Origin of the sequence: Nocardioides sp., from assembly GCF_964229035.1 — a bacterium.
Taxonomy (GTDB): domain Bacteria; phylum Actinomycetota; class Actinomycetes; order Propionibacteriales; family Nocardioidaceae; genus Nocardioides.
Genome location: NZ_CAXRAZ010000010.1, coordinates 1 through 54,563, shown reverse-complemented (window position 1 = coordinate 54,563; position 54,563 = coordinate 1). Strand labels below are relative to the sequence as shown.

General features: G+C 73.2%; 61 protein-coding genes and 1 pseudogene (1 of these 62 running past the window's edge). 30 read left to right on the top strand and 32 right to left on the bottom strand.

Annotated features, from left to right (window positions below):
* The 3 genes from ACERUN_RS03695 to ACERUN_RS03685 form a co-directional block, all read left to right on the top strand.
* On the top strand, positions 1 to 526 hold the 3' portion of the coding sequence (locus ACERUN_RS03695; RefSeq protein WP_370288465.1) for an HAD family hydrolase. 218 nt of this gene lie to the left of the window's left edge; only the last 526 of its 744 coding nucleotides appear in the window; the start codon falls outside the window, past its left edge; it ends in the stop codon at positions 524 to 526.
* Positions 523 to 3,078, top strand: a complete 2,556-nt coding sequence (locus tag ACERUN_RS03690; protein ID WP_370288370.1) for a glycoside hydrolase family 65 protein — start codon at positions 523 to 525, stop codon at positions 3,076 to 3,078. Before ACERUN_RS03695 ends, ACERUN_RS03690 begins: the two co-directional genes overlap by 4 nt.
* A gap of 78 nt (positions 3,079 to 3,156) precedes the next feature.
* Complete coding sequence (locus ACERUN_RS03685) at positions 3,157 to 4,386, top strand: MFS transporter (RefSeq protein WP_370288369.1); 1,230 nt, start codon at positions 3,157 to 3,159, stop codon at positions 4,384 to 4,386.
* 34 nt (positions 4,387 to 4,420) lie between these two features.
* Here the strand turns inward: ACERUN_RS03685 and ACERUN_RS03680 are convergent, their stop codons facing one another.
* The 3 genes from ACERUN_RS03680 to ACERUN_RS03670 are packed head-to-tail and all read right to left on the bottom strand — an operon-like array spanning position 4,421 to position 6,058.
* Positions 4,421 to 5,245 (bottom strand): hypothetical protein, encoded by an 825-nt coding sequence (locus tag ACERUN_RS03680; RefSeq protein ID WP_370288368.1) that lies wholly within the window; start codon positions 5,243 to 5,245, stop codon positions 4,421 to 4,423.
* Positions 5,246 to 5,252: 7 nt separating this feature from the next.
* Positions 5,253 to 5,570: a hypothetical protein gene (locus ACERUN_RS03675; protein ID WP_370288367.1), complete on the bottom strand. Its 318-nt coding sequence runs from the start codon at positions 5,568 to 5,570 to the stop codon at positions 5,253 to 5,255.
* Entirely contained in the window at positions 5,570 to 6,058 is a 489-nt protein-coding gene (locus tag ACERUN_RS03670) for a hypothetical protein (RefSeq protein ID WP_370288366.1), read from the bottom strand. Before ACERUN_RS03670 ends, ACERUN_RS03675 begins: the two co-directional genes overlap by 1 nt.
* 124 nt (positions 6,059 to 6,182) lie before the next feature.
* Between ACERUN_RS03670 and ACERUN_RS03665 the strand changes: the two genes are divergently transcribed.
* Positions 6,183 to 6,719, top strand: a complete 537-nt coding sequence (locus ACERUN_RS03665) for a hypothetical protein (RefSeq protein ID WP_370288365.1) — start codon at positions 6,183 to 6,185, stop codon at positions 6,717 to 6,719.
* Positions 6,720 to 6,765: 46 nt separating this feature from the next.
* Here the strand turns inward: ACERUN_RS03665 and ACERUN_RS03660 are convergent, their stop codons facing one another.
* Together ACERUN_RS03660 and ACERUN_RS03655 are read right to left on the bottom strand one after the other, a co-directional pair.
* The gene (locus ACERUN_RS03660) at positions 6,766 to 7,641 is read right to left on the bottom strand and encodes an exodeoxyribonuclease III (protein ID WP_370288464.1); all 876 of its coding nucleotides are present in this window, start codon (positions 7,639 to 7,641) and stop codon (positions 6,766 to 6,768) included.
* 12 nt (positions 7,642 to 7,653) lie between these two features.
* Entirely contained in the window at positions 7,654 to 8,631 is a 978-nt protein-coding gene (locus ACERUN_RS03655) for an NAD-dependent epimerase/dehydratase family protein (protein ID WP_370288363.1), read from the bottom strand.
* Between the two features lie 125 nt (positions 8,632 to 8,756).
* On the opposite strand from ACERUN_RS03655, the gene trxA reads away from it, so the two are divergent.
* A complete protein-coding gene (gene trxA, locus ACERUN_RS03650) occupies positions 8,757 to 9,119 on the top strand; it encodes a thioredoxin (protein WP_370288362.1) in 363 nt (120 codons plus the stop codon).
* 16 nt (positions 9,120 to 9,135) lie between these two features.
* Positions 9,136 to 10,251, top strand: a complete 1,116-nt coding sequence (locus ACERUN_RS03645; protein ID WP_370288361.1) for an LLM class flavin-dependent oxidoreductase — start codon at positions 9,136 to 9,138, stop codon at positions 10,249 to 10,251.
* On the opposite strand, the gene ACERUN_RS03640 is transcribed toward ACERUN_RS03645, so the two are convergent.
* The 3 genes from ACERUN_RS03640 to ACERUN_RS03630 all read right to left on the bottom strand — a co-directional run bounded on the left by ACERUN_RS03640 (position 10,222) and on the right by ACERUN_RS03630 (position 13,464).
* Positions 10,222 to 10,971 (bottom strand): hypothetical protein, encoded by a 750-nt coding sequence (locus ACERUN_RS03640; protein ID WP_370288360.1) that lies wholly within the window; start codon positions 10,969 to 10,971, stop codon positions 10,222 to 10,224. The genes ACERUN_RS03645 and ACERUN_RS03640 overlap by 30 nt on opposite strands.
* A 131-nt stretch (positions 10,972 to 11,102) precedes the next feature.
* Positions 11,103 to 11,432 (bottom strand): 4a-hydroxytetrahydrobiopterin dehydratase, encoded by a 330-nt coding sequence (locus tag ACERUN_RS03635; RefSeq protein ID WP_370288359.1) that lies wholly within the window; start codon positions 11,430 to 11,432, stop codon positions 11,103 to 11,105.
* Positions 11,433 to 11,478: 46 nt separating this feature from the next.
* On the bottom strand, positions 11,479 to 13,464 hold the full coding sequence (locus ACERUN_RS03630) for an amino acid transporter (protein WP_370288358.1): 1,986 nt from the start codon (positions 13,462 to 13,464) through the stop codon (positions 11,479 to 11,481).
* 209 nt (positions 13,465 to 13,673) lie between these two features.
* Between ACERUN_RS03630 and ACERUN_RS03625 the strand changes: the two genes are divergently transcribed.
* The 8 genes from ACERUN_RS03625 (at position 13,674) to ACERUN_RS03590 (ending at position 22,989) form a co-directional block, all read left to right on the top strand.
* A complete protein-coding gene (locus ACERUN_RS03625) occupies positions 13,674 to 14,063 on the top strand; it encodes a hypothetical protein (protein WP_370288357.1) in 390 nt (129 codons plus the stop codon).
* A 91-nt stretch (positions 14,064 to 14,154) separates the two neighbouring features.
* Entirely contained in the window at positions 14,155 to 14,244 is a 90-nt protein-coding gene (gene kdpF / locus ACERUN_RS03620; RefSeq protein WP_370288355.1) for a K(+)-transporting ATPase subunit F, read from the top strand.
* The gene (kdpA, locus tag ACERUN_RS03615) at positions 14,244 to 15,902 is read left to right on the top strand and encodes a potassium-transporting ATPase subunit KdpA (protein WP_370288354.1); all 1,659 of its coding nucleotides are present in this window, start codon (positions 14,244 to 14,246) and stop codon (positions 15,900 to 15,902) included. Before kdpF ends, kdpA begins: the two co-directional genes overlap by 1 nt.
* A gap of 143 nt (positions 15,903 to 16,045) precedes the next feature.
* Positions 16,046 to 18,052: a potassium-transporting ATPase subunit KdpB gene (gene kdpB / locus ACERUN_RS03610; protein ID WP_370288463.1), complete on the top strand. Its 2,007-nt coding sequence runs from the start codon at positions 16,046 to 16,048 to the stop codon at positions 18,050 to 18,052.
* Between the two features lie 232 nt (positions 18,053 to 18,284).
* Positions 18,285 to 18,863, top strand: coding sequence for a potassium-transporting ATPase subunit KdpC (gene kdpC, locus ACERUN_RS03605; RefSeq protein WP_370288462.1), 579 nt, complete (start codon positions 18,285 to 18,287; stop codon positions 18,861 to 18,863).
* Positions 18,864 to 18,951: 88 nt separating this feature from the next.
* Positions 18,952 to 21,504 carry a DUF4118 domain-containing protein gene (locus ACERUN_RS03600; protein ID WP_370288353.1) on the top strand — a complete coding sequence of 851 codons (2,553 nt, stop codon included), beginning with the start codon at positions 18,952 to 18,954 and terminating at the stop codon, positions 21,502 to 21,504.
* On the top strand, positions 21,501 to 22,190 hold the full coding sequence (locus ACERUN_RS03595) for a response regulator (protein WP_370288352.1): 690 nt from the start codon (positions 21,501 to 21,503) through the stop codon (positions 22,188 to 22,190). Before ACERUN_RS03600 ends, ACERUN_RS03595 begins: the two co-directional genes overlap by 4 nt.
* A gap of 310 nt (positions 22,191 to 22,500) precedes the next feature.
* Positions 22,501 to 22,989 (top strand): acyl-CoA thioesterase, encoded by a 489-nt coding sequence (locus ACERUN_RS03590; protein WP_370288350.1) that lies wholly within the window; start codon positions 22,501 to 22,503, stop codon positions 22,987 to 22,989.
* Between the two features lie 19 nt (positions 22,990 to 23,008).
* Here ACERUN_RS03590 and ACERUN_RS03585 read toward each other — a convergent pair whose 3' ends face one another.
* The 3 genes from ACERUN_RS03585 to ACERUN_RS03575 form a co-directional block, all read right to left on the bottom strand.
* Positions 23,009 to 23,236, bottom strand: a complete 228-nt coding sequence (locus ACERUN_RS03585; RefSeq protein WP_370288349.1) for a hypothetical protein — start codon at positions 23,234 to 23,236, stop codon at positions 23,009 to 23,011.
* Positions 23,237 to 23,349: 113 nt separating this feature from the next.
* Positions 23,350 to 24,054 carry a VOC family protein gene (locus tag ACERUN_RS03580; protein ID WP_370288348.1) on the bottom strand — a complete coding sequence of 235 codons (705 nt, stop codon included), beginning with the start codon at positions 24,052 to 24,054 and terminating at the stop codon, positions 23,350 to 23,352.
* A 118-nt stretch (positions 24,055 to 24,172) separates the two neighbouring features.
* Entirely contained in the window at positions 24,173 to 24,469 is a 297-nt protein-coding gene (locus tag ACERUN_RS03575) for a hypothetical protein (RefSeq protein WP_370288347.1), read from the bottom strand.
* A gap of 188 nt (positions 24,470 to 24,657) precedes the next feature.
* On the opposite strand from ACERUN_RS03575, the gene ACERUN_RS03570 reads away from it, so the two are divergent.
* Both ACERUN_RS03570 and leuE read left to right on the top strand, forming a co-directional pair.
* Positions 24,658 to 25,452: a hypothetical protein gene (locus ACERUN_RS03570; protein ID WP_370288346.1), complete on the top strand. Its 795-nt coding sequence runs from the start codon at positions 24,658 to 24,660 to the stop codon at positions 25,450 to 25,452.
* Between the two features lie 33 nt (positions 25,453 to 25,485).
* On the top strand, positions 25,486 to 26,154 hold the full coding sequence (gene leuE / locus ACERUN_RS03565) for a leucine efflux protein LeuE (protein WP_370288345.1): 669 nt from the start codon (positions 25,486 to 25,488) through the stop codon (positions 26,152 to 26,154).
* 40 nt (positions 26,155 to 26,194) lie between these two features.
* Here leuE and ACERUN_RS03560 read toward each other — a convergent pair whose 3' ends face one another.
* The 9 genes from ACERUN_RS03560 to ACERUN_RS03520 form a co-directional block, all read right to left on the bottom strand.
* Positions 26,195 to 26,773, bottom strand: a complete 579-nt coding sequence (locus ACERUN_RS03560; protein WP_370288344.1) for a TMEM165/GDT1 family protein — start codon at positions 26,771 to 26,773, stop codon at positions 26,195 to 26,197.
* A gap of 210 nt (positions 26,774 to 26,983) precedes the next feature.
* A complete protein-coding gene (locus tag ACERUN_RS03555; protein WP_370288342.1) occupies positions 26,984 to 27,961 on the bottom strand; it encodes an oxygenase MpaB family protein in 978 nt (325 codons plus the stop codon).
* Between the two features lie 116 nt (positions 27,962 to 28,077).
* On the bottom strand, positions 28,078 to 28,251 hold the full coding sequence (locus tag ACERUN_RS03550) for a CsbD family protein (protein ID WP_370288341.1): 174 nt from the start codon (positions 28,249 to 28,251) through the stop codon (positions 28,078 to 28,080).
* A gap of 97 nt (positions 28,252 to 28,348) precedes the next feature.
* A complete protein-coding gene (locus ACERUN_RS03545; RefSeq protein ID WP_370288340.1) occupies positions 28,349 to 28,933 on the bottom strand; it encodes a hypothetical protein in 585 nt (194 codons plus the stop codon).
* On the bottom strand, positions 28,933 to 29,547 hold the full coding sequence (locus ACERUN_RS03540) for a DUF6286 domain-containing protein (protein WP_370288337.1): 615 nt from the start codon (positions 29,545 to 29,547) through the stop codon (positions 28,933 to 28,935). The genes ACERUN_RS03545 and ACERUN_RS03540 overlap by 1 nt, the downstream gene beginning before the upstream one ends.
* Entirely contained in the window at positions 29,544 to 29,912 is a 369-nt protein-coding gene (locus ACERUN_RS03535; RefSeq protein ID WP_370288334.1) for an Asp23/Gls24 family envelope stress response protein, read from the bottom strand. The genes ACERUN_RS03540 and ACERUN_RS03535 overlap by 4 nt, the downstream gene beginning before the upstream one ends.
* The gene (locus tag ACERUN_RS03530; RefSeq protein WP_370288333.1) at positions 29,905 to 30,081 is read right to left on the bottom strand and encodes a DUF2273 domain-containing protein; all 177 of its coding nucleotides are present in this window, start codon (positions 30,079 to 30,081) and stop codon (positions 29,905 to 29,907) included. The genes ACERUN_RS03535 and ACERUN_RS03530 overlap by 8 nt, the downstream gene beginning before the upstream one ends.
* A gap of 445 nt (positions 30,082 to 30,526) precedes the next feature.
* Entirely contained in the window at positions 30,527 to 30,922 is a 396-nt protein-coding gene (locus ACERUN_RS03525; protein WP_370288332.1) for a hypothetical protein, read from the bottom strand.
* Between the two features lie 95 nt (positions 30,923 to 31,017).
* Entirely contained in the window at positions 31,018 to 31,476 is a 459-nt protein-coding gene (locus ACERUN_RS03520) for an Asp23/Gls24 family envelope stress response protein (RefSeq protein WP_370288331.1), read from the bottom strand.
* Positions 31,477 to 31,593: 117 nt separating this feature from the next.
* Between ACERUN_RS03520 and ACERUN_RS03515 the strand changes: the two genes are divergently transcribed.
* The 4 genes from ACERUN_RS03515 (at position 31,594) to ACERUN_RS03500 (ending at position 34,534) form a co-directional block, all read left to right on the top strand.
* The gene (locus tag ACERUN_RS03515) at positions 31,594 to 32,193 is read left to right on the top strand and encodes an RNA polymerase sigma factor (RefSeq protein ID WP_370288330.1); all 600 of its coding nucleotides are present in this window, start codon (positions 31,594 to 31,596) and stop codon (positions 32,191 to 32,193) included.
* Positions 32,184 to 32,735 carry a hypothetical protein gene (locus ACERUN_RS03510; RefSeq protein WP_370288329.1) on the top strand — a complete coding sequence of 184 codons (552 nt, stop codon included), beginning with the start codon at positions 32,184 to 32,186 and terminating at the stop codon, positions 32,733 to 32,735. The genes ACERUN_RS03515 and ACERUN_RS03510 overlap by 10 nt, the downstream gene beginning before the upstream one ends.
* A gap of 70 nt (positions 32,736 to 32,805) precedes the next feature.
* A complete protein-coding gene (locus tag ACERUN_RS03505) occupies positions 32,806 to 33,318 on the top strand; it encodes a hypothetical protein (RefSeq protein WP_370288327.1) in 513 nt (170 codons plus the stop codon).
* A 112-nt stretch (positions 33,319 to 33,430) separates the two neighbouring features.
* Positions 33,431 to 34,534, top strand: coding sequence for a hypothetical protein (locus ACERUN_RS03500; protein WP_370288326.1), 1,104 nt, complete (start codon positions 33,431 to 33,433; stop codon positions 34,532 to 34,534).
* 9 nt (positions 34,535 to 34,543) lie between these two features.
* On the opposite strand, the gene ACERUN_RS03495 is transcribed toward ACERUN_RS03500, so the two are convergent.
* On the bottom strand, positions 34,544 to 35,254 hold the full coding sequence (locus ACERUN_RS03495; RefSeq protein WP_370288324.1) for a DUF305 domain-containing protein: 711 nt from the start codon (positions 35,252 to 35,254) through the stop codon (positions 34,544 to 34,546).
* 156 nt (positions 35,255 to 35,410) lie between these two features.
* Here ACERUN_RS03495 and ACERUN_RS03490 point away from each other — a divergent pair, with 156 nt between their 5' ends.
* From ACERUN_RS03490 to ACERUN_RS03480, 3 genes are all read left to right on the top strand, one after another.
* Entirely contained in the window at positions 35,411 to 36,946 is a 1,536-nt protein-coding gene (locus ACERUN_RS03490; protein ID WP_370288323.1) for an LVIVD repeat-containing protein, read from the top strand.
* Between the two features lie 165 nt (positions 36,947 to 37,111).
* Positions 37,112 to 38,044 (top strand): NADP-dependent oxidoreductase, encoded by a 933-nt coding sequence (locus ACERUN_RS03485; protein WP_370288322.1) that lies wholly within the window; start codon positions 37,112 to 37,114, stop codon positions 38,042 to 38,044.
* Positions 38,045 to 38,076: 32 nt separating this feature from the next.
* Positions 38,077 to 38,745 (top strand): hypothetical protein, encoded by a 669-nt coding sequence (locus ACERUN_RS03480; protein WP_370288321.1) that lies wholly within the window; start codon positions 38,077 to 38,079, stop codon positions 38,743 to 38,745.
* 15 nt (positions 38,746 to 38,760) lie between these two features.
* Here the strand turns inward: ACERUN_RS03480 and ACERUN_RS03475 are convergent, their stop codons facing one another.
* Positions 38,761 to 39,771 (bottom strand): DUF2332 family protein, encoded by a 1,011-nt coding sequence (locus ACERUN_RS03475; protein WP_370288320.1) that lies wholly within the window; start codon positions 39,769 to 39,771, stop codon positions 38,761 to 38,763.
* 89 nt (positions 39,772 to 39,860) lie between these two features.
* Here ACERUN_RS03475 and ACERUN_RS03470 point away from each other — a divergent pair, with 89 nt between their 5' ends.
* The gene (locus ACERUN_RS03470) at positions 39,861 to 41,015 is read left to right on the top strand and encodes a citrate/2-methylcitrate synthase (protein ID WP_370288319.1); all 1,155 of its coding nucleotides are present in this window, start codon (positions 39,861 to 39,863) and stop codon (positions 41,013 to 41,015) included.
* A gap of 10 nt (positions 41,016 to 41,025) precedes the next feature.
* Here the strand turns inward: ACERUN_RS03470 and ACERUN_RS03465 are convergent, their stop codons facing one another.
* The 4 genes from ACERUN_RS03465 to ACERUN_RS03450 form a co-directional block, all read right to left on the bottom strand.
* A complete protein-coding gene (locus tag ACERUN_RS03465) occupies positions 41,026 to 41,565 on the bottom strand; it encodes a GNAT family N-acetyltransferase (protein WP_370288318.1) in 540 nt (179 codons plus the stop codon).
* Positions 41,566 to 41,593: 28 nt separating this feature from the next.
* Entirely contained in the window at positions 41,594 to 42,343 is a 750-nt protein-coding gene (locus ACERUN_RS03460) for an SDR family oxidoreductase (RefSeq protein WP_370288317.1), read from the bottom strand.
* Positions 42,344 to 42,427: 84 nt separating this feature from the next.
* Positions 42,428 to 44,518: a methyl-accepting chemotaxis protein gene (locus tag ACERUN_RS03455; protein WP_370288316.1), complete on the bottom strand. Its 2,091-nt coding sequence runs from the start codon at positions 44,516 to 44,518 to the stop codon at positions 42,428 to 42,430.
* A gap of 174 nt (positions 44,519 to 44,692) precedes the next feature.
* Entirely contained in the window at positions 44,693 to 45,565 is an 873-nt protein-coding gene (locus ACERUN_RS03450; protein WP_370288314.1) for an MOSC domain-containing protein, read from the bottom strand.
* 75 nt (positions 45,566 to 45,640) lie between these two features.
* Here ACERUN_RS03450 and ACERUN_RS03445 point away from each other — a divergent pair, with 75 nt between their 5' ends.
* From ACERUN_RS03445 to ACERUN_RS03435, 3 genes are all read left to right on the top strand, one after another.
* Positions 45,641 to 46,618, top strand: coding sequence for a hypothetical protein (locus ACERUN_RS03445; RefSeq protein ID WP_370288312.1), 978 nt, complete (start codon positions 45,641 to 45,643; stop codon positions 46,616 to 46,618).
* A gap of 127 nt (positions 46,619 to 46,745) precedes the next feature.
* Positions 46,746 to 47,045 carry a putative quinol monooxygenase gene (locus tag ACERUN_RS03440; protein ID WP_370288311.1) on the top strand — a complete coding sequence of 100 codons (300 nt, stop codon included), beginning with the start codon at positions 46,746 to 46,748 and terminating at the stop codon, positions 47,043 to 47,045.
* Positions 47,046 to 47,052: 7 nt separating this feature from the next.
* Positions 47,053 to 47,451 (top strand): cupin domain-containing protein, encoded by a 399-nt coding sequence (locus tag ACERUN_RS03435; protein WP_370288309.1) that lies wholly within the window; start codon positions 47,053 to 47,055, stop codon positions 47,449 to 47,451.
* Here the strand turns inward: ACERUN_RS03435 and ACERUN_RS03430 are convergent.
* From ACERUN_RS03430 to ACERUN_RS03415, 4 genes and pseudogenes are all read right to left on the bottom strand, one after another.
* Positions 47,417 to 47,932, bottom strand: coding sequence for a GNAT family N-acetyltransferase (locus tag ACERUN_RS03430; protein ID WP_370288307.1), 516 nt, complete (start codon positions 47,930 to 47,932; stop codon positions 47,417 to 47,419). The two genes, ACERUN_RS03435 and ACERUN_RS03430, sit on opposite strands and share 35 nt — an antisense overlap.
* Positions 47,933 to 47,968: 36 nt before the next feature.
* A complete protein-coding gene (locus ACERUN_RS03425) occupies positions 47,969 to 48,208 on the bottom strand; it encodes a GrpB family protein (protein WP_370288468.1) in 240 nt (79 codons plus the stop codon).
* A 16-nt stretch (positions 48,209 to 48,224) separates the two neighbouring features.
* A pseudogene (locus ACERUN_RS03420) lies at positions 48,225 to 48,521 on the bottom strand (GrpB family protein); the annotation flags it as partial.
* A 21-nt stretch (positions 48,522 to 48,542) separates the two neighbouring features.
* On the bottom strand, positions 48,543 to 49,334 hold the full coding sequence (locus ACERUN_RS03415; RefSeq protein ID WP_370288304.1) for an HAD family hydrolase: 792 nt from the start codon (positions 49,332 to 49,334) through the stop codon (positions 48,543 to 48,545).
* A 108-nt stretch (positions 49,335 to 49,442) separates the two neighbouring features.
* Between ACERUN_RS03415 and ACERUN_RS03410 the strand changes: the two genes are divergently transcribed.
* The gene (locus tag ACERUN_RS03410; protein WP_370288303.1) at positions 49,443 to 50,345 is read left to right on the top strand and encodes an ATP-binding cassette domain-containing protein; all 903 of its coding nucleotides are present in this window, start codon (positions 49,443 to 49,445) and stop codon (positions 50,343 to 50,345) included.
* Positions 50,342 to 51,478: an ABC transporter permease gene (locus ACERUN_RS03405; protein WP_370288301.1), complete on the top strand. Its 1,137-nt coding sequence runs from the start codon at positions 50,342 to 50,344 to the stop codon at positions 51,476 to 51,478. The genes ACERUN_RS03410 and ACERUN_RS03405 overlap by 4 nt, the downstream gene beginning before the upstream one ends.
* A gap of 61 nt (positions 51,479 to 51,539) precedes the next feature.
* Here the strand turns inward: ACERUN_RS03405 and ACERUN_RS03400 are convergent, their stop codons facing one another.
* Together ACERUN_RS03400 and ACERUN_RS03395 are read right to left on the bottom strand one after the other, a co-directional pair.
* Positions 51,540 to 52,124 (bottom strand): DUF1990 family protein, encoded by a 585-nt coding sequence (locus ACERUN_RS03400; protein ID WP_370288300.1) that lies wholly within the window; start codon positions 52,122 to 52,124, stop codon positions 51,540 to 51,542.
* Between the two features lie 235 nt (positions 52,125 to 52,359).
* Positions 52,360 to 53,406: an NAD(P)-dependent alcohol dehydrogenase gene (locus ACERUN_RS03395; protein WP_370288299.1), complete on the bottom strand. Its 1,047-nt coding sequence runs from the start codon at positions 53,404 to 53,406 to the stop codon at positions 52,360 to 52,362.
* Between the two features lie 390 nt (positions 53,407 to 53,796).
* Between ACERUN_RS03395 and ACERUN_RS03390 the strand changes: the two genes are divergently transcribed.
* A complete protein-coding gene (locus ACERUN_RS03390; protein ID WP_370288297.1) occupies positions 53,797 to 54,513 on the top strand; it encodes an NADPH-dependent F420 reductase in 717 nt (238 codons plus the stop codon).
* Positions 54,514 to 54,563 lie beyond the last annotated feature (50 nt).

Genomic DNA, 54,563 nt, shown 5'->3' with positions numbered 1-54,563 from the left:
CGAGCTGCCCGAGGGCGACCCCGACGACCCGCCCTCCGCCGAGACCGTGTGCGGGCTTGGCAACCGCAAGAACGCCGCCTTCGCCGAGGTGCTCGAGCGCGACGGCGTCGAGGCCTACCCGGGCTCGGTGCGGCTGCTCGACCACCTGCGCGAGCTCGGCACCCCGCTGGCAATCGTCTCGAGCTCGCGCAACGCGCCGTCGGTGGTGGAGGCGGCCGGCCTCACCGACCGCTTCGCGCTCATCGTGCACGGCGGCCTGGCCGCCGAGCTGCACCTCGAGGGCAAGCCCGCACCCGACACCTTCCGCTACGCCGCCGAGCAGCTGGGGGCGAGCGACGCGGAGTCCGTCGTCCTCGAGGACGCCACGAGCGGTGTGGCGGCCGGTCGGGCCGGCGACTTCGGGCTCGTGATCGGCGTCGACCGCGGCACCGGCGCCGACGCGCTGCGCGCACACGGGGCCGACGTCGTCGTGGAGGACCTGGCCGAGCTCGTCCCCGCCGGCGCGGACGAGGAGGCGGGCCGATGAGCCCCCACGACGCCCCCGGCCCCTCGCACGTGGCCCCGCCGGCAGTCGACCCGCTCGACCGCACCCGGTTCCCGGTCGACCCGTGGCGGCTGGTCGAGACCCGCTTCGACGCCGACGACCTCGGCACCACCGAGTCGCTGTTCACCGTGGGCAACGGCTACCTCGGCCTGCGCGGCAACTACTCCGAGAGCCGCGACGCGCACGTCGACGGCACCTACATCAACGGCTTCCACGAGACCTGGCCGATCTCGCACGCCGAGGAGGCCTACGGCTTCGCCCGCGTGGGTCAGACGATCGTCAACTGCCCCGACCCCAAGGTCATCCGCCTCTACGTGGACGACGAGCCGCTGCACGTCTCGGTGGCCGACCTCGCGGAGTACGAGCGCGCCCTCGACTTCCGCACCGGCGTGCTGAGCCGCGAGCTGCTGTGGCGCACGCCCGGCGGCAAGCGGGTGCGCATCAGCAGCACGCGCATGGTGCCGCTGCAGCAGCGCCACCTCGCCGTCCTCACCTTCGAGGTGACCCTGCTCGACGAGCATGCCTCGCTCGCTATCAGCTCGCAGGTGATCAACCGCCAGGACATGGTGAGCGAGGAGGAGGCGCACGGCTCCGGCGGCGGCGAGGGCTCCGACCCCCGCAAGGCCGAGGCCTTCTCGCGCCGCGTGCTCGACCCGCGCCTGGCCGACGCCGACGAGCAGACGGGCCGGTTGCGACTCGGCTACCGCACGGTCGAGAGCGGGATGACGCTCGGCGTGGTGGCCGACCACCGCCTCGAGACCGACAACCAGTGGTCCATGCGGGTGCACGCCGAGGACGACCTCGCCAAGGTGATCTACCGCATCGCGGCCGAGCCGGGGGTGCCGGTCCGACTCACCAAGCTGGTCAGCTTCCACACCGCCAAGACCGTGCCGCCGCGCGAGCTCATCGACCGCTGCGAGCGCACCCTCGATCGCAGCTGGGAGCAGGGGGTCGCCGCGCAGTTCGAGCGCCAGGAGGAGTGGCTCGCGGGCTTCTGGCGGCGAGCGGACGTCGAGGTGGAGGGCCAGCCGGCCCTGCAGCAGGCGATCCGGTGGAACCTGTTCGCCATCGCGCAGGCCTCGGCCCGCGCGGAGGGCGAGGGCATCGCGGCGAAGGGGGTGAGCGGCTCCGGCTACGGCGGCCACTACTTCTGGGACACCGAGATCTACGTGATGCCGTTCCTCACCTACACGATGCCGTGGGCGGCCCGCAACGCGCTGCGCTTCCGCTACAACCTGCTCGACAGCGCCCGCTCCCGGGCGCGTGAGCTCGCGCAGAAGGGCGCGCTGTTCCCGTGGCGCACCATCAACGGCCAGGAGGCGTCGGCCTACTACGCCGCCGGCACGGCGCAGTACCACATCGACGCCGACATCGCGTACGCCCTGAGCCAGTACGTCGGCGCCACGGGCGACGAGGAGTTCCTGGCCAAGGAGGCCGTGGACATCTTCGTCGAGACCGCCCGCCTATGGGCCGACCTCGGGTTCTGGCGCGACGAGTCGCGACGCACCTTCCACATCCACGGTGTCACCGGGCCCGACGAGTACACGACGGTGGTCAACGACAACCTCTACACGAACGTTCTCGCGCGCTTCAACCTGCGCCGTGCCGCCCGGGCCGTGTGGGAGCTGCAGCGCGACGACCCCGACGCCTACGACGCGCTCGTCCGTCGTACGAACCTCGGAGCCGACGAGGCCGACGAGTGGGCGGCGGCGGCGCAGGGGATGTTCATCCCCTTCGACAGCCACCTCGGCATCCACCCGCAGGACAACCACTTCCTCGAGCGCGAGAGGTGGGACCTGCAGAACACGCCGCTCGAGAAGCGGCCGCTGCTGCTCAACTACCACCCGCTGGTGATCTACCGCTTCCAGGTGCTCAAGCAGGCCGACGTCGTGCTCGCGCTGTTCCTGCAGGGCGAGGAGTTCACGGCCGAGCAGAAGAAGGCCGACTTCGACTACTACGACCCCATCACCACCGGCGACTCCACGCTCTCGGCGGTGATGCAGTCGATCATGGCCGCCGAGGTGGGCTACCACGAGCTGGCCCTGCGCTACTTCACCTCCGCGCTCTTCGTCGACCTCGCCGATCGGCACAACAACACCGCCGACGGCATCCACGTCGCCTCCACCGGCGGCGTGTGGAGCGCGCTGGCGGCCGGCTTCGGCGGCTTCCGCGACCTTGGCTCGGCGGCCGGCGACCAGCAGTGGCAGATCGACCCCCGCCTGCCGGAGAACTGGGGCAGCCTGACCTACCGGATCACCCTCCACGGTGTACGCGTGCGGGTGCAGGTGCGTCCCGACGAGCTCGAGCTCAGCGTCGAGGACTGGCCCGGCAGCGAGGCCGGCGGCGAGGACGTCGCGCCCGCCGGCCTGACGTTCTGCGTGCGCGGCGACCTGGTCACCGTCGCACCCGAGCAGCCGGTCGTCGTCCCCCTCACCCACCAGGGGCCGCGGCTGGTCGGCGAGCCGCCCTACCCCGCCGGCATCCAGCGTGCCGACGGCACCGTGATCGCCGCGACGGTGCCCTCGGGCGACTGAGCCCGCGCCCCTCCGCACCTATCCCGTCATTCGGAACGAATCGTCTCGCTTTTTGGGCACAGGTGGTTCCCTGGGGCCATGGGCACCGACACCGCACCGCGCACGGTCGGGCCCGCGCGCCGCTGGGCGATGCTCGCGACCGGCACCGGCGCCCAGGCCGCCGCGGCGGCCGTCACCGCCGCGCCGGCCTTCCTCATCCCCGAGCTGGTCCGCCCGCGCGCCGAGGGCGGCTTCGGGCTCTCCCTCGCCCAGGCCGGCCTCGTCGCCGCCGCTCCGTCGGTGGGCCTCACGCTCACCCTCGTGCTCTGGGGCCTGCTGGTCGATCGCCGCGGCGAGCGCTTCGCCCTGCTGACGGGTCTGTCGCTCGCGACGCTCGGCGGCGTCCTGGCAGCGATCGCGTCGGGGCCGTGGCCGATCGCCGCCGCCCTCACCCTCGCCGGAGTCGGCGCAGCCGCCACCAACAGCGCGTCCGGACGTGTCGTCGTCGGCTGGTTCCCGCCCGAGCGACGGGGCCTCGCCATGGGCATCCGGCAGACGGGCCAGCCCCTCGGCGTCGGCCTCGCGGCCGTCACGGTCGCTGCCCTCGCTCACGCCCACGGCATCGGGACGGCGCTCACCGTGCCCACCGCGGCCGTGGCGCTCGCGGGCGTCGCGGTCGGGCTCGTCGTCCTCGACCCGCCGCGGCCCCAGCGGCCGGCCAGGGTGCAGCTCGCCAACCCGTATCGCTCCGACGCCTTCCTCGCCCGCATCCACCTCGCCTCGGTGATGCTCGTCGTTCCGCAGTTCGTCGTCTGGACCTTCGGGCTGGTGTGGCTGGTCGAGGAGCTCGACTACTCACCCGGCATCGCCGGCCTCATCGTCGGCGCCACCCAGCTCGCCGGGGCCGCGGCGCGCATCGGCGCCGGGTGGGTCTCCGACCGGGTCGGCAGCCGGATGCGGCCCATGCGCTCGGTCGCCGTCGCAGCCGCGGCCACGATGCTCGCGCTCGGGCTCGTCGCCGGCATCGCCGATCCGCACACCGTGACGGCGATCGCGGCCGTCGTCCTGCTGGTCGTGGCCTCGGCCGTGACGGTCGCCGACAACGGGCTCGCCTTCACCGCGGTGGCCGAGCGGGCGGGCCCGTTCTGGTCCGGGCGCGCGCTCGGGCTGCAGAACACCAGCCAGTACCTGGCCGCCGGGGTGGTGCCTCCGGTCGCCGGGCTGGCGATCACCGCCTGGGGCTACCCCACCGCCTTCGCGCTCGCCGCCGCCCTTCCCCTGCTCGCCATCACGCTGGTGCCGGTGCGCGGCGAACGACCGACGCGCTGAGCCTCCGGCGAGGGCCCGCGACCCCGGACCCGGTTCAGCCGCCCGGCGTCCAGTTCCCCGGGTCGTTCATGACGTCGCTGTTGGCCTCCTCCACCATCGGCCACCGGTTCTGCGGCAGCCCGCGGGAACCGTTCGCCAACTGCTTCCAGGCGATGGCGGCCGTGGTGTTCTGCTCGACGAGGAAGGCCGTGATGATGTCGGCGACGTCGACGACGTTGTTCCAGATCGCCTGGGCGAGGTCGAAGGCGGCCGGAAGCTCGAACGAGATGATCGAGTCGGCCTCGGTGGCCTTCTCGAAGCAGCCGATGAGGTCGCCCACCCAGCCGAGGAACTCCTTGGCCAGGTTGCGCCACAGCGTCAGGATCCGGTTCGCCGCGGCCATCGCGAGGGTGGAGCCGGCGTCCATGGCGACCGACAGGTTCAGGAACGCGGTGTCCTCGGTGGTCGCGACCGCCTTATAGTTCTCGGCCGCGTAGCCCTGCCAGTCGTGGTTGAAGATCGCCATCTTCTGGTTGAGGTCGCCGGGAACGTAGATCCTCGCCTTCACGTCCGAGAAGGCGTTCGCGTAGTCGATCAGCGACAGCGGCCGACCGGCGAGGTCGCCCAGGGCGTCGCGCACGTTCGTCAGCACCTGGTCGACGGTGTCGATGATCCACGGGTGGATCTCGTTGTTCCACCGATCGATGGCGTCGTCGACCTTATCGCTGAAGATGTCGACGACGCCCGCGACGAATCCCGAGGCGGCGTCGTTGAGCATCGAGGCGATGCGATGGATCTGTTCGTTGATCTGGTCGATGAAGGTGCCGAGGTCGTCCTCGATCCCACGGCACAGCTCCTCGTAGGTGGACACGTCGCTCACGTCGGCCTCAGATCATCTCGTCGAGCGTCGCCATGTCGGTGGCGACGGCCTGGTCGGTCGTGTCGAAGTCATTGGCGGTCGAGGTCAGCGCAGCGGCGATGTAGCGACAGCATTTCTGCGCATCGGCCAGCGCCTGGTCCATCGCCTCCGTCCAGGCGTTGAAGGACTCCTCGACGCCGGCCTCCCCCGCCAGCCATCCGAAGTCGCTGCCCCTCCCGACGGCGGGGGCGATCAGGCCCGCGGCCTCCTGGGCGTCACTCGCGTGGGATTCCCACAGACTCGCGTGGGCGCGAAGCGTCTCGACCTTGACCTGCATCGACGACATCAGCCGTCCCTCCTGTCGTAGGCGGCCGCGAAGGCCTCGGTCACGGCCCGCTCGATGCTGTCGGGTCGTGCGGTGCGCAGCCAGCCCGCGTCGCTCTCGACGCTGCCGAACGAGCTGGCCGGCCGCAGACGCACCGTGACGCACTCGTTGGTGCTGATCCCGACGGCGATTCCCGGCTCACCGCGGCGGAGGGCTCGCGTGTGACGGCCCTCCTCGCGGATGCGATGCCGGTCGTAGCTGCCGGGCGGTGGCGGCGCCTTCTCGATCAACGTGGCGACGGCGACGGGCCGCGCACCGGTGCGCGGCCGGTCGACGCGGCGCGACGCGGCCGCCTCGGCCAGTGCCTCGGAGTACGCGGCCGCGACCGCGGCGTCGAGCGCTTCCGGAGTGGCCACCGCGTCGGCGTCTCGGACGACGACGCCGGTGACACGTCGCGTGTCGTCGATCTCGATCCGCAGTGCGGCGTCGCCGCCTCTGTCTGCTGCCATCCTGACTCCCGGGATCCTGGTGAGGGCGACGGTCCGCATCCGTCGCCGTGCATGGGTCCTCCTCTCCCGGGAACGACCCACCAAAACATGTTTGTCCGCTTGCTCCGCGGGGCACGGGCTGGACGTGTCCCCCCTCCAGGCGGTCGTCCTCGCAGCCGCGGGCGTCCTCGCGGCGTCCTGCTCCTCCGGCGCCACCTCCGATCCGGTCGGAGACGACGGCGGCGCGGGCAGCAGCCTCGACTGCGCGGCGCTGATCCCCGAACGCGCGTGGACCGCGCTCGGCTGGGAGGCGGCGAGGCCCGAGCCGCACGCCGGGCGCTGCCGGGTGCGCGCGGAGGGTCAGGGCGAGATCACCGTCGGCACGCGTGCGGCCCCCGGCGGCGACGATGCGGAGGCTGCCGCCGACGAGGTGCGCGGCCGGTGCGACCAGCTTCGCTCCGACGCCCCTCACTTCATCGGCCGGCCGCCCTGGCTGCCCGGCGACTCCGCGAGCTGCTACTCCCAGGTCGCGCCGGGGGCCGGCACCGGGGTGGCGGAGGTGGTGTTCGCCGACCGCCGCGACCGGGTGGTGCAGATCAGGATCGCAGCCTACGCCGCCGCCGACGAGTCTGCGGTCGAGCAGGCCCTGCGCACGCTGACCGCAGCCGCGGGCGACCTCTGAGCCGACGCCGCGGCGCCGTCGGCCCCATCGCTCGCCCTCGTCGGTCTCACCCGACGGCGAAGTCATAGTCGACCACCACCGGCGCATGATCCGAGAGTCGCGTGCCGCGGTGCTCACGGTCGACGACCGCCGCCCTGGCGGTGCGGGCGAGGGCGGGCGTGGCGAGGTGGTAGTCGATGCGCCACCCCGCGTCGCGCTCGTAGGCCCGGCCCAACCAGCTCCACCACGAGTAGGGGCCCTCGGTGTCCGGGTGCAGCGAGCGGACGACGTCCACGAGGGTGCGCGGGGACAGCTGGGCGTCGAGCCACGCGCGCTCCTCGGGCAGGAAGCCCTCGGTCTGCTGGTTGCGGCGCCAGGCCGCGACATCCAGGCGCGAGCGCGCGATGTTGAGGTCGCCGGTGAGCAGGAACTCCCGGCCGTGCGCGGCGGCCAGCTTGCGGGAGGCGGCGAGGTGGCGGGCGAAGCCGGCCATGAAGGCCTGCTTGCGCGCGTACTTCGCGCCGCCGTCGGGCGCCTCCCTCATCCGCCGGGGATCCTGCAGGTGGGCGGGCAGACCGCCCTTCGGGAGGTACAGGCTCGCGACCGTCAGCGGGGCGTCCGCGAGGTCGACCTCGACGTAGCGGCCCTCGTCGACGTGCCCACGCAGCGCCCGGGGCAGCGACTGCTCGGGTGCCGGCAGGGCGAAGGTGCGCACGGCCGCGGGGGGCTCGCGGGTCAGCACCGCCACGCCGTTGCGCCCCGCCAACCGACCGGCGTCGTAGGAGGCGTGGAAGTCGCCGAAGGCACCCTCGGGCACGGCGTCGTCGGGGCAGCGCACCTCCTGCAGGGTCACCACGTCGCACCCGCGCGTGGCCAGCCAGTCGTCGAAGCCGCGGCGCAGGGCCGCCCGGATGCCGTTGACGTTGACGGTCGCGATGCGCAGCACCGCGGCAGGTTAGGGCCTGCGTGGACGACGGGCCGCCAGCAGGTCGCGTTCGCGCGCCGCGGTGATGCCGCCGATCACAGCATCGGGTGTCGCGGCGAGCCACGCAGCGGTGTCGGCGGCCGTGTCGGCGACGGGCCGGGTCCGCAGACCCGCCGCTCTCGCGGGCGTGTCGTCGTGAGACACCATGCCGTCGTGGCCGGGGCGCGGCAGCCACAGGCCCACACTGTCCGGGCCGGCCCACATCTCGACGCCCGCGGCGGCCAGCTCGTCGTGACCGACCCAGGTCAGCCGGGCCCGTGGCACGCAGTCGGCGAGCAGGTCCGCCATCGGCGTCACCGGTCCGACCGCATCGAGCACGAGCGGCTCCGCGGGCGGGTGCTCGGCGAGAGCCACGATCCAGCCGGCGAGGTCGCGCACGTCGATCACCTGGATCGGGTCGGTCGGCGACCCGGGCGCCAGGACCGCGTCCTCGCGATCGCGGCGCGCGGCCCAGTAGGCGAACCGGCCCGAGGGGTCGCCGGGGCCGACGATCAACCCCGGCCGGACGACGACCGCCCGCGCCGCGCGCTCGAGCACCAGCTGCTCGCACCTGACCTTGAGCCCCCCGTAGGCTTCGGCGCTCGCGGCCGGGTCGGCGTCGTCCAGTGGCGAGTGCAGCGCCCCGACCCCCGGCCCCGCCGGATCGCCGTCGTCGGCGTACACCGAGATCGTCGAGACGAACACCCACGGCACCTCGGCGAGCACGTCGAGCGCCCGGCGCACGTGCGCGGGCGAGCGGGCGACGTCCACGACGGCGTCGAACGGGCCAACCGCGACGAGGGCGGGTGGCGCCGGGGCGGCGCGGTCCCAGGCCACGTGGACGACGCCCTCCGGCACCGCCCCCGACACACCGCGGCAGGCCACCACCACCTCGTGACCGCGCGCCAGGGCGTCGTCCACGATCGTGCGGGACAGGAACCGGGTGCCGCCGAGCACGAGCAGTCGCATGACCCCAGCCGACCTCGCCGAGCGCCGGCGCGCAAGGTCTGTCCGCTCCCGGCGCCATCGCCGACCGGCGTGAGCGCCACCTCGGCGGGGAGGAACAACGGGCGGCGGGAGGGCGTTCCCCCTGTATGGCCACCACCGAACTGACCGCCGCCAACTTCGAGCAGACCGTTCTGGAGAACGAGATCGTGCTCGTCGACTTCTGGGCCTCCTGGTGCGGCCCGTGCAAGAACTTCGCCCCGATCTACCAGGCGTCGTCGGAGACGCACGGTGACATCGTGTTCGGAGCGGTCGACACCGAGGCGCAGCAGGAGCTCGCCGCCGCGGCGCAGATCACCTCGATCCCCACCCTCATGGCCTTCAAGAAGGGCTCGCTGGTGTTCTCGCAGCCGGGCGCCCTGCCGGCCCCCGCGCTCGAGCAGGTCATCGCCGCGGTGCGCGACTTCGACGTGGACGCCGCCCGCGCGGCCGCCGAGCCCACCGACGACTGACCCGCGGGCGACCTCGATGGGCACCACGCCGCTCCGCTTCGGCCTCGACACCTTCGGCGACGTCACCGTCGACCCCGCGACGGGCGAGCCGCTGAGCCACGCCCAGGTGCTGCGCGACGTCGTGGCGCAGGGTGAGCTGGCCGACCGCGTCGGCATCGATGCGTTCGGCATCGGCGAGCACCACCGCGACGACTACGCCGTGTCGGCGCCCGACATCGTGCTCGCCGCACTCGCCAGCCGCACCGAGCGGATCCGGCTCGGCACGGCCGTCACCGTGCTCAGCTCGGATGACCCCGTGCGCGTGCAGCAGCGCTCCGCCACCATCGACGCCCTGAGCCACGGGCGGGCCGAGGTCACCCTCGGTCGCGGCTCGTTCACCGAGTCCTTCCCGCTCTTCGGCCACGACCTGTCGGACTACGAGCAACTCTTCGCCGAGAAGCTCGACCTGTGGGCGGCCCTGCAGGCCGGCGGCCGCGTCACCTGGGAGGCCGGTCGGCTCCGCGCGCCGCTGCGCGACATCGAGGTCTTCCCGCGCACCGAGCACGGCCCCGTGCGCACCTGGATCGGTGTCGGCGGGTCGCCGGAGTCCGTCGTCCGCACGGCGCAGTACGGCTTCGGTCTGATGCTCGCGATCATCGGCGGCGATCCCGCCCGTTTCGCGCCCTACACGCAGCTGTTCCGGCGTGCGCTGCACGAGCTCGGCCGCCCCGAACTGCCCGTCGGCGTGCACTCGCCCGGCTTCGTGGCCGACACCGACGACGAGGCCCGCGAGCTGCTGTTCCCGCACATGAAGGCCAATCGCGACCGCATCGGTCGCGAGCGCGGCTGGGCGCCGATGACGCGCGAGCAGTTCGACGCCGAGGTCGAGCACGGCGCGATGTTCGTCGGCTCCCCCGACACCGTGGCCCACAAGATCGCCCGCACTGCCCGCGTGCTCGGTCTCGACCGCTTCGACCTCAAGTACAGCAACGGCCCGCTGCCGCACGAGCACCTGATGCGCTGCATCGAGCTCTACGGCACCGAGGTCGTGCCGCGGGTGCGTGCGCTGCTGGGCGAGCCCCGCCCCGACGAGGTCGACGAGCCCGACGAGATCGACGACGCCTCAGCGACGGTCGTGGGGGCCCTCCGGTAGGAACTGGCTGGTCAGCGACGGCCAGGCCTCGGCGATGAGCTGCTCCATGTCGAGGTGCGTGGCCCGCTGCACGTAGTCCTTCGCCAGCTCGGTGTCGAGTACCTTGAGCAGGAACCGGCGCAGCTCGGCGTCGAGCCCGGCCACCCGCCGCAGCACCGCCCCGCGCCGGGTGTCGGTGCGCAGCTCGAGGCCGATCTGCTCGGGCCGCGGCGTCCGCACCGCCAGGCGCAGCCGCAGCGGGGCCTCGGTGTGCACCGCGATCACCAGCGGCACCAGCACGTCGGCCTCGAAGGTCAGCCGGTCGACCGGCAGCTCGAGCTGGAAGACCACGCTGATGGGCAGGTCGATGGCGTAGGTGAGCAGCGCCGCCGGCAGCTCCTTGCCGGTGGTGGGGCCGAAGGTGCCGACGAAGCTGACGCTCGCGAAGGTGCGGCCCGGCCCGGCCCCGATGGGGCCGAGGGCGATCTGGTCGCCCAGCACCTGGTCGAGGGTGCGCAGCACCCGCTCGAGGGTGAGCACCCGGCGCACCCAGTTGGCGCCGAACGTCTCGTAGCTGATCGCCGGTCCGCGTGCCGCGCCCTGGCGGCCGGGCCGGTGCACCGGTGCCGGCACCCCGGAGCCCTCCGCCAGGTCGTGGACGACGCGCCGCACGGCGTCGGCGTCGGCCGGAGCGGCGGAGCCGCCCGAGGCCGCACCCGAGCCATGAGTCGTCTGCGCCACCGTGCCCCCTCGCGGATCATCACCGACGCGTCTGCCCGTCGTGCTGCTCTTCAGGAGAATCGTGCTCTACTGCGGCGATCTGAGCGATGCCGGGGCTCCGTTCGAGACGCCGGCCGGGCGTCGTCCACGGTTCACCAGGAGGTGATGGCCCCGGTGTCGGCAGCCGCGCCCTGAGCGGCCGCGAGCGCGGAGATCTCGCGGGCCAGGGCGACGTCGGCGGTCGTGAGGCCGTCGGCGTCGTGGGTGACGAGCCGCACCGCCACCCGGGGGTAGGTGAGCAGCACATCGGGGTGGTGGTTCGCGGCGTCGGCGGCGGCACCGATCGCCTGCACCAGCCGCACGCCCGCAGCGAAGCTGCCCGTGGAGAAGACCGCCCGGGCGAAACCGTCGACGACGCGCCAGTCGGCGACCCCCTCGGCGGCGGCGAACTGATCGGCGTCCAGCGGCTGGTGATCGCTCATGGCGCCCACGCTACGCCCGGACCCCAGCGCTCGAGCGGGGCGGCGGTCAGCCGGCGTGCACGTGCGGACGACGGCGCGGATCCGGCTCGGCGCGACGCACGACCTCGCGCGTCAGCGGCGCGACCTCGCCGGCGCCGAACAGCAGGAAGCGCGCCATCTGGGCGACCGGGCTGCCCTCGGTCCACTCGAAGTACATGTGGGGTCGCACGCCGGTGCGCTCGCGCAGGTCGAGCAGCAGCGCTGCCAGGGCGTTGGGGATGGTCGCCGCCCGCACCGTCAGCACGCGGTACTCCCCGTGCCGCACTGATCCGGTCACCTCGACCCGGCTCTCGAAGTCGGAGTAGTCGGGCACGACGACCTCGACGAAGACGAGGTCGCCGGCGTTGGCGAGGTCGTGGGCGTCGACGATCTTGCGCACCTTCGCGCGGTAGGCACCGGCGTCGGCGTGCTCGGGGTCGTGGGCCACGAGGCGCAGGGTGCGCCGCGCGCAGTCGCGCACGAACGCCTCGGCTTTGGCGTCGTAGGCGATCTCGGTGGTGCGCAGCTCGAGGGAGCGCGTCATCCGCGAGAGCAGGGAGACGACCACGATCGCGGCGATGAAGATCGCGCCGATCTTCACGCCGTCGGGCCGCTCCTTGATGTTGTCGAGGGTCGTGTAGACGAACACGGCCGCGATCACGCTGAACCCGATCGTCCACCCCCGCTGGCCCGCGCGACGGGCGGCGAGCGCCACGGCCACGCTGGCCGAGGTGATGAGCACGAGGACGCCGGTGGCGTAGGCGCCCGCCTGGGCGTCGACGTCGGCGTCGAAGATGATCGTGATCGCGAACGCCGTGGCGGTGAGCACGCACACCAGCGGCCGCACCGCACCGGCCCACTCCGGCGCCATGCCGTAGCGCGGCAGGTAGCGCGGGATGAGGTTGAGCATGCCCGCCATCGCCGAGGCGCCGGCGAACCACAGGATAAGGATGGTGGAGATGTCGTAGGCGGTGCCGAAGACGTCGCCGAGGTAGCCGTGGGCGAGGTAGGCGAGCGCACGACCGTTGGCGGCACCGCCCTCGGCGAACTCCTTGGCCGGGATGAGCAGCGTGGTGGCGAGGCTGGAGGCGATGAGGAAGGCGCTCATCGTGATCGCGGCGACCGTGAGCAGCTTCTTGGTGTTGCGGATGCGCTCGGCGGGCGCGGCCGGGTCGTCGTCCTCGGAGCCGCGGACGTGGCCCATGACCGCCACGCCGGTCTCGAAGCCCGACATGCCGAGCGCGAGCTTCGGGAAGAGCGTCAGCGAGACCGCGATCATCATCGCGATGTTGCCGTGCTGCACCGTGAGCGCGTTGCCCCAGTCGCCGACCACGTGACCGTTCTCGGCCACGTGCACCAGCGCCACGACGATCACGATCAGGTTCAGCGTGAGGTAGGTGCCCACGAGTGCCACCGCGAGACCGATCGCCTCGCTGAACCCCTTGAGGAAGACGCCGCCCAGGAGCGCGATCAGGCCCAGGGTGATCCAGAGCTCCTGGCCGTGCAGGAAGTCCGGCACATGCGGGTTCTCGACCACGTGGGCGCTCGCGTCGGCGGCCGAGAGGGTGATGGTGATGATGAAGTCGGTGAGGGCGAAGCCGAGGAGGGCGAGCACGAAGAGCTTGCCGCGCCAGCGGGGCAGCATCTTCTCCAGCATCGCGATCGAGCCCTGGCCGTGGGGGCTCTCCTGCGCCACCCGGCGATACACCGGCAGGGCGCCGAACAGCGTCAGCAGCACGAGGACGACGGTCGCCAGCGGGCTCAGCAGGCCGGCGGCCAGGAACGCGATGCCCGGCTGGTAGCCCAGCGTCGAGAAGTAGTCGACACCGGTGAGGCACATGACCCGCCACCAGGGGGCGGTCTCGGCGTGCTCGGCCGGGGGCGGGGCGCCGGGCCCCACCTTCGGGCGGGGCGCCGAGCCGAGCGGGGTCGGGCGCGAGGGACCGGTGCCCGCCACGGTGGAGACCGCCGCGGGCGCGACGGTCGGCGGATTCGTCCCTACATCGGTGCTCACACCCACGAGTCAACCCGCGCGCGCGAGCGCATCCACGCCTCCTAACGCCTTCCTAACGCCTGCGCGTCCCACCTCACCGCGCACCGGCAGCGAGGCGGCCAGACGGCGCTGTGAGCCACGCCGCACGCTGCGTTAGCGGATGTCAGCGACCTGTCAGGACGGCGTTAGGAGGGGCATGGGCCGCCGGGGCCGGGCAGAGACTCCGGACCATGACCACCGCACCACTCCTGCACCGGCCCGCCGGGCCGCACGTGCTCGACGAACCCTCGGTGCGGGTCGGGATGGCCGGCTTCGCGCTCTTCGTCTTCAGCGCCGTCGTCGCCGTCCTCGACCCCCCGGACGCCGTCGGCACCGCCCTCTTCCTCGGCCTCGCCGCGCTGATGTGCGCGCGCCTCACGCCCACGGGAGCCGCCGGTATCGGCCTGGCGGCCTGGGCCTTCACCGAGGGCTTCGTGCTCCACAGCGGCGGCAGCCTCCACCTGGCGCCGAGCGACCTGTGGCTCCTCGTGGCGGCCGTGCTCGTGTGCCTGGCGCCGGCGCTGCTGCGCCCCACGCCGCGTCGCACCGACGCCGCCCCGGGTGACGGAGGTGCGCGATGAGCGACGTCGTCTTCCTCGCGATCACGGCCGGCTTCTTCCTGCTGAGCCTGCTGCTGCTCGTCGCCACGGAACGCTGGTAGGGGGCGAGGTCATGAGCACCGAGAACGTCATCGGGCTGGTCATCGCCGCCCTCCTCCTCGGCTACCTGCTGGTGGCCCTCATCCTGCCGGAGCGCTTCTAGTGAACGACACCCTCGCCGGCCTGCTCCAGGTCGGCGCCCTCATCGCTGCCCTGGCGCTGGTCTACCGACCGCTCGGGGCCTACCTGGCCCGCGTCTTCACCAGCGAGCGCGACCTGCGCGTCGAGCGGGTCGTCTACCGCCTCGTCGGCGTCGACCCCCGCACCGACCAGGCCTGGCGCACCTACGCGGTCGCCGTCCTCGCCTTCTCCTTCGTCGGCGTGCTCGCCCTCTACGGGCTGCAGCGCGTGCAGTCGCACCTGCCCTACTCGCTGGGCTTCACCGACGTCGACCCCGCACTGGCCTTCAACACGGCCGCATCGTTCGTCACCAACACCAACTGGCAGGCCTACTCCGGCGAGGCCACGATGGGCCACCTGGTGCAGATGGCCGGCCTGGCGGTGCAGAACTTCGTCTCCGCCGCCGTCGGCCTGTGCGTGGCGATCGCCCTCATCCGCGGCTTCGTGCGCTCGCGCACCGGTCGGCTGGGCAACTTCTGGGTCGACCTCACCCGCGGCGTCGTCCGCGTGCTGCTGCCGCTGGCCTTCGTGGCTGCCATCGCGCTGGTGATCACCGGCGTCGTGCAGAACTTCTCCAGCGGCACCGACGCCACCACCCTGGCCGGAGCGCACCAGACCATCACCGGCGGCCCGGTGGCCTCGCAGGAGGCCATCAAGGAGCTCGGCACGAACGGCGGCGGCTTCTACAACGCCAACTCCTCGCACCCGTTCGAGAACCCCACGCCGATCAGCAACATCCTCGAGATCTTCCTGCTGCTCGTGCTGCCCGTCGCGCTCACCCGCACCTTCGGCATCATGGTCGGCGACCTCCGCCAGGGCTACGCGATCCTCGCCACGATGACGGTGCTGTGGGGCGTGCTGCTCGCGGCGGTGTGGGCCATCGAGACCGCCCACCCCACCCCCGGCTTCAACCTCGCCGGCGCCGCGATGGAGGCCAAGGAGACCCGCTTCGGCGTGCCCGGCTCGAGCCTGTTCGCGGTCTCGACCACCGGCACCAGCACGGGCGCGGTCAACTCCTTCCACTCCTCCTTCTCGCCCGTGTCCGGCGGTCTGCTGATCTTCAACATGGGTCTCGGCGAGATCGCGCCGGGCGGTGTGGGCAGCGGTCTCTACGGCATCCTCGTGCTGGCGATCCTCACCGTCTTCGTGGCCGGCCTCATGGTGGGCCGCACCCCCGAGATGCTCGGCAAGAAGATCACCGCCCGCGAGATGAAGCTGGTGGCGCTGAGCATCCTGACGATGCCGCTGCTGGTGCTGGGCTTCACCGCCCTGGCACTCGCACTGCCCGGCCCGCGGGAGTCGATCCTCAACGCTGGCCCGCACGGCCTCTCCGAGGTGCTCTACGCCTACATGTCGGGTGCCAACAACAACGGTTCGGCCTTCGCCGGCCTCTCGGCCAACACGACCTTCTACAACGTCACCATCGGCATCGCCATGCTCGTCGGGCGCTTCGTGCCGATCGTGCTCACCCTCGCCCTGGCCGGCGCCCTCGCCCGCCAGGCGCCCGTGCCGCGCACCGGCGGCACGCTGCCCACCAACGGCCCGCTGTTCGTCGGGATGCTCACGGGCGTCGCGGTGATCGTGGCCGGCCTGACCTTCTTCCCGGCGCTCGCGCTGGGTCCGCTCGCGGAGGGACTGTGATGACCACCCCGACCATCGAGACCGGCAGCTCCGGCACATCCGGCGGCCCGGGCGCCCCGGGCGACGGCGTCGCGCGCGACGCCGCGTCGTCCACCGGGGGCGAGGGCGGACGCCGCGTGGGCGGCGGGCTGCTCGACCCGACGATGCTCCTCACCTCGCTGCCCGACGCGCTGCGCAAGCTCGACCCCCGCGTCATGGTGCGCACGCCGGTGATGTTCGTCGTCGAGGTCGGCGCCGTGCTCGCCACCGTGCTGGCGGTGCAGGACCCCTCGGCGTTCGCGTGGGCCACGACGGTGTGGCTGTGGCTCACCGTGGTGTTCGCGAACCTCGCCGAGGCCGTGGCCGAGGGCCGCGGACGCGCGCAGGCGGCCTCGCTGCGGCGCACGAAGACCGAGACGACCGCCCGGCGCCTCACCGCGTCCTCGGGGGCGATCGAGCCGGTGCCGGCCACCGACCTGCGCGTGGGCGACCGCGTGGTGGTCGAGGCCGGCGAGACCATCCCCGGTGACGGCGACGTCGTCGAGGGCGTGGCGAGCGTGGACGAGTCGGCCATCACCGGCGAGTCGGCACCCGTCATCCGCGAGTCGGGCGGCGACCGCTGCTCGGTCACGGGCGGCACCAAGGTGCTCTCGGACCGCATCGTCGTCGAGATCACCAGCAACCCCGGCGAGAGCTTCATCGACAAGATGATCGCGCTCGTCGAGGGCGCGAGCCGGCAGAAGACCCCCAACGAGATCGCGCTCAACATCCTGCTCTCGAGCCTCACGGTCATCTTCCTGGCCGCGGTCGTGGCGCTGAAGCCGATGTCGATCTACTCCGGCGCCGAGGTGTCGATCCTCGTGCTCGTGGCGCTGCTGGTGTGCCTGATCCCCACCACGATCGGCGCGCTGCTCAGCGCGATCGGCATCGCCGGCATGGACCGGCTCGTGCAGCACAACGTGCTCGCCATGTCGGGCCGCGCGGTCGAGGCGGCCGGCGACGTCAACACGCTGCTGCTCGACAAGACCGGCACGATCACCCTGGGCAACCGCGAGGCCGCGGAGTTCCTCGCCGTCGACGGTGTCGGTGTCGAGCTGCTCGCGGACGCCGCCCAGCTCGCCTCGCTCGCCGACGAGACGCCCGAGGGTCGCTCGGTCGTCGTCCTCGCCAAGCGCGACTACGGCCTGCGCGAGCGCTCCGAGGGCGAGCTGGTGGACGCCGTGTTCGTGCCGTTCACCGCGCAGACCCGCATGTCGGGCGTCGACCTCGGCGAGCGCCACATCCGCAAGGGCGCGGCCTCGGCCGTGACCCGCTGGGTGCGCGAGAACGGCGGGCAGCCGAGCGCCCGCGTCGGGGAGACCGTGGACGCGATCTCCTCGGCCGGCGGCACCCCGCTGGTGGTGGCCGAGCAGACCGGCACCGGCCCCGCCCGGGTGCTCGGCGTCATCCACCTCAAGGACGTCGTCAAGGCCGGCATGCGCGAGCGCTTCGAGGAGATGCGCCGCATGGGCATCCGCACGGTGATGATCACCGGCGACAACCCGCTCACCGCCCGGGCGATCGCGGAGGAGGCCGGCGTCGACGACTTCCTCGCCGAGGCGACCCCCGAGGACAAGATGGCGCTCATCAAGGCCGAGCAGGAGGGCGGCCGCCTCGTTGCGATGACCGGCGACGGCACCAACGACGCCCCCGCGCTCGCCCAGGCCGACGTGGGCGTGGCGATGAACACCGGCACCTCCAGCGCCAAGGAGGCCGGCAACATGGTCGACCTCGACTCCAACCCGACGAAGCTCATCGAGATCGTGGAGATCGGCAAGCAGCTGCTCATCACCCGCGGCGCACTCACGACCTTCTCGATCGCCAACGACGTGGCGAAGTACTTCGCGATCATCCCGGCGATGTTCGCCGGCGTCTACGGCGGCCTGGACGCGCTCAACATCATGCGCCTCGCCTCGCCGGAGTCGGCGATCCTGTCGGCGGTCATCTTCAACGCCCTCATCATCGTGGCGCTGATCCCGCTGGCCCTGCGCGGCGTGCGCTACACGCCGTCCAGTGCCTCCGCGCTGCTGCGCCGCAACCTCGCGGTCTACGGCCTCGGCGGGCTGGTGGCGCCGTTCATCGGCATCAAGCTCATCGACCTCGTCGTCTCCAGCATCCCCGGCATCGGCTGAGCGCACCGCCGCCCGCCCGCCCCCGCACCCGAAAGGCAGCGTCGTGAACGCGACCTCCATCCCCGGCACCTCCGGAACCCCCGGCACCCCCGGCTCCACCCTCACCGAACCCCACCCCTCCCCCGAAGCGGGGACGACGCCGGACGGCGCCGACTCCCCGCGAGTCGACGCGATCGAGCCGGGAACCCCCGCCGGCGTCGTCCCCACCCTCCGCGGCGCCCTCACGCAGTCGGTGGCCGCGGTCCGGGCCCTCCTCGTGCTCACGGTCCTGCTCGGCCTCGCCTATCCGCTGGCGGTCACCGGGTTCGCGCAGGTCGCGACGCCGGGGAGGGCCGACGGGGCCCTCGTCGAGCGCGACGGCACCGTGGTGGGCTCGCGGCTCATCGGGCAGTCCTTCGAGGGCCGCGACGACTACTTCCAATCACGCCCCTCGGCGGCCGGCGACGGCTACGACCCGCTCGCCAGCTCCGCCTCCAACCTCTCCCCCGCCAACCCCGAGTTCGTGGCGACGGTGCGCGAGCGCATCGCGGCAGTGGCCGAACGCGACGGCGTGGACCCCGCCGACGTGGCACCGGACGCCGTCCTCGCCAGCGGATCGGGCCTCGACCCCCACATCTCGCCCGCCTACGCCGAGCAGCAGGTGGCCCGGGTGGCGCGGGCGCGCGACCTCGAGCCGGCGCAGGTGCGCCGCCTGGTGGAGGAGAACACCGCAGGGCGCTCGCTGGCCTTCCTAGGCGAGCCGCGGGTCAACGTGCTCGAGCTCAACCTCGCCCTCGACCGCCTCGCGCCCGCCACGGGCGCGGGCCGCTGAACGAGCACGGCCTCCCCGCGGCGGCGGGGAGGCCGGGCGCGGTGCCCGCACTCGCGCTCGTGTCGGGGGTGGCGGGAAGAATGGCCGCATGAGACGAGGTCGGCTGCGGGTGTACCTGGGCGCGGCGCCCGGCGTGGGCAAGACCTACGCGATGCTGGGCGAGGCCGCCCGCCGTGCCGAACGCGGCACCGACGTCGTCATCGGGTTCGTCGAGACCCACAACCGCCCGCAGACCGCGGCGATGACCGAGGGCCTCGAGGTGGTGCCCCGGCGCGAGGTGCTCTACCGCGGCACGCGGCTGGAGGAGATGGACCTCGACGCCGTCCTCGCCCGCACCCCCCAGGTCGTCCTGGTCGACGAGCTCGCCCACACCAACGCGCCCGGATCGCGCAACGAGAAGCGCTGGCAGGACGTCGAGGAGCTGCTCGCCGCCGGCATCGACGTCATCTCCACCGTCAACGTGCAGCACCTCGAGTCGGTCAACGACGTCGTCGAGAAGATCACCGGCGTGCCCCAGCGCGAGACGGTGCCCGACGCCGTGGTGCGCGCCGCCGATCAGGTCGAGCTCATCGACATGGCCGCGCAGGCGCTGCGTCGGCGCCTGGCGCACGGCAACGTCTACGCCCCCGAGAAGGTCGACGCCGCGCTCGCCAACTACTTCCGCGAGGGCAACCTCACCGCCCTGCGCGAGCTGGCGCTGCTCTGGGTCGCCGACAAGGTCGACGAGGCCCTGCAGGGCTACCGCCGCCGCCACGACATCACCAAGACGTGGGAGACCCGCGAGCGGGTCGTCGTGGCGCTCACCGGCGGCGCCGAGGGCGAGCAGCTGATCCGCCGCGCCGCCCGCATCGCGGCGCGCTCGGGCGCGGGCGACCTCCTCGCCCTGCACGTGAGCCGCTCCGACGGCCTCACCGGCGCCGACCCCCTCCACCTGTCCCGCCAGCGGCAGCTGGTCGAGTCGCTCGGCGGCAGCTACCACCAGGTGCTGGGCGACGACGTGCCCGAGGCGCTGCTGGCCTTCGCCCGGGCCGAGAACGCCACCCAGCTCGTGCTCGGCGACTCCCGTCGGCGCCGCTGGGCCGACTCCTTCACCGGGCCGGGCACCGCCACCCGCACGATCCGCGCCTCCGGCGACATCGACGTCCACATCGTCTCGCACTCCCATGCCGGGCGCGGGCGCCGCCTGCCGGTCGTGCGCGGCAGCCTCAGCGGACGACGCCGGGTGCAGGGCTACGTGCTGGCCGCGCTGCTGCCGGTGCTGCTCACCGTGCTGCTGCTCGTCGTCGACGACCGGCTCAACCTGGCCAGCGACGTCCTGCTCTTCCTGGTGGCCGTGGTCGCCGTGGCGCTGGTCGGCGGGGCCGGGCCGGCGCTCGTCACCGCGGTGGTGGGCACGTTCGCGCTCAACTTCTTCTTCACCCCGCCCGTGCGCACGCTCACCATCGGCGCCACCAACAACGCCCTCGCGCTCGTGGCCTACCTGCTGGTGGCGGTGATGGTGAGCTCGGTGGTCGACCTCGCGGCGCGCCGCACCCGGCAGGCGGCACGCGCCGTGGCCGAGTCGCACGTGCTCGCCAACCTCGCCGCCACACCGCTCACGGGCAGCGGCGACCTCACCGAGCTGCTCGAACGCTTCCGCGAGAGCCTCTCGCTCACCTCGGTGGCGCTGCTCGAGAAGGACCACGGCACCTGGGCGACGGTGAGCACGGCCGGCACCGACCCGGCGTCCGCGCCGGACGGGGCCGACGTCGTGGTGCCCGCCGGCACCGGCCCCGCGGCGTCCACGGTGCTCGCGCTGCGGGGGCGCGCGCTCGCGCCGGAGGACACCCGGGTGGCCTCGGCCTTCGCCGCGCGCACCCACCAGGCGCTCCAGCAGATCAGGCTGGCCGAGGAGGCCGCGCTCGCCGCACCCCTGGCCGAGGCCAACCGCGTGCGCACCGCGCTGCTCGCTGCGGTCGGCCACGACCTGCGCACGCCGCTCGCCGCGGCGAAGGCGGTGGTCTCGGGCCTGCGCGCCGAGGACGTCGCCATCGGCGAGGACGACCGCCGCGAGCTGCTGCGCACCGCCGACGACGCCCTCGACACCCTTGCCGGACTCGTCGACAGCCTGCTCGACCTCAGCCGCCTGCAGGCCGGCGTGCTGCCGGTGCACCTCTCGCCCACCCTCGTCGAGGACGTGCTCGCCGGCGCCCTGGACGACGTGTCGGTGGCCGACGTGCCCGTGCGCCTCGACGTCCCGGTGGGCCTGCCGCCCGCGCTCGCCGACGCCGCGCTGCTGGAGCGGGTGGTGGTCAACCTGCTCGCCAACGCCCACCGCTACGCCCCCAGCGACACCCCGCCCCTCGTCGGGGCCAGCGCGGTGGCCGACCGCGTCGAGATCCGGATCGTCGACACGGGCCCGGGCATCCCCGCCGACGACTACGAGCGGGTCTTCCTGCCCTTCCAGCGCCTCGGCGACCACGACAACTCCACCGGGGTCGGCCTCGGCCTCGCCGTGTCGCGCGGCCTCGTCGAGGCGATGGGCGGCACCCTGGACCCCCAGGAGACACCCGGCGGCGGCCTGACCATGGTGGTCTCGCTGCCCGCCGCCACCGGTGAACCCACCGGCCCCGCCCTCGGCATCAGGGAGCGCAACCGATGACCCGCATCATGGTGGTCGACGACGAACCGCAGATCGTCCGAGCCCTCTCGATCAACCTCCGCGCCCGCGGCTACGAGGTCACCACCGCCGGCGACGGCGCCGAGGCACTCGCCGTGGCCGACCTCGCGCCGCCCGACGTCGTCGTCCTCGACCTCGGGCTGCCCGACACCGACGGCATCGACGTCATCGCCGGCCTGCGCGCCCGCTCGGCCGTGCCGATCCTCGTGCTGTCGGGGCGCAGCGACTCCGCCGACAAGGTCGAGGCGCTCGACGCTGGCGCCGACGACTACGTCACCAAGCCCTTCGGCATGGAGGAGCTGCTCGCCCGGCTGCGGGTGATGGTGCGCCGCGTCGCCCCGCCCGAGAGCGACGACCTCGTCGTCGAGTTCGGCGCCGACGGCTCCCGCGTGCGCGTCGACCTCGGCGCCACCCGCGTCACCCGCGGCGGCGACGAGGTGCGCCTGACCCCCACCGAGTGGCACCTGCTCGAGGTGCTCGTGCGCCACCCCGGCCGCCTGCTCAGCCAGCGCCAGCTGCTCACCGAGGTGTGGGGCCCCGGCTACGAGAACGCCCAGGGCAACCTGCGCCTCTACATGGGCCAGCTGCGTCGCAAGCTCGAGCCCGACCCCTCCCGCCCCGTCCACTTCCGCAACGAGCCCGGCATGGGGTACCGCTTCGAGCCGTGAGTCACAGGGGCCCCACGCGCCTCGCGATTCACCGGCCGGCCGGTGAAACCGGCACCTGGACGACGGAACTCCATCGTCCAGGTGCCAGAAACGTCGTCCAGGTCGCCCGCCCGGCCACCGCCTTGACACCTCCCGGCCCACTGCTGCCCAGTAGTCACACCAGCCCCACGCGCCCCGCGATTCACCGGCCGGCCGGTGAAACCAGCGCCTGGACGACGGAACTCCATCGTCCAAGCACCAGAAACGTCGTCCAGGTCGCCCGCCCGACCACCGCCGACTCCGACACGACCCACCTGCGACGATGGCGCCTGTGACGCGGACCTTCGAGTGCGAGATCCAGGCGCGGTTGCGCGACATCAACCTCGGTGGCCACGTCGACAACGTCGAGGCCATGCGGGTGGTCGACGAGGCGCGGCTCCTGTTCTTCCGCTTCGCCCCCCTCGAGGACGACGCGGCGCACGGCCGCCCGGGACTCCTGCGCGAGGTGCCGTCGGGCGTGGTCGAGCTGATGGGCAGTCAACGTGTCGACTACCGCGCCGAGATGCGCTTCGTGGCCTATCAGCCGTTCCTGGTGTCGATCCGGGTGAGCCACGTGGGCCGCAGCTCGTTCGCGATCGCCTCCGAGCTGCGGGTGGCCCCCGATCATCCACCGGCGCTCATCGCGGAGAGTTCGCTCGTGCTGTGGGACACCGCCGCCGGCGCCGCCTGGCCCATCGCGGACGACGTCCGCGCCACCCTGGCCGCCTACACCGGCGAGCCGGCCGCCCTGCGTCCGCGGCCGGGCGACGCCGGCGCGTGATCCGCGGCGGGTCGGGCCGTCAGGGGCGGAGAAGGTCGAAGCACACGGCGACGACCGCGCCGGCGTCCTCGGGGATGAGGCCGACAGCGGGTCGGAAGGCGTCGCGCGGCGGAAGCAGGTAGCCGCCGTCCTTCGGGAAGAGAGCCGTCCGGAAGGTCTCGACCCCGGCGGGGCCGCCTTCGTCGCCGACGACCTCCGCCACATTCACCTGCCCCCAGCACTCCAACCCGCGCGCGGCCCGCTTCACCTAGGCGCTCACCTCGACGGGCAGCTCGAGGCACCAGTACGGGGCCGCACCTCGCCACTCGACCAGACGCCCGTCGCAGGCGAACTCCGCTTGATCGTGCTTGCCGGGCGCGTTCACGACGGCCCGTCGCCGACGAACAGGCAGAACTCGTTGCCCTCGGGGTCCGCCAGGACGTGCCAGCGACGCTGGCCGGGCTGCGCCGGCGCGAGCATCCGGGCTCCGATGTCGAGCCAGGGGGCGAGCGCGGGGGTGGTGAGGTCGAGATGGATGCGGTTCTTCACGGTCTTCGGCTCGGGCACCGGCACGAAGACGAGGCTCTCGAACGGTGCACCGCCGATGCCGTCGACCCACGCCCAGGCCTCGCCGTCGGCATGCTCTAGGTGCACGGTGCCGCCGAGCGCCCGCGCCCACCAGTGGGCCTGCGGCACGGCGTCGGCGCAGTCGATGCAGACCTCGTAGAGGCGCTCGACCGGGTCGAGCTCGTGGGTGAAGACGCAGAACTCGCCACTCTCGGGATCGGCCAGCACCGACCACCGGAATGAGTCGGTGTCGGTCGCACGGGCGTCGCTCGACAGCGCGAGGACGTCGTCCACCGACCGAGCGCGGATGTCGAGGTGCACGCGGTGCTTGGCACCCACCGGCTCGGGCACCCGGTTGATCCACACGGTGTGGGCAGGGGTCCGCCCGATCAGGCGCGCGTCGCCGTCGTCCAACGCCTCGAAGCGCAGGTCGAGAGCACCGGCCCAGAACGCGCCGAGGCGGTGCGGGTCGACGGCGTCGATGCAGAGGTCCTTGTAGCGCCCGAGCGGCTGGTCCATCCGCCCAACCTAGGACGACGCTCGACGCCGGCGCCACCGATCTGCCTGGGCGAGGAGACCGCACTTGGCACGCGTTCCTGGCACTTGGCACGTGTTGCAACGCGTGCCAAGTGCGGGATCAGGCCGACGGCGCCTGCACGGCAGCGAGGACGGCGTCCAGCTTGCCCATCAACTCGGGCACCTGGTCGAGCAGGGCGATGCGGTCGGCGAGCTCGCCGAGCAGGCCCTTGACCTCACCGAGCACCTCGCGGGTCTCGGCGAGGGTGGAGTCGACGGTGCCGAGCTTGGTGTCGACGCCGGTGAGGGTCTCGCCCACCGTCTCGAGCGTGCCCTCGACGTCGGTGAGCGCCTTCTCGGCGCTGTGCAGCACCTTGTCGGCTCGCTTGAGGACGTCGGCGACGGGGTTGAGGCCCATGGGGCTCCTCCGGATTCGTGGATGGTCGTTCGTGCCCACCTGGCCTGACCGCGCCCGATGCGCTGCGGTGGGTCCTGGTGCAGGCACCACGATGACGGATTCGGCGACGACCGACGAGCCGGATGTCACATCCTGCGACCTCGGGCACGATCAGCCCGGTTCACCCCGGGTGGCCTAGGCTCGCTGGCGTGATGATCCGGCCGAGCGAGCTCGAGGCCATCCGCCGTGGCGAGATCGATCTCGCCTTCCGCCGGTGGGATCGCCCGCGGGTGAAGGTGGGCACCCGGCTGCGCACCTCGGTCGGCGTCCTGGAGGTCACCGAGGTCGCCCAGATCTCGCCGTCCACGCTGCGTGCGGCCGACGCCCGGCGCGCGGGCGCCTCGTCGCTGACCGCGCTCAAGCTGGCCCTCGCCTCCCGCGCCGACCGCCCGCTCTTCCGTGTCGGGCTGCGCTACGCCGGGCCCGACCTGCGCGACGTGCTGCGCGAGACGGTGCCGGCCGACGACGAGATCGAGCAGATCACCGGGTGGCTCGAGCGCCTCGACGCCGCGGCGGCGGGCGGACCCTGGACCCGCGCCACCCTGCGCATCATCGACGCCCAGCCCGAGGTGCGCGCGCCCGAGCTGGCCGCCGAGCTCGGCCGCCCGACGCTCGAGTTCAAGCGCGATGTGCGCAAGCTCAAGGAGCGCGGGCTCACCGAGTCCCTCGCGATCGGCTACCGCCTCTCGCCGCGCGGCGAGACGGTGCTCGACGCCCTCGACGGCCCGCGCGAGCGTCGTCCGCGACGCCCCGGCACCCCGCTGCCGCGCACGGTCGGAGCACCGGCCACCCGCGCGCTGCGCGCCCTCGACCTGCACACCCTCGAGGACGTCGCCCGCTGGCGCCGCGCCGACCTGGCCGCGCTGCACGGCGTCGGGCCGGTGGCCCTCGACCGGCTCGGCGACGCGCTGGCCGAGCGCGGCCTCGACTTCGCCGACGACTGAGCGCGGCCCGCGCAGCCGTGGGACCATCGGCGCGTGCTGGGCGTGACCGATCTGTCGACCTACCTCGTGGGTCTCGTGGTCATCATCCTGCTCCCCGGACCGAACTCGCTCTACGTGCTGTCGGTCGCCGCACGTCGCGGGGTGCGCGACGGCTACGTGGCCGCCGCGGGCGTGTGGACCGGTGACGCGGTGCTGATGACGCTCTCGGCCGCCGGCGTCGCCTCGCTGCTGCAGACCACGCCGGTGGCCTTCGCGGTCGTGAAGTACCTCGGCGCGGGCTACCTCGGCTTCCTCGCCATCACGATGCTGCGTTCGGCAGCGGCGCTGTGGCGACGCCGCCGCGAGCAGATCCCCGAGCCGGGCGGGGCGGGCGACACGCTCCCGTCCGCCGCCGGTCGACGCGAGCGGCCTTACCGCCGGGCCCTGGTCGTGAGCCTGCTCAACCCGAAGGCGATCTTGTTCTTCGTCGCCTTCTTCGTGCAGTTCGTCGACCCGGCCTACCCGCACCCGGCGCTGTCGTTCCTCGTGCTGGGCGCGTTCGCCCAGGCAGCCAGCGTGGCCTACCTCAGCGGGCTGATCTTCGGCGGCACCCGGCTGGCCGCCGCGTTCCGGCGGCGTCGCGCCCTCTCGGCGGGCGCGACGTCCGCCGTCGGCGCGGTGTTCCTGGCGTTCGCGGTCAAGCTGTCCCTCGCCCACGCCTGATCGGCGCGGGCCGGGGGCAACCCCGAAGGACTCGGAGGCCTCAGAACCAGCCGGCGCCGCTAGCGATGAGGGCGAGGCCGAAGAGCGCGAAGAGCGCGGCCGCGCCGAACTTGATGACGCGCTCGGGCAGCTGTCGTCCGAGCACCGCACCGAGCACGATCGCCAGCGCGTCGGCGGCGACCATGCCGACGGTGGAGCCCAGCCACGTGCCGAACCAGCCCTCCTGGGTGGCCAGGGTGATGGTGGCGAGCATGGTCTTGTCGCCCAGCTCGGCGAGGAAGAAGAAGGTGGCGACCACGAGGATCGCCCGGCCGGCGGCCGCGTGGGCCTTGCGGGTGTCGTCCTCGGTCAGCTCGTCGCCGCGCAGCGTCCACAGGGCGAAGCCGAGGAACGCGATGCCGGCTACGACCTCGATCGTGCCCTGGTAGTCGGCGAAGGCGTCGCCGATCGCGTAGCCGATGCCGACCGAGGCGAGGTGGACGACGGCCGTGGCGGCCGTAAGGCCGATCAGCACGTCGCGTGCCCGGTAGCGGGTGGCGAAGGTCATCGCCATCAGCTGGCTCTTGTCGCCGAGCTCGGCGACGAAGATGACGGCGGTGCTCAACAGGAAGGCGTACATGGTGTCCTCTCATCGGGCGCCCGGCCGGAACGGACCCGCGGGGGGACGCGCCTTCGACCGAGCACGCACGTGCTCATGGTCGAAGGTCTCGTCCGCACACCCGTGAGGCGGCCTGCTGCGCCGGGCCCGGGGGCCAGTGTGTCGACGCAACCGTTGAGGACTACTCCCCTTCAACTTCCACCCTACCCGCGGCGCGCACGAGCAGACCAATCAGGCGGCGGTGCCGTCCTGCGCGGCGAGCGCGGGCGGCGTCATCGCCCACCGGATCGTGGTCACGGCCGCCTGCCCGAGCGCGCGGACGACGGTGCGCTCGGTGACCGGCAGCCACGGCAGTCGCAGCTGTCGGCGGGTCCACGCCGGCATGAGGCCGATGGCGGCCGAGGCGAGCACCCCGTAGGCCGGGCGGACGACGAGGGGCAGCGGCGGGCGCAGGAGCACGTAGCCGACCGCCTCGCGCGCCTCCGGGGTGCCGCGCAGCTCGGGGCGGAAGCGCGCCAGGACCTCGCGCAGCTCGGCCTCGGTGGTGGGCGGGTCGATGACGCCGAGGCGTCGGGCGACCTCGGCGGTCTGGGCGACGTACTCGTCGCGACCGGCCTGGTCGAGCGGGCGGGCGCCGTAGGTCTGGTGAGCAAGCAGGAACGAGTCGATCTCGGCCACGTGCACCCACAGCAGCAGGTGGGGGTCGGACGCCGCGTAGGGCGTGCCGTCGGGCATCGTGCCGGTGATGCGGTCGTGGATGGCGCGCACGATGTCGACGGCCTGCTGGGCGTCGTCCGCGGTGCCGAAGGTGGTGACGGCGAGGAAGCGGCTGGTGCGGGCCAGGCGCCCCCACATGTCGCCGCGGAAGCCGGAGTGCTCGGAGACAGCGCGCATGGCCGCCGGGTGGAGGCTCTGCAGGAGCAGGGCCCGGATGCCGCCGATGAACATCGAGGCGTCGGCGTGCACCTGCATGATCGCGCTGCCGGGCTCGAACCAGCGCGGGCCCTCGGCGCCGTGGATGCGGTCGCGGTGCTGGGGGCCGTCGGGGCCGGCCACCCGCAGGAAGATGGCCTCGCCGAGGCGATCGCGCACCGCACCGATCTCGGCGGCCGGTCGGGCCAGGCCTGCGGCCACGGAGCCGACCGTGGCGCCCAGCGCCTGGGAGACCTGGCCGACGCCGGCTCCTGCCGCGCTGAGGAAAGTGCTCACACATGCCAGTGTGCCCGGGCTCCGCAAGGGAGCCCGGGCACACTGGGATGTGGATCGAGCGGTCGCGCGCGGCGACCGGCTCCCACCGACGGACGGATCCGCCGGCGGGGGCGAGATCACTTCTTGAAGGCGTCCTTGACGTTCTCGACGCCGTCCTTCAGCGAGGCCTTGGCCTGGTCCTTCTCGCCCTCGGCCTTCAGCTTGTCGTTGCCGGTGACCTCACCAGCGACCTCCTTGGCCTTTCCGGCGAGGTCCTCGGCGGCGTTCTTGGCCTTGTCAGCGAAGCTCATGATGCTCTCCTTCTCGTTGGGTGGTGAAGGTGACGGATAGGTGGTGACTGCCCCGGTGCCGCCTCCGCAGGGAGCGGGCCGGGAGTTCGTGCTGGTGCTACTGCAGCCGGACGGTGGCCCGGCGTCCGGACCGGACGGGCCGGTCCTTGCGCGGAGCGCCCAACTGGATCTGCAGGTGGACGGTTCGCTCAGGCACTACCCGGGCGAGGCCGGTAGCAACCTCCTCGGCGGTCTCGATCACCGTGGCAAGCTCGGCGTCCGAGGCCAGGCGACCCGAGACGGTGCCCACGGTGCGGCCGCCGGAGCGGTCGAAGGTGACGCTCACGTGCTCCACGGCGCCGTGGCCGCCGAACTCGTCGTCGATGACCCGGCCCAGCGAGCCCAGGTCGATGCTGAACTCGCCGTCGGCGGTGCTGCCCGGCAGGGCGGCGGACGACGGGCCGCGGCGCGGCAGGTGGGCGAGCAGCCACCACAGGCCCAGCAGGACCACCAGGACGCCGGCGGCGCCTTCGGCCCAGGGCCACCACGAGGCGCCGACCTGGTCGGCGATCGAGGCGGTCTTCAGCTCGGTGCCGGTGCCCAGCACGTAGCCGGTCTTCCAGTCGACCAGTGCGAGGCCGCCGGCGATGAAGGCCACGCCGAGCACGAGCACGATCACGCGATCGGATGTGTAACGGCGCATCACTCCTCCTCCACCTTGACGACGACACGGGCCACACCGGACACGGGGGCCAGGTGCGAGCTCACGCGGGTGCGGACGGCCTCGGCGAGGCCGGTGTCGGGCACGACCGAGCGCGGCGTCACCACGAGGGTGATGCGACGGCGGTTGGCCGACTCGACGCGAGCCTCGAGCACGTCGGGGTGCTCCTCGGCCTCCTGGGCGGCGATGGTCGCGGCGGCGCGGGGCGTCACCCACAGGTCGACGGGGCCGTCGACGGCGAGGTGCGTGCGACCGCGGGGCTTGAGCGCGGCGATGACGAGCAGGAGCCCGATCACGGCAAGCGCGGCGCCGGCGCCGGTGGTGGCGCCCGAGGCCTTCAGGCCGTCGAGGCCGTCGAAGGTCTTCTCGGCCAGCGAGCCGGTGCTGCCGAAGGAGCCGGCGGCGTCCGCGATGACGACCGCGCCGGCGGCGAGCAGCAGCACGGCGAGCAGGACGGCGGTGCTGGCGGCGGCGGGACGGCTACGGGGAGCCGGTGCGGCGTCCGCGTTCACCTTCGGCGCCGCGTGCGCGGGCGCGGTGGGGGTGGCGGGGCGACCCGCCTCGGGCTGGAGCAGCCCGTCGATGTCGGTGCTCACTGGACCCTCCCTCCTCCGGGGGCGCTGCTCGACGGCAGCGGGTGGACGACGACGTCCGCGCGACGCACGCGCAGACCGGTCTGGCGCTCGGTCTCGGCGACCACCGCCGCGCGCACGCGGGCGGCGATCTCGGCGACCGGTGCGGGCCACGGGGCGCCGACCTCGGCGCGGACGTGGACGCCGCGACCGATGACGCGCACCTCGGCGCGGGGCAGCTCGCTGCCCGTCAGGCGGCCGAGCGTGCTGCTGTGGGCGCTGGTGCCGCGCACCTCGCGCACGGCCTGCTCCACGATCTGGGTGATCACGCGCAGGCGGACGTCGAGGCGGCCGCGCTCCTCAGGCGGCACCAGGGCGAGCTCAGCCACGGCGTCCCCGCAGCAGCTCGCCCAGGTCGAGCTGGCCATCGAAGTGGGCGCCGACGGCGTAGCCCGCCCCGCCCAGCACGATGCCGAGCAGGAGTCCGAGGAAGCCGCCGGTGGCGACGGCGATCGCCAGCAGGAGGCCGGCAATGAGACCGAGGGTGGAGGTGGTCATGGCGATGGTCCTTTCGGGGTGTCGAGGACGCGCACTCGCGGGGTGCGCGGTACCTCGTGATGGCTTGGGTTCGGAGCGGAACGACGTGCGGGCGGCGATGCGACCGACGACGTTCCGACCGGTCACAGCTGCCCGTAGCGGCGGGCGCCGGGGAGGCGCCGCGGCAACCCCGCACGCACCCGGGTGAGTATGCGGCGGGCCCGGCGGCGAAGACGCCGACGCCGGGGGGTCGTCCCGAGAGGGCCGCCCGAGGCGGCGAAACGATGCGCGTCCCGCTCCGTCCCTTCCCGGGACGAGGACGGTGCGGTCGGCGCGGGTGCGGCACCGAGGGCCTCGATCGCCGCCATCACCCGCACGAACTCCTCGGGGTCTCCCCCGAGGTCGGGGTGGTGACGCCGCAGCAGTGCACGGCGCTGAGCGGGATCGAGCCCTCGGGCCACACGGGTCACGCGGTGGCCTCCACCGAGGCGTCGGCGGCGCTGTCGTCGGAGTCGTCGGAGTCGTCGGAGTCGTCGGAGTCGGGCGACTCGCGGACGACGTCCTCGACCACCACGTCGACGGGCAGGCCGGCGATGGCGGAGACGGCCGAGCGCACCGCCGTCACGGTGGCGGCCACATCGGCCCCCCAGGTCAGGCTCACGTGCACCTCGGCGCCGCCGCCGTCGTCGAGTTGGATGCCGGCGACCCGGCGTCCGGGCAGGTAGGTCGCCACCTCGCCGAGCACACCGCCGTGAAGGTCGGCGACGCCCTCGACCGCGCGGACGGCCTCGGCCACGGAGTCGACCGGTGCGGCCTGCTCGGTGGGCTCGGTGGGCACGTCGGCGGCGGGGGTGCTGCTCACGGGATGCTCCTCGGAGGTGGATCGACGGGTGCTGCCCTGGTCGGGCGTGCTGCCCGGACGACCGGATCGGCCGCCGGTACCGCTCGGGTTGCTCGTCACTCGACGCGCGAGGTGGCGGGCTCCTCGTCGGCGTCGGACTCGACGAAGATGTCGTGGACGGTGATGTTGACCTCGGTGACCTCGAGGCCGGTCATGCGCTCGACCGAGCTCACGACGTTGCGACGGATCGCGTTGGCGAGGTCGGCGATCGAGACGCCGTACTCGGCGACGATGTCGAGGTCGACGGCGGCCTGACGCTCGCCCACCTCGACGGCCACGCCCTGCGAGAGGTTCGTGCGCGAGCCCGGGATGCGCTCGCGGATCGCGCCGACGGCGCGGGCGGCGCCGCCACCGAGGTCGTGGACGCCGTTGATGTCGCGGGCGGCGATGCCGGCGATCTTCGACACGACGGTGTCGGCGATCGAGGTGCGGCCCTGCTCGGAGACGAGGGCGCCGTCGGTGGTGCCGCGGCGGGCGACGTCGGTGGAAGAACCGGTGGTCTGCTTCTCGGTCATTTTCTCACTCCTTCGTGGTCGGTGATGTCAGTTGGTCGCACCGAGTCCCCGGATCGTCACGGCGAAGTTCTGTGAGGTGGGCCACAGTCGCTTGCGCACCGGACCAGGAATCAATTCGTGATCACGGGCAACCGTGCGGACGTGTCCTTCCCCGAACCAGGCCTCGACTACGCGGAGGCCACCGACGCCGCCCTGGTCCGGGCCGCCGGCGTCGGGGACGACGCGGCGTTCGCCGAGATCGTGCGCCGCTACGGCCCCGGCATGCACCGCTACGCGCTCCGCCTCGTCGGTGGACGCGACGCCGACGCGGCCGAGGTGACCCAGGACGCGCTCGTCTCGGCGTGGAAGAGCGTGGGCTCCTTCACCGGGCAGTCGGCACTGCGCACCTGGCTCTTCCGGATCGTGCATCGCCGCGCTGCCGACCTGCACCGGCGACGCACCGCGGTGCCGATCGACGACCAGCTGCTCTCGCACCTGGTGCCGTCGCTGCAGGAGAACGCGCTGCAGAACGTTCTGGACGAAGAACTGGTGCAGGCACTCCAGGACTGTCTGGACGAACTACCGTGGAACCAGCGGGCGGTGTGGTTGCTGCGCGAACTGGAGCACATGAGCTACGACGAGATCGCCACCACACTGGCGATCCCAGTCGGCAGCGTCCGCGGCCACCTCCACCGGGGCCGACGGACCATCGCGGAGAGGATGGCGAGATGGCGCTAGAGCCCGACGAACGACGCGACCCCCGCGACCCCGCGTCGCCCAGCGGGGCCGAGACGCGGTCGTCCGACACCACCGACGCACTCATCGCGCGGGCGGTCGAGGCAGTGCGTTCGGCACCCGAGGACGACGCTTCGTGGCGCGAGATCACGACCAACGTGCTCGACCGGGTGCGTCGCCTGATGGGGCCCAGCGAGCCCGTTCTCGTCCACGCCGCCGACGGCGCGACGACGCAGGACGACGAGGGATCGCGCACCTATCTCTCCACCCGCGTGCTGGTCGCCGCCCTGCGGCGCCTCCTCCAGCAGGCGCCCACCCACGCCCCCACCGGCATCGACCTCACCGTCGACGGCGAGCGGTTGGTGGACGTCGAGCTGCGACTCGTCGGCGCCTACGGCACTGACCTGCGCGCGCTCGCCGATCGCCTCCACGTCGAGGTGCTCGCGCTGCTGCGCGACCTCCTCGGACCCGACCCGCAGCTGGGCGCGAGCACCGTGTCGATCTGCTTCGAGGACATCGTCGACGGCGATCCGCGCACGGTCTGAGCCGGGGGTTCACCCACCCGTCGGCTGCCGGTGGGTGACGCCGCCCGGCGGCGACGGGCACGATGACGCCATGACCACTCTCTCGGGTACCCCTGTCCCTGCGCGCCGTCGCGGCGCCGCCGTCCTCGCCGTCCTCGCCACTGCGCTGCTCACGACGCTCGGCCTCGCCGGCCCCGCCTCGGCGGTGTCGCAGGCCGATGCTGCCGCCCAGTTCCGCGCAGCCGGCATCACGTGGACGTCGTCCGGCAACTGCACCGATCGCACGAACTCCACCTGCACCTCCTTCGACGGTCTGCGCCAGACCACCATCGACGGCGCCGTCACGCTGAAGCGCGCGAGCGGGTGCGCGCTCACGATCACCGGCGGCACCGAGACCGGGCACGCCGGCGGCACCTACAGCCACGGCACCGGCTACAAGCTCGACTTCCGCCGCACGACCTGCCTGGACTCCTGGGTCACCGGCACCTACACCTACGTCGGCCAGCGCAGCGACGGCGCCGCCCAGTACCGCGCCGCCTCGGGCAACGTCTACGCCAACGAGGGCAGCCACTGGGACGTCGTGTTCTACAGCTGCGGCTGCTGAGCCTCGCTTCCCACAGTCCATCGCTTCCGATAGATCGATGCCGTTCGGCGGTGCAGGGTCGTCGGTGCGGCGTTGACTGAGGCCGACATCGTCGTCCTCGAGGAGATCCGCCGTGAACAAGAACCGTGCCGGTCTGGCCGCCGTCCCCCTGGCCCTGGCAGCGCTCCTGGCGCCCGGACTCGTCCATTCGGCCGCGGCCGCCGAGCCGGGCATCGTCATCACGGATGTGACGGCGACGCCGTACGTCGAGAGCGGGTCGTACGCGCCGAGCTGGGGCACGGAGGAGACGGTGCTGTTCACCGACCCCACACCCGCGCCCGAGGGCGACGTCTACCGGGTTCGGGATCTCGACGGCGACGGCTACCTGTTCGGCGCGACTACGGCCGACACAGTCGACGGCAACGACGGGGCGGCGGCCTTCCTCGCCGACGACGACCGGTCGACATGGCACCTGCGCGTGGACCAACTGCGCTTCGACGGCGACCAGTACACGGTCGTGGAGGAGGGAGCGCCGTTCACCTACGAGCGCCCGCCGCTGCTCGAGGGACCCGACCTCGGCCTGGTGACCCAGGATCCGACTGCGCGGCCGAGCTCAATCGATCCGCCGGGCACGAAGATCGAGCTCGTCGCCGGGCGCAGTGTCTTCATCACCTATCGCGGCGAGTGGGAGGCCGGTACCTCCTTCATCACCAACGTCGGGCTGGTGCGCGGATCAGGAGGTCAGAGCCTCTACGGGGGAGAACCGCTCCCCGAGACGACCAGGGGCTCGGTCCTCCTGCGCTCGGAGGGGAACCGCGTGAGCCGCTTCGACCTGCCCGCCTCGGCGGCCGGGTCGTACCTGACGGTGCTGCAGGTGGGCACAAAGCCGGGTCGACGTGCCTTCGGCTTCGGCTTCTACAACGTCTCGGCCGGCTTCCGCGTGGTCGCCCCGCAACCGACGTCGTGGGTGCGTTCCTACGGCGAGCGGAGCGGTCCTGCCCGTGCCGGTCGAGCCGTGAGCATCAGCGCCCCCGAGCTGTCGGCCGCCGGTCGCAAGGCTCGCCTGCGCTTCACCTATCGCTGGACGATCGGAGGGAAGTCCGTCGCCGGCGCCACGAAGCGGACGTTCGCCGTGCCCCGCGGAGCCAAGGGCAAGGCCGTCGCCGTCACGGTGTTCTCCTCCAAGAGCGGCTACGAGACCCTGCGCCGGACCATCTCGTTCGGCAAGGCACGCTGAGGCCGGGGCTCACAGCCCCGCGAGCACCTGCCGCATGCGCTCGATCTCGGCCTGCTGGCCGGTGATGACGTCGGCGGCCATCTCGGCGACCTGCACGTCGCTGCCCTTGACGGCCACCTCGTCGGCCATCGTGATCGCGCCCTCGTGGTGGCCGATCATGCCCTCGAGGTAGAGGCGGTCGAAGGCGGTGCCGCGCGCGGCCCGCAGCTCGTCGAGCTGGGCGGCGGTGAGCATGCCGTGCATCGAGGCGTGGCCGTGCTCGCCGTGGTCGTAGGCCGAGGGGGCGTCGGTGGCGCGCGGCACCGACACGTTGTGGGCCTCCAGCCAGGCGGCCATGGTGAGGATCTCCGGGCCCTGCGAGGCGAGGATCCGTGCCGCCATCGCCTTCACCGCCGGCGAGGAGGCCCTCGACGGGGCCAGGCGCGACATCGTCAGCGCCTGCTGGTGGTGCGGGATCATCATCTGGACGTAGGCGACGTCGTCGTGGGCCACCTCCGCGTGCTCCGCGCCCGCATCCGCACCCACCGTGGACGACGCCTCGCCGGGCCTCCCGGGTTGCACCACGCCGCCGCCTGCGGACGACGACGGGTCGGCGTCCGCGCTGCAGGCGGCCAGGCCGCCGAGGGCGGCGACCGCGGCCAGTGCGAGGGCCGCGCGGGAGACCCGGGTGGGGCGGGGGCGAGCGGTCGACGAGGTTGCCGACGGGACCGAGAAGCGCACCGAGAAAGCTCCTTACGGGGTTGTGGAACCTGTTCACCCTAAGCCACGATCAGGGCTCGGACTCGTCCACTTATCTCGGGAGTGACCATGACGAAGCCCCTCGATCGGGCTACCCATCCCACCTCGCCGCCGCCCTCGGGGCTCCGCGGACGTTCGATGCGGGCGCGCCGTCTCGCAGCCGTCGGCCTCGGCGTCCTGGCGCTCGGCCTCGCCGCCACCGCGATGCCGGCCAGCGCGCACGACGAGGACGACCACGCGGGCCACGGTCGGCACGGCAGCGCGCAGGCGTCGTCCACGGACCCCGCCTGCACCCCCGCGGTGAAGCGGGCGGCCAGGGCAGCGGGCGACAACTTCGCCGACGCCTGCCAGGCCGGCCAGGACATCGCGCGCCTCGACGACACCGAGGCGAGCCTGCTGCCGGGCCAGGTCGACGCCTCGCGGAACATCCGGCTGCTGGCCAACGTGCCGAAGTCGGGTCCGTTCGCGGGCGAGAACTCCTTCTCCACCGACCTGGCCTTCCAGGGCGACTACGCCTTCCAGGGCAACTACGACGGCTTCACCGTGTGGGACATCAAGAAGCCCTCGCGCCCGCGCATCGTCACCCAGGTGCTGTGCCCCGGCTCGCAGAACGACGTGTCGGTCTACGGCGACATCCTCGTGCTGAGCGTCGACTCCAGCCGCAGCAACGACAGCTGCGACAACGTGGCGCAGTCGGCCTCGATCAAGGAGAGCTGGGAGGGCATCCGGGTCTTCGACATCAGCCGCCCCGCCACGCCGCGCTACGTCGCCGCCGTCGAGACCGCCTGCGGCTCCCACACCCACACGCTGGCGCCGTCGCGCGATCGCCGCGACCTGTTCGTGTACGTCTCGTCGTACTCGCCCAACGCCTCCTTCCCCGACTGCCAGCCCCCGCACGACCAGATCAGCGTCGTGAAGGTGCCGGTGCGCTCGCCGGAGAAGGCCGCCGTGGTGAGCACCCCGGTGCTCTTCCCCGACGGCGGCAACCAGGCCGGCGGCTACTCGGCCGCCACCACCGGCTGCCACGACCTCACCGCCTACCCGGCCAAGAACCTGATGGCCGGCGCATGCATGGGCGACGGCATCCTGCTCGACATCTCCGACCGTGCCAACCCGCGCGTCACCGAGCGCGTGCGCGACACCGAGAACTTCGCCTTCTGGCACTCGGCCACGTTCAACAACACGGGCACCAAGGTCGTCTTCACCGACGAGCTCGGCGGCGGCGGCGCGCCGACCTGCAACCCCACGGTCGGTGCGGTCAAGGGTGCCGACGGCGTCTACGACATCCGTCGCGGCAAGCTCGTGTTCCGCTCCTACTTCAAGATCCCGCGCACCCAGGCCGCCACGGAGAACTGCGTGGCCCACAACGGCTCGCTGATCCCGGTCAAGGGCCGCGACATCATGGTGCAGGCCTGGTACCAGGGCGGCATCTCGGTGTGGGACTTCACCGACTCGGCCAATCCCGTCGAGATCGCCCACTACGACCGCGGCCCCGTGGCCGAGGACCGGCTCGTGCTCGGCGGATCGTGGTCGGCCTACTGGTACAACGGCCACATCTACTCCAGCGACATCCAGAAGGGCTTCGACGTCTTCCGCCTCGACGACCGTCGCACGAACAAGGCCCGCGGCGTGCGCACCAACGAGCTGAACGTGCAGTCGCAGACCTCCTACTGATCCGCGGCTGAGCCGCCGTCAGATCCACACCGCCGACCCCCGCTGCCGCCTCGGCAGCGGGGGTCGGTCGCGTCACAGTGGGCACCGCTCAGGAATCTCCGCCCTCCGGGGGCGGGTTGAGGCAGTCATCCCCCCCCCGCACGTCCACTCCCAGGAGGCATCCCCATGCGCGCAGCCAGCTACGACCGCTTCGGCGGCCCCGAGGTCATCACCGTCGGCGAGGTCGCCGACCCGCCCGTCGGCCCCGACACGGTGCTCGTGCGGGTCAAGGCCACGAGCATCAACCCCGTCGACTGGAAGATCCGGGAGGGCTACCTGCAGGGAGCCTTCCCGCACCACCTGCCGATCATCCCGGGCTGGGACGTCGCCGGCGTGGTCGAGGCGATCGGCCCGGCCTCGCGCACCGAGCTGCAGGTCGGCGACGAGGTGTGGGGCTACGTGCGCCGCGACGACGTCGCCCAGGGCACCGCGGCCGAGCTCGTGCCCGCCCCCGAGCGCACGGTCGCCAAGAAGCCGGCCGGCCTCAGCTTCGAGGAGGCCGCCGCGGTCCCGCTGGCCGGTCTCACCGCCTACCAGGCCCTCACCGAGCTGCTGGAGGTGAAGGCCGGCGAGCGGGTGCTCGTCCACGCCGCCTCCGGTGGCGTCGGCCAGTTCGCCGTCCAGATCGCCGCCGCCCTCGGCGCCGAGGTGATCGGCACCGCGAGCACCCGCAACCACGACCTCGTGCGGGGGCTGGGGGCGAGCGTCGTCCTCGACCACGGGGCGGGGCCGATCAGCGAGCAGCTGGCCGAGCACGGCGGCCCGGTGGACGCGGTGCTCGACCTCGTCGGTGGCGACGCGCTCGCCGACGCACCGCAGCAGGTCAAGGACGCCGCCCGCATCGCGTCGGTGACCGATGCCGAGGCCGTGCTCGGCATGGGCGGCAGGTACGCCTTCGTGCGCCCCGACATCGCGGGCCTCGACGCCCTGGCCCGCCTCGTGGACGACGGCCGGCTCACCGTCACCCTGGCGCGAACCTTCGAGCTCGACGAGATCGCCGAGGCGCACCGCCTCTCCGCCGAGGGCAGCCCGGGCGGCAAGATCGCCGTGCGCATCTGAGCGCAGGTTCCGGGGGCTGGCAGGCTGGTGCGGTGACCTCGCACGATCCCGACACCGCCGCCGGCTCCCCGACCCGCGGCGAGCGCCTGGCCGCCTGGCTCGAGCAGCTGGGCCTGGCCGATCAGCTCGCCGCCGCCGGGCTGCCGTCGTTCACGCGCGACCGCGACGGCGGTGTGAGGTGGACCGACCCCGGCACCGGCCGCCCGCTCACCGGCGAGCAGCTTGAGGAGCTCGACACCCTGCTGCACGCCGACGGCGACGAGCCCACCCACGCCGTGCCGGTTGCGCTGGTGCAGCTGCGCCTGCAATCGCGGGTGCGCAGCGCACTGCTCGCCAGCGACTGGCTCGACTACGCGGGTGTCGCGGCCCGGCGCGGGGTGTCGGAGAACGCCGCGCGCTTCGCCGTCCACAAGGCCGCGGAGCGCGGCGCCCTTCTCGTGGTGCCGCACGACGGCGGCGTGCTCGTGCCCGCCTTCCAGCTGGACGACGCGGGCGAGGTGCGCGAGGAGCTGCGGCCCGTGCTGGCCGCGCTGCTAAGCGACGCCGCCCGCAACCGGGTCGACCCCTGGCAGGTGTGGGGGTGGCTGGTCCGACCCGCTGCTCTGCTCGGAGGTGCCGTGCCCGCCGAGGCCGTGCTCGACCCGGAGGAGGCTCCGCTCGTGCAGCACGCCGCGCTGCGGTTGGCCGAGCGCGCGCGCTGACCTCAGCGGGCCGGGTTAGAGCCAGGTCAGAGAGCGACCGTGACCGTGAGCGCGCGCGACCGGTCGACCGTCGAGCGCGAGCACGAACGCCCCGTCGGCCGTGGATGACGGCGCCAGTCCGAGCCCGAGCACACCGGCGGCCTCGTTGCTGATCCAATGCCCCGGTAGGTCGCGGACGACGCCCACGACTCGCGTCCGCTCCGCCGGATCGAGGTAGCAGAGCACGGCGCTGTGCAGGACGACGAGCGTCGCCTCCGGCGGGGCCTGCGCGGCGAGGTCGCGCAGGTCGTCCAACTCGCCGCGGAGGTCGCCGGCCACCACCGGCGGCCGGTCCGGCGAGCTGCGCGCCAGCTCGATGGCGGAGGCGAGGCGGGCGGCGCGGTCGTCGTCCCCGGGCCACACGAGGTTGCGCAGCCAGGCGGCCGCGTCGTCGTCCGCGAGGTCGACGGGGGCGAGGTCGAAGCCCGCCCGCCAGACGATCTCGGGCAAGTGGGTGGGCAGGGGCACCGGCCCTGCGATCGCCGTCTCGATGAGCGGGGTCGAGGGGCAGGGGCGAGCAGGGGCGAGCGCGTGCGAGGACCCGTCGGCGGCGGTCCACCGGTAGGCGAAGCAGTCGGGCAGCAGGCACAACCCGGCGGAGGCGCCGATCTCGAGCAGGGCGAGCGGCTGCGGCAGCGAGGCGAGGAGGGGCAGGAGGACGCCGCAGCGGCCGATCTCGTTGGTCTGCGTGAGGCGGGTCGCCATCACCGCCGCCACGTCGTGCCAGCGCTCGCGGACCAGGTGACTGAGGTCGTCGACATCACCGGGCTCGGCCCCCAGCCACCGGGCTGCAGCCAGCAGGAGGGTGGGCTGGCGTCGCGCGATCGGCAGCAGGGCGAGTCTGTCGAGCGTGGCGTCGTCCTCGGTGATCGCTGCGGCCCACCTGGCGTAGGCGGTCGAGGTCGCCGGCGCGTGGCGGGTGGCGAACGCCCGGAACTCCGCAGCGATCTCGAGGCGGGCGGAGGCGATGTCGGGATGGTCGCTCATGCCACCACTGCACTGCGCTCTCGCAACAACGCCCTCATTGACTCGGTCAACCACGGCTCGTCGTGCTCACCGGGGGGCAGGATGCGGACATGACCTCGACCGACGGCGACGCGACGGTCAGCGCGGCCCAGGCGGCGGGCATCCTCGGCGTGCGCGTGCCAACGGTGTACGCCTACGTCTCGCGCGGCGTGCTGGCCAGGGTCCTCCACGTGGACGAGGCAGGGCATCGCTCCTCGCGCTTCGACCGCGCAGAGGTGCTGCGACTCGCCGAGGTGCGCCGCCGGCCCGGCGCCGGCATGCGGGTGCTCATCGAGAGCGACATCACGCAGCTCGATCCCTCCGGGCGGCTGGGCTTCCGCGGGCTCGACCTCGGCGAGGTGCTGGGTCTCGGCAGCTACGAGCAGACGGCCGCACACCTGTGGCAGGCCGAGATCCCCGGCCCCTGGGAGATGGCGCCCGACGTCGTCGCGGCGCTACAGCTGGCGCGCCCGTGGCTCGCCCGCGTGGACGACGCTGGCCAGCGCCTGCGGGCCGCGATCACCGCGGCCGCCGGCGCGTCCGAGGCCGCCACAGGCGAGGGTGAGGTGATCGCCGCGGCCCAGCAGGCGGTGCTCGCCGGGATCGCCGGGATCGCCAGCGACGTCGAGACGTCTGCGGTCACGGACGTCGACGTGGTCACGCGCCTCCTGCGAGCCCTCGGCGCGGAAATCAGCGAGCCCACGCACCGCCTGCTCACCACCACCCTGAGCGTGCTCGTCGACCACGAGCTCAGCGCCTCGACGGTGGCCGCCCGGGTGGCGGCGAGCCTGCATGCCGATCCGTGGTCGTGCCTGCTCACCGGCCTCCACGCGATGAGCGGTGAGCGCCAGGCCGGCTCGGTGCGCCGCGCGGCCGACCTGCTCGAGCAGTGGTGCGCCGGCGGCGGGCTGGCGACGCAGGCGCCGGAAAGCTTCGGCCACATCGTCTACGAGCGCAGCGACCCGCGCTTCGAGGCCGTGCTCGACGTGCTGGCCGAGGTGGACGCCGAGCTCCACGCCGCCGTCGTCGACCTCACGGTGGCCGTGGCGCGCGAGCACAGCGCCTTCGCGAACATCGACCTCGGACTCGCCGCGGTGGCACGCCACCTCGGCGTGCCGTCGTCCACGGCCTCGGCGCTGTTCCTGCTGGCCCGCATCCCCGGCCTGGCGGCGCACGTGATCGAGGAGCGTCCCCACGACCTCCGGTTCCGGCCGCGCAGCCTGTGAGCGGCGCGGGTCACCGTTCGTCGGCGAGCAGCGCCCAGACCTGCTTGTCGTGGCGCGCGCCGTCGTTGAGCCAGGCGCTGCGCAGCACGCCCTCGAGCCGCATCCCCAGCCGCTGGGCCAGGGCCGCGCTGCGCACGTTGTCGGAGCGGCAGCGCCACTCCAGCCGCGCGAGCCCGCGGACGTCGAAGGCCCAGTCGATGAGCTGCCGGCTCGCCCAGCCGATCAGTCCCCTTCCCTCACCGGCGGGCTCGGACCAGCAGCCGAGCTCGGCCACGCCCTGCACGGCGTCGAAGTGCACGAACATCACACCGCCCACGAGTCGCCCGTCGTCCCAGACGCCGAAGAGTCGGCGTCCGTCGCGGGCGGCGTCGTCGGCGTAGTGCTGCAGTGTCGCCCGAGCACCGGGCTCCGTGGTGGTGAGGAAGCCGTCGCCCACCCAGCCGCGGATGTGGTCGTGCGCGCGATCCAGGTGCGCGGCGAACTCCTCCCTGTGCCAGACCTCCAGGGGCGCCAGCCGGACGCCGTCCTCGCGCGTCGCCACGATCGACATGGCGCGAGCCTGCCACACGCAGCGGGGCTCAGCGTCCGCCCGAGACGTCGAGGTGCGCGCCGGTCGAGTACGACGACTGCGGGCCGAGCAGCCAGCAGATCGCCCGGGCCACCTCCGCCGGCGTTCCCGCGCGACCCATCGGCAGCGTGGGCGCCATCGCCGTCACCCGCCCGTGCTGGCCGTTGCGCTCGTGCAGCTCGGTGTCGATCAGACCCAGGCGCACGCTGTTGACGCGGATGCCCTCGGCCGCCACCTCGCGCGCGAGGCCCGTGGTGACCGTGTCGACCGCGGCCTTGGAAGCGGCGTAGTCGACGTACTCCCCGGGCGAGCCCAACACGGCCGCCTTCGACGACACGTTGACGATCGCACCGCCCTCCCCACCCCGCGCGGTCGACATGCGCCGCACCGCCTCGCGCGCACAGAGCAGAACGCCCAGCACGTTGACCTCGAGGACGCGGCGCATCCGGTCGCCGTCCAGAGTGGCGAGAGGGCCGGTGGGCGCCACCATGCCCGCGTTGTTCACCAGACCCCGCAGCGGACCCGCCTCGGCGGGGAGATCCGCGAACAGTGCGCGGACGTCGTCCTCGAGGGCGACGTCGACGCGGCGCGTGGCGGCCCAGGCGCCCGCCGCCCGGCAGTCGGCGACGACCCGCTCGGCCGCCTCGGCGTCGACGCGGTGGGTCAGCAGCACGTTCCACCCGTCGTCCACGAGGGCGCGAGCGGTGGCGGCGCCGACGCCGCGGCTCCCGCCCGTGACGACGGCCAGCGGTCGGGTCATGCGGCGAGGCTAGCCGCCCATCGACCGGTGCCGCATCGCACGCGCGTCAGCCCTCTCGGGGGACCATTCCTGCCACCTCGGCGGTCAGGGGCGGCGGCGGGCCCGCTCGGCCTGGAGCTTGCGGAGGTCGGCGTCCAGGTCGCGGGTGTCGAAGCGCGACTCGTACTGGAACTGGCCCACGAGCACCTGCAGGTCGGCGGCCATGCGGCTGATGGAGTCGGCGGCCTCGAGCGACTGGGCGGCAGCCATGGCAGTGGTGTCGGCCACCGACGCCACCCGCTCGGCGTTGCCGGTGATCGAGGCGGTTCCGCGCGCGGCCTCGCCGATGCGACGCGACATCTCGTCGGTGGTCGCGGCCTGCTGGTCCACGGCGCTCGAGATCGTGCCCTGGATGGAGCTGATCTGATCGATGATCGCGGCGATCTCGCCGATGGCGGCCACCGTGCCCGAGGTGTCGACCTGGATGCCCTCGATCTGGCGACGGATCTCCTCGGTGGCACCGCGGGTCTGGTTGGCGAGCTCCTTGACCTCGCTGGCGACCACGGCGAAACCCTTGCCCGAGTCACCGGCGCGAGCGGCCTCGATCGTGGCGTTGAGCGCGAGCAGGTTGGTCTGCGCGGCGATGGCGCTGATGAGGTCGAGGACGCCGGCGATCTCGGCCGACGAGGCACCCAGCCGGGTGACAGTGGCGTTGGTCGACTCCGCCACGACCACCGCGCGCTGGGCCACCGACGAGGCCTCGCGGGCGTTGGTGGCGATCTCGCGCATCGCCGAGGTCAGGTCGTCGGCGCCGCTGGCCACCGCGTTGACGTCGGCGGCGACCTGCTTGGCCACGCTGGACGCCGCGCCCGCCTCAGTGGCGGTCTCCTGGACGCTCGTTCCCATGCCGGTGGAGGTCACCGTCAGCTCCTCCGACGCCGAGGCGAGCGTGAGCGAGTGGCTGGCGATCTCGCCGATGCTGGTGCGCAGCGTGCTCAGCAGCTTCTCCAGGCCGAGCCCGAGCTGCCCGATGGCGTCCTGACCGGTGACGGTGACACTGCGGGTCAGGTCGCCGGCGGCAGCGGCGTCCACGACCTCGAGGAGCGAGTCCACCTTGGTCCGCAGCTCCTGCGCGGCGGCGGCCTCGGCGTCGGCGGCGGCCTTCTCGGCGGCCATCCGGTCGGCGAGCGCCTGCTGCTCGCGCTGGGCCTCGGCGCGGTCCCGCTCGGCCCGCTCCTGGGCCTCCTTCGCGCTGCGCTCGGCCTCGGCCTGGATGCGCGCGCGCTCCGCCTCCGCAGCGCGACGCTCCTCCTCGGCGCGGGCAGCCTCCGCCAGGCGGTCCTGCTCGGCGCGCTCCTCGCGCTCCGCCTGGGCCCGCGCCACGTCGTCATGCGCGCGGGCGAAGGACGACACGGCGGTGTTGAGGGCCACCGCGATGCGCCCGATCTCGTCCTCGCGGTCGTGCTCCAACCGGCGGCTCAGGTCGCCGGCCGCCACGGCCTCGAGCACCGAGACGGTGGCCGCGATCGGCCGGCTGATCGAGCGCACCACCACGACCAGTCCGGCTCCGAGCAGCAGGAGCGCGACACCCGAGGTGAGGAGGATGAGCGTGCGGGCGCTGGAGGCTTCGTCGGAGAGCTCGGCCTGGAGGGTGGCGGTGCGCTCGTTCTCGAGCTTGGTGACCTCCTCGTACTTGATGGGCAGCGCCTCGGACGGCTTCAGGTTGTCGAGGGTCATCACCTTGGTGGCGCCGGCGATGTCGCCCGCGACCGCCCGGCGACGCATCTCCTCGGTGAAGGAGTTGTAGGAGTCGAGCTGGCTGCGGATGCTCGCCAGCATCCGGCGCACCTTCGGCTCGGTGTTGAGCGCATCGGCCTTCTCGAGCTCCTTCGTCGCCTGCTTGAACCCGTTGACGGCCTCCTTGAAGCTCTTCTCGGCGAGGTCGTTCTGGTCCGGGTCGCGCAGCGCCAGGACGGCGATGTACATGTTGCTCTGGTCGTCGTCGATCAACCAGCCCTGGAAGGACCTGTTGACCGCCTCGGTGATCCTCTGCGCCTTCGCGACCTGCTGGGACTTGCTCTGCATCGCGTGCATGCCGGTGATCGAGACGACGCCCAGCACCACCAGGAGTGCCGCCGCCACCGCCCCGACGGCGATGAGCTGCTGGCGCAGCGTGATCTTGCGGAAGAACCCCATGGTGACGCTCCTGTCATGTCGCGGTCGGCTCGCGCATCACCTGCCACCATCGGCGCGGGACCGGTACGCCTGAGAGAGCCCTTGGTAAAGAGGCGGGAACTCCTCGCTACGAGGCAGCGTCGAGCCCGGCGTCCGCTTCGGCTCGTCGGCCTCGTGGCGGCCTGATCCGCCTGCTCAGTCGAGGACGACGACCGCGTCGCCGACGCTGATCACCCCGTCGGTGAGGACGTCGGCGCGCAGGCCGCCGCGGTGGATGAGGCCGCGCAGTGTTCCGGCGCTCCCGGGCAGCCGCTCGAGGTGCGCGCAGGGCTCGGCCCGGCGTCGTCCGCGACACTCGACGTCGCCGATGCGGAAGCGCCGCCCGATGAGGGCGTCGAGGTCGATCCCGCGGGTGAGCAGGTTGCGGCGGGTGGCCGCGAGGTCCCACGGCGTCGCGTCGAGCACCTCGGCCGCCACGAGCGTGAGGTCGTAGCCGCGCAGTGCGGTGTCGGCCGGAGTGAAGGTGCCGGCACGCTCGGCGTAGCGATCGCCCGCGAGCCCCCGACCGGCCGTGGCCGCGACCTCGGCCAGCGACGTCATGGCGGCGGTGGCGGCCGGAGCGACGGCGATCTGCTCGACCCTCCCGCTGTGCGCCCCGATCCGGGCAGCGCGTGGCGCCAGCCGCGGCTCCAGGCCCGCCACGACGAAGCCCCGCACGACGGGCAGCTCGACCGCCGCCCGACCCAGCAGCGCGTCGTCCTCGGGGCACAGGACGACGCCCGCCGGCGGCCCGAACATCAGCGCGACGCTCGCGGCGCCCGTCGTCCGCGCCGGGTCGAGCACCGCGATCCAGTGGCCCGGCCAGGCGAAGGTGGCGGGGCGCACGACCTCCACCAGGCCCGCGCCGTGCTCGGCGAGCCACGAGCGCCAGTGACCCAGCGCGCGGTCGAGATCACCGAGCGGCGTCGGCACGGCGCCCGACGCCGACTCGTCCAGGAGGGCCGCGAGGCACGCGGCGAAGGCCGCGACCGGCTGGGCGGGCGAGTGGAGGGGGCGCTGCTCGGGCACGGGCCCATGCTGGCAGCCCGCTCGCGGGCGCGGACGCCCGAGCCCGCGTTCGCCTCGCGGTGGCACACTCGAAGGGTGGGACGCGAGCGAGTGCTGCGTGCGGCGCCGCCGGTGGCGGCGCTGGTGGTCGGCGTCCTCGCGCTCGCCCAGAACCCGCCCGCCAGCTGGGAGTTCTGGCTCGGGGCGGTGATCGTGCTGGTCATCGGTGCGTCCGCCCTCCTCGCACTCGCAGCAGTGCGCAGCGGGCAGCAACGACAGGCCGCCGACGAGCGGTTCACCGAGCCGGGGCCCGCGCGCGTCGTCCTCGCGGCAGCGGGCGAGAAGCCGCCGGTGTCGCTGATTCGGGCGGTGCGCACCACCACCGGGCGTTCGCTGGCCGACGCGGTGGATCTCGCCCGGGCCGGCGGTCCCCTGGCCGACGGGATCTCCGCGGCGGCGGCGCGGGCGGTGGCCGACGAGATCCTCGCCGCTGGCGGTCGAGCGACCGTCAGCGGTCAGTTCGGCGAGATCACCGCCGCGGCCACCGGGGAGCCGGCCGACTGGCTCTTCGACGCAGCCGTCAAGTGGTCGAGCCTGACCCGCTACGGGCCGCCCGACCTGCCCACCTACGTGCGCATCGAGTTCGAGCCTGCAGGAGTGCCCGACTCCTACGACGCCGTCGGCAGCACCCTGGAGGTGCTCGCCGAGCACACCACCACACCCGAGGTCGGCTACGCCGCGGTGTGGGAGGGCTGGGGCGCCGAGCTCGCCGGACCCGCTGCCCAGGCGCCCCGGGTGGAGGTTCCCGAGCGGCCGATGCTGCTGCTCACCGGGCCGGTGCTCGCACTGCGCGACGCCCCGTCCCTCGGATTCCACGCCACCGTCGGCGGCTTCCCGCCCCACCTCGCGTGGCCGGCCGACCAGGCCTGGTGCCTGGCGTGCGAGGTCGACGAGGAGATCGCCTTCACCGTCGGCTGCACGCAGGAGACCGCCCGCGCGCTCGCGGCCGCGCTGCCCGGCGTCCGCGAGGTGGAGTACGACGCTCCCGAGCCGCTGCACCGCGACGACGCCTAACCCTCCCCAGCCCCGCCCGGGCGCCCTGGTTTCGCGAGGCCCCCAGCCGATCTGTCGTGAAACCGCCTGGAGACGACGGATCCGCTGGGGGCCTCGCTGGCTCGGGTGGGCGAACTAGGCTCGCACCATGTCCGACACCGACCTGCACGTCGTCGCCACGATCCCCGTCAAGCCCGAGGCCGTCGAGGAGGTGCGGGCCGCGCTCGCGACCCTCGTGGCCGCCACCCAGGCCGAGGAGGGTTGCCTGCGCTACGACGCCTACGAGTCGGCCTCCGCGCCGGGCACCTTCGTCACGGTCGAGACCTGGCGCGCCCAGGCCGACCTCGACGCCCACATGAAGACGCCGCACATCGCCGCGGCGTTCGGCGTCCTCGAGGGCAAGCTCGCCGGCGACGTCGCCATCCACCCGCTCACCCCGCTCTCCTGAGTCGGCGGTGACCGAGCCGGCACCGGGCGCGGGTCGGGTGCGGGTCTACGCCCCCGACGAGTGGGAGCCCGCCGACCCGACGCCCGGCATGGCCCGCGAGCGCGCGTTCGCCGTGCCCGGGCTGTGGGCCGGTCGCGTCACCACGGCGCCCGGCGCGGTGTCGGGCTGGCACCACCACAGCAGCAACGAGTCGGCGCTCTACGTGGTCAGCGGCATCCTGCGCTTGGAGTGCGAGGGCGTCGAGGGCTGGGTGGACGCCGGGCCGGGCTCGTTCATCCACGTGCCCGCGCACGCGGTGCACCGCGAGAGCAACCCCACCGGCGAGCCGTCGATCGCGCTCATCGCCCGCGCGGGCACCGGCGTCCCCACCATCAACGTGGACGACGCCCCGCCGCCGCACCGCTGAGGTCGCGCTTGAAGCCCACGTGGCTGGCCACGTAGCCGACCGACTCGTAGAAGCGGTGGGCGCCGGGCCGGGCCGCATCCGAGGTGAGCTGGCCGAGCCGCGCGCCTCGCTCCCATCCCCACCGGTGCGACCACGCGAGCAACGCCGCACCGAGACCGGTGCCGCGCCACTCGCGGTCCACGCGCACCCCTTCCAGCTGCAGGCGGGTCGCCCCGCCGCGGGAGAGCCCGGGGAGGAGGGTCAGCTGCAGCGTCGCGACGACCGGCTCCCCATCGCTCTCAAGAGCACGCACGGTGAGCAGCAGATGGTGATCGCGATCAGCGTCGATCGCGTGGAACGCGGCCCGGTAGGGCTCGGGATCAGCTGTTTCGCGGGTGCTCCCGAGCGGGTCGTCGGCGAGGAGCGCCACCAGCGCCGGCAGGTCCGCCTCACGTGCGCGGTCGAGACGGTAGGACGAGCTTCCGAGTTCGAGGATGTCCACTGCCCCACTCTGTCAGGGTGAGGGCCCCGGGGCCGTTCAGCCCTCCGGATCGTTCAGCCGCCGGATCTCGGCCAGCTCCGCCGCGGTGAGGTCGGCGCAGGCGAGCACGTCCTGCAGCACCGCCGACTTGCGGGCGAGGTAGGTGTCGATGTCCATCGACGGGTCGGCGGCGAGCGCGAGCTTCACCGCGCCGTAGCTCTCGCGCAGGTCCGCACGCTGGCGCAGTACCTCGACGGACTGCGAGGTGGTTGCGCACGTGGAGCGTGCCGGCAGCACAGGCGTAGACGTGGCGGAGCGGGTCGTCGTCCGGGGGGTGGAAGGCCTCGCGCCCGGTGACGCCGAGGTCGCCGCGGTGGCGGTATCCCAGCGACTGCAGCGCGCGCACGGCCCGCGGGAGGTCGTCGGGCGTGACGATGACGTCGATGTCGATGTCGAGGATCGGCTTGGCCGCCAGGCCCGGCACCGAGGTGGAGCCGACGTGCTCGACCTGCGCCACCGGGAGATCAGCCACAGCCGGGCGGATCACCGAGGCGACGTCCTCGAACTGTGCGGCCCACTCGGCGCGGTACGGCACGACCTCGATCGCCATCGCCTCTCCTCGCGGACCGGCTCAGGCGCAGGCGTCGAGCAGCCGCGCGAGCACCTGGGCCACGCCCTCCTCGCCGCTGGAGGGGGCGACGTGGTCGGCCACCGCGAGCAGGGAGGGGTGGGCGTCGGCCACTGCGTAGCCGGTGCCCGCCCACGTGAGCATCGCCAGGTCGTTGGGCATGTCACCGAAGGCGACCACCTCGCCGGCGTCGACGCCGAGACGGGCGCAGAGGGCGGCGAGCGCGCTGGCCTTGGTGACCCCGGGGGCGCTCAGCTCGACGAGACCGGGCGAGGAGAAGGTCGCGGTCGCGCTGTCGCCGACCGCCTCGACCACGGCGGCGTGCAGCGTCTCGGTCTCGGTGCCGGGCGCGCGCACCAGCATCTTCACCGCCGGCGCGTCGAAGACCTCCTTGAGCGGCCCCTGCGGGGTTCCGGCGGGCACGAGGTGCTCGACCTCGCGGTAGGTGTCGTCGAGGCGCAGGCCGTCGACGCACTCGAGGCCGAAGCCGGCGTCCGGCACCACGGCCCGGATCGCGTCGGCGATCGCGAGGCCGTCCTCGGGCGCGATGGCGTCGAGGGCCACGATCTCGCGGGCCGCGACGTCGTAGGTGATCGCGCCGTTGCTCACGATCGCGAGGCCGTGTCCGCCCACGTGCGGCCACATCTCCTCCATCCACCGCAGCGGCCGCGCCGTCACGAGGACGACGGGCACCCCGGCCTCGTCCGCGCGGCGCAGCACCTGCGCGGTGTAGTCGCCGGGTGCGGGCTGGCCGTGGGGCACCAGGGTGCCGTCGAGGTCGGTGGCGATGAGCACGCCTGCCAGCATGACCGACCGGTGGGAGCGGCGGGACGACCGGCGGTTCCGGTGCAGCCTCACCACTCCCCCGTGGACCTCGGCGACCCCGGCGACTACGGTCGCCGCATGGGAATGCGCATCCGGGTCGCAGGACTCTCCATGACCTACGGCTCGCTGCGAGCCGTGGACGACGTGTCGTTCACCGTCGAGGAGGGCGAGTTCTTCGGACTGCTCGGCCCCAACGGTGCCGGCAAGACCACCACGCTGGAGATGATCGAGGGCCTGCGTCGCCCCGACGCCGGCACGGTCGACATCGGCGGCTTCGACCCCGCCAGTCGCGATCCGCGCCTGCAGCACCTGATCGGCGTCCAGCTGCAGGCCTCGGCGTTCTTCGAGCGCCTCACCGCGCGCGAGCAGCTCGACACCTTCGGCGCGCTCTACGGCGTCGCCCCCGGGCGCACCGCGGCGCTGCTCGAGGAGGTCGGGCTCACCGAGAAGGCCGACGAGCGCGTCGAGAAGCTCTCGGGCGGGCAGATGCAGCGGCTCTCGATCGCCTGCGCGCTCGTGCACGACCCCGAGGTGGTCTTCCTCGACGAGCCCACCGCCGCACTCGACCCCCAGGCGCGGCGCAACCTGTGGGACCTCCTGCGCACGATCAACGCCGCCGGCCGCACGGTCGTGCTCACCACGCACTACATGGAGGAGGCCGAGGTGCTCTGCGACCGCGTCGCGATCATGGACGCCGGCCGCATCCTCGAGATCGACACCCCCGAGGCGCTCGTGCGTTCCCTCGACGCGCCGACCCGCATCGGGCTGGCACCCGGCGTCCTCGCCCGCGAGCAGGCACGCGGCATCGCCGGCGTCCTCGAGGTGGACGACGGACCCGGCGGCCTCCTCATCGCCACCCGCGATCCCGCGGTGGTGCTCGCCGAGCTCGCGCGCCTCGACGCGCTCGAGGGGCTGAGCGTCACCAAGGGCTCGCTGGAGGACGTCTTCCTCGAGCGCACCGGACGGGAGTACCGCGCATGAGCGCCGAGGTGCACGACCAGACCGCCGCGACCGTGCCGGATCGTCAGGAAGGGAGTGGACACCCGCCCGGCGGCGACCGGCGGCCCGCCCGGCCGCTCGCGGCCCTCGCGATCGCGATGTTCAAGGGCTTCCTGCGCGACCGCATGACGCTCTTCTGGGCGGTCGCGTTCCCGCTGATGTTCCTGGGGCTGTTCGGCGGGATCTTCGTCGACCAAGGCAGCGACGAGACGACGATCGTGCGCGTCGGTGACGTCGCGGTGCTGCAGGACCTCCCGCCCGAGGTCGCGAAGACCCTCGACATCACCTCGAGCACCTCCCTCGACGCCGCGCTCGAGAAGCTCTCGGCCGGCGACGTGGACGCCGTGGTGACCCAGCGCGACGGGCAGGTCGACGTCCGCTACTCGGCCGTGGACCCCGTGCTGGCCGGGCGCGTGCAGGGGATCTTCGGCGGCCTCGTGAACGCCGCCAACCTGCGCCTGGCGCAGGTCACGCCCGAGCTCACCCTGCGCACGCAGCAGGTGGAAGACGACTCGCTCGAGCAGATCCAGTACGTCACCCCGAGCCTGCTCGGTTGGGCAGTGTCGATGAGCGCGGTGTTCGGCGCGGCGCTCAACCTCGTGATGTGGCGCAAGAACGGCGTGCTGCGCCGCCTGCGCCTCGCGCCGGTGCCGACCCGCTCCATCGTGCTCGCCCGGGTGGGCACGTCGATGGTGGTCGCGCTGGTTCAGGCGGCGATCTTCATCGGGCTCGGGGTGGCGCTCTTCGGCCTCACCCTCACCGGCTGGTGGCTGCTGTCGGTGCCGCTGCTCGTCGCCGGCACCCTGGCGTTCCTCTCGATCGGCATGCTCGCCGGTGCCGTCTCGCGCACCGAGGAGGGCGCCGCCGGCCTCGGCAACGCCGTCGTGCTGCCGATGGCGTTCCTATCGGGCTCGTTCTTCCCGCTCGACGGCGCCCCCGGCTGGCTGCGCGCGGTGAGTCAGGCGCTGCCGCTCAAGCACCTCAACGACGGCATGCTCGACGTGATGGTGCGCGGCCAGGGCCCCTCGGCCATCGTCGTCCCGATCCTCATCCTGCTGGCCTTCGCCGCCGTCTTCGCCGCCATCGCCGCCAAGCTCTTCCGCTGGGACGCCTGACGCCCAGGGGCAGCCGTGGTGCGCCGAGAGGGAGGGGATGGTGGGCCGAGGCTCAGGCGGTTCAGGCGTCGAGGGCGCGCAGGTAGCGCGTGGTCATGAAGCGCTGGAACGCCCGACCGGCAGGGCCGCCCAGGCGCGCCAGCGCCGTGGCCGGTCGCGAGAAGGCCGCGACGTGGAAGGTGATCGTGCCGTCCGGCGAGCGCTCGAGGACGAAGCGCTCCTCGCCTCGCTCGGGATGCCCGGGCAGGGTGCCGTAGACGAACCCGCGACGGTCCGGCTCGTCGATCACCGCCACCACCCGGCACGGGATCCGCAGCGCCAGCGGCCCCGGCCCCAGCCGCAGCAGAACGACGGTGCCCTCGCGCAGCGGACTCTCGGAGGCCGCCACCCTCAACCCCGCGCCCGCCTGCACCTTCCAACCGAGCAGGTCGGCCGCCGCTCCGTCGAAGTCGCGTCGGCGCAGCTGCGCCGACCGCTCGAAGGAGTGGAAACCCGGCAGGTGCGGCAGGTCGGACGTCCGCGGTGGGCGGGCGTCGTCCACGAGGGCGGGGGCGGGTGTCGCCGCCAGCGCACCGACGGCCTCGTAGGTGAAGGGCGCCTCGCGCAGGCGGGCGGTCGTGGCGTCGTCCAAGGTGGTCACGGGCACGTCTCCAGCATGACCGGTGGGCGGTGGGCGGCGCTCTTCGCCGGGTTCGGGGGTTGCGGTTTGGCGCCAATCCGCAACATTCGCGCCGATTCGTTGCAGTTTCCCACCAATCGGCGCCCCGCTGTCCGCCCCGACCGCCGCCGACCCTCAACGCCACCGGCCCCCGCCCCGTGGACGACGCCACGGGCGCGAGGGCCGGAGCAGATCCGCCGCAGCGGACGCGGTGCTGAGAAGGTCAGGCGAGCGTCGAGGCGTCGATGACGAAGCGGTAGCGAACGTCGGAGGCGAGGACGCGCTCGTAGGCCTCGTTGACCTTGTCGGCGCTGATGATCTCGATCTCGGAGCCGATGTTGTGCTCGGCGCAGAAGTTGAGCATCTCCTGGGTCTCGGGGATGCCGCCGATCATCGAGCCGGCGTAGGTGCGGCGGTTGGTGAGCAGCGAGAAGACGTTGATGTCGAGGGGCTCACCGGGGGCGCCGACGTTGACCATCGCGCCGTTGCGGTCGAGCAGGCCGAGGTAGGCGCTGACGTCGATCTTCGCGCTGACGGTGTTGATGATGAGGTCGAAGGAGTTGGCGAGCGCCGAGAAGGTGTCGGGGTCGCTGGTGGCGTAGTAGTGCGAGGCGCCGAGGCGAAGGCCGTCCTCCTGCTTCTTCAGCGACTGCGAGAGCACCGTGACCTCGGCGCCGAGGGCGGCGGCGATCTTCACCGCGAGGTGGCCGAGACCGCCGAGGCCGACGACGGCGACGCGCTTGCCGGGGCCGGCGTTCCAGTGCTTGAGCGGCGAGTAGGTGGTGATGCCGGCGCAGAGCAGCGGGGTGGCGGCAGCGGGGTCGAGGCCCTCGGGGATCGAGAGGACGTAGTCGGCGTCCACGACGACGTGGGTGGAGTAGCCGCCCTGGGTGGTGGTGCCGTCGACGTCGGTGGCGGCGTAGGTGCCGATCATGCCCTGGCGGCAGTACTGCTCGTCGCCGGCCTTGCAGTTGTCGCACTCGCCGCAGGAGTTGACCATGCAGCCGACGCCGACGCGGTCGCCGACCTTGTGCTTGGTGACGTCGGCGCCAGCCTCGACGACGCGGCCGACGATCTCGTGACCCGGCACCACCGGGAAGGGCTGCGGGCCCCAGTCGCCGTTGACGGTGTGGATGTCGGAGTGGCAGATGCCGGCGAACTCGATGTCGATGCGCACGTCGTTGGCGCCGACGTCGCGGCGCTCGATCTCGATCGGGGCGAGCGGCTCGCCGGCGGCGGGTGCGGCGTAGGCCTTGGCGGTGGTGGTCACGGTGGTTCCCTTCCTCGTTCGGTGGGCCGCGCCGGTCAGGTCGTGCGGGCGCGGCACCCGCCCCGGGCAGGGGGCGGTGGACGACGCGCGACGCGGCCGGGCAGGGCCGTCCGCCGTGGTCACCCGAGGGGTGATTACCCCTTCTCGACGCTGCCATAGTGGTGGTGAGGGTGATCGTTCTCCCGCTGCAGCAGGGAATAGCCGGCGCCGTTCGACCCACAAGGCGCCACATCAGCCCACGTCAGCCTGCGACGTACCCCGCCCGGCGCCACTCGGAGCCGCGATCTCCACCAGCGATCCCCCTATTCCCGCGCAGCGGGCTCGGGCCCGGTGAACATCGCCACCGCGACCCTCGGAACAGCCCTCGCAGCGCGCAGCGTTGAGGCAGGCATGACCACAGTGAGCTTCATCGGCGCAGGCAACATCGGCGGCACGGTCGCGAAGCTGGCGGTCGCCGCCGGCCACGACGTCCTCGTCAGCAACAGCCGCGGGCCCGAGACCCTCGGCGACGTCGTCGCCGACCTGGGCGGGCGCGCGAAGGCCGTCACCGCGGCCGAGGCGGCGGCCGGCGCGGACCTCGTCGTCCTCTCGATCCCGCTGAAGGCAGTGCCGGACCTTCCGGAGGAGGTCCGCGAGGCGCTGGCCGGGCGCGTCGTCATCGACACGAGCAACTACTACCCCAAGCAGCGCGACGGACAGATCGCCGCGCTCGACGAGAAGCGGACGACGACCACCGGTCTCGTCGCCGAGCACCTGCCCGGCGCCCGCGTGGTGAAGGCGTTCAACAACATCTTCTGGGGCCACCTGCGCGACCTCGCCCGCCCCGCCACCGACGCCGGGTCGTCGGAGCGCAGCGCCCTCGCCATCGCTGGCGACGACGAGGCCGCCAAGGCCGCTGCCTCAGAGTTCATCGCCTCGATCGGTTACGACGTGCTCGACACTGGTGCGCTCGCCGACAGCGGCCGCTTCGAGCCCGGCACGCCCGCCTACGGCCTGCCCTACGCCGTCCACCCCGAGGCCTTCGCCGGCGGGGAGGGCGACCTCACCCTCTCGCAGCGGGTGTCGGTCGAGACCCTGCGCGAGGCCGTGGAGGCCGGGCGGGCCTGACGGCCCGTCGTCCACGACGGTGAGGCCCCGGGTGCCGGTCGCTGCGACCG

Coding starts and splice junctions, on each gene's coding strand:
- ACERUN_RS03575 (WP_370288347.1), bottom strand. CDS start 24,469: ATGGGCCTCAACCCCGTCGCCGACGTCCTCAAGCGAGCCGACAAGGTG.
- ACERUN_RS03530 (WP_370288333.1), bottom strand. CDS start 30,081: ATGACCACCTCCACCCTCGGTCTCATTGCCGGCCTCCTGCTGGCGATC.
- ACERUN_RS03520 (WP_370288331.1), bottom strand. CDS start 31,476: ATGACCGAGAAGCAGACCACCGGTTCTTCCACCGACGTCGCCCGCCGC.
- kdpF (WP_370288355.1), top strand. CDS start 14,155: ATGAGCACCGAGAACGTCATCGGGCTGGTCATCGCCGCCCTCCTCCTC.
- ACERUN_RS03625 (WP_370288357.1), top strand. CDS start 13,674: ATGACCACCGCACCACTCCTGCACCGGCCCGCCGGGCCGCACGTGCTC.
- ACERUN_RS03485 (WP_370288322.1), top strand. CDS start 37,112: ATGCGCGCAGCCAGCTACGACCGCTTCGGCGGCCCCGAGGTCATCACC.
- trxA (WP_370288362.1), top strand. CDS start 8,757: ATGGCCACCACCGAACTGACCGCCGCCAACTTCGAGCAGACCGTTCTG.
- ACERUN_RS03600 (WP_370288353.1), top strand. CDS start 18,952: ATGAGACGAGGTCGGCTGCGGGTGTACCTGGGCGCGGCGCCCGGCGTG.
- ACERUN_RS03505 (WP_370288327.1), top strand. CDS start 32,806: ATGACCACTCTCTCGGGTACCCCTGTCCCTGCGCGCCGTCGCGGCGCC.
- ACERUN_RS03465 (WP_370288318.1), bottom strand. CDS start 41,565: ATGTCGATCGTGGCGACGCGCGAGGACGGCGTCCGGCTGGCGCCCCTG.
- ACERUN_RS03460 (WP_370288317.1), bottom strand. CDS start 42,343: ATGACCCGACCGCTGGCCGTCGTCACGGGCGGGAGCCGCGGCGTCGGC.
- ACERUN_RS03595 (WP_370288352.1), top strand. CDS start 21,501: ATGACCCGCATCATGGTGGTCGACGACGAACCGCAGATCGTCCGAGCC.
- ACERUN_RS03675 (WP_370288367.1), bottom strand. CDS start 5,570: ATGTCGTCGATGCAGGTCAAGGTCGAGACGCTTCGCGCCCACGCGAGT.
- kdpB (WP_370288463.1), top strand. CDS start 16,046: ATGCTCCTCACCTCGCTGCCCGACGCGCTGCGCAAGCTCGACCCCCGC.
- ACERUN_RS03580 (WP_370288348.1), bottom strand. CDS start 24,054: ATGGACCAGCCGCTCGGGCGCTACAAGGACCTCTGCATCGACGCCGTC.
- ACERUN_RS03550 (WP_370288341.1), bottom strand. CDS start 28,251: ATGAGCTTCGCTGACAAGGCCAAGAACGCCGCCGAGGACCTCGCCGGA.
- ACERUN_RS03655 (WP_370288363.1), bottom strand. CDS start 8,631: ATGCGACTGCTCGTGCTCGGCGGCACCCGGTTCCTGTCCCGCACGATC.
- ACERUN_RS03405 (WP_370288301.1), top strand. CDS start 50,342: ATGAGCGCCGAGGTGCACGACCAGACCGCCGCGACCGTGCCGGATCGT.
- ACERUN_RS03440 (WP_370288311.1), top strand. CDS start 46,746: ATGTCCGACACCGACCTGCACGTCGTCGCCACGATCCCCGTCAAGCCC.
- ACERUN_RS03475 (WP_370288320.1), bottom strand. CDS start 39,771: ATGAGCGACCATCCCGACATCGCCTCCGCCCGCCTCGAGATCGCTGCG.
- ACERUN_RS03690 (WP_370288370.1), top strand. CDS start 523: ATGAGCCCCCACGACGCCCCCGGCCCCTCGCACGTGGCCCCGCCGGCA.
- ACERUN_RS03560 (WP_370288344.1), bottom strand. CDS start 26,773: ATGTACGCCTTCCTGTTGAGCACCGCCGTCATCTTCGTCGCCGAGCTC.
- ACERUN_RS03470 (WP_370288319.1), top strand. CDS start 39,861: ATGACCTCGACCGACGGCGACGCGACGGTCAGCGCGGCCCAGGCGGCG.
- ACERUN_RS03670 (WP_370288366.1), bottom strand. CDS start 6,058: ATGGCAGCAGACAGAGGCGGCGACGCCGCACTGCGGATCGAGATCGAC.
- ACERUN_RS03410 (WP_370288303.1), top strand. CDS start 49,443: ATGGGAATGCGCATCCGGGTCGCAGGACTCTCCATGACCTACGGCTCG.
- ACERUN_RS03645 (WP_370288361.1), top strand. CDS start 9,136: ATGGGCACCACGCCGCTCCGCTTCGGCCTCGACACCTTCGGCGACGTC.
- ACERUN_RS03545 (WP_370288340.1), bottom strand. CDS start 28,933: ATGCGCCGTTACACATCCGATCGCGTGATCGTGCTCGTGCTCGGCGTG.
- ACERUN_RS03685 (WP_370288369.1), top strand. CDS start 3,157: ATGGGCACCGACACCGCACCGCGCACGGTCGGGCCCGCGCGCCGCTGG.
- ACERUN_RS03635 (WP_370288359.1), bottom strand. CDS start 11,432: ATGAGCGATCACCAGCCGCTGGACGCCGATCAGTTCGCCGCCGCCGAG.
- ACERUN_RS03510 (WP_370288329.1), top strand. CDS start 32,184: ATGGCGCTAGAGCCCGACGAACGACGCGACCCCCGCGACCCCGCGTCG.
- ACERUN_RS03455 (WP_370288316.1), bottom strand. CDS start 44,518: ATGGGGTTCTTCCGCAAGATCACGCTGCGCCAGCAGCTCATCGCCGTC.
- ACERUN_RS03490 (WP_370288323.1), top strand. CDS start 35,411: ATGCGGGCGCGCCGTCTCGCAGCCGTCGGCCTCGGCGTCCTGGCGCTC.
- ACERUN_RS03390 (WP_370288297.1), top strand. CDS start 53,797: ATGACCACAGTGAGCTTCATCGGCGCAGGCAACATCGGCGGCACGGTC.